Source organism: uncultured Sphingomonas sp., from assembly GCF_964237335.1.
Taxonomy (GTDB): domain Bacteria; phylum Pseudomonadota; class Alphaproteobacteria; order Sphingomonadales; family Sphingomonadaceae; genus Sphingomonas.
This window is the reverse complement of the sequence record NZ_CAXSHM010000019.1, coordinates 1-54945: the sequence shown is the minus strand read 5'-3', so window position 1 is coordinate 54945 and position 54945 is coordinate 1. Positions and strand designations below refer to the sequence as shown.

Annotated in this window: 54 protein-coding genes, 3 tRNA genes and 2 pseudogenes (1 of these 59 only partly in view); 36 read left to right on the top strand and 23 right to left on the bottom strand. The window is 70.9% G+C overall.

Going from position 1 to position 54945, the window contains the following annotated elements; translation table 11 throughout:
- Window positions 1-195, bottom strand: the start of a protein-coding gene (locus ACFE65_RS11050; RefSeq protein ID WP_375382415.1) for a LysR family transcriptional regulator. 717 nt of this gene lie to the left of the window's left edge; the window shows 195 of its 912 coding nt (coding positions 1-195); it begins with the start codon at window positions 193-195; its stop codon lies off the left edge, out of view.
- A 266-nt stretch (window positions 196-461) separates the two neighbouring features.
- Between ACFE65_RS11050 and ACFE65_RS11045 the strand changes: the two genes are divergently transcribed.
- Window positions 462-1034, top strand: coding sequence for an NADPH-dependent FMN reductase (locus ACFE65_RS11045; protein ID WP_375382414.1), 573 nt, complete (start codon window positions 462-464; stop codon window positions 1032-1034).
- Between the two features lie 273 nt (window positions 1035-1307).
- Here the strand turns inward: ACFE65_RS11045 and ACFE65_RS11040 are convergent.
- Window positions 1308-2457 (bottom strand): IS3 family transposase gene (locus ACFE65_RS11040; RefSeq protein ID WP_375382413.1). Its coding sequence is split into 2 segments (ribosomal slippage): window positions 1308-2193 and window positions 2192-2457, totalling 1152 coding nucleotides; the frame shifts between segments, so codons are not numbered across the junction.
- Window positions 2458-2517: 60 nt separating this feature from the next.
- Here ACFE65_RS11040 and ACFE65_RS11035 point away from each other — a divergent pair.
- The gene (locus ACFE65_RS11035) at window positions 2518-2769 is read left to right on the top strand and encodes a hypothetical protein (protein WP_375382412.1); all 252 of its coding nucleotides are present in this window, start codon (window positions 2518-2520) and stop codon (window positions 2767-2769) included.
- A gap of 531 nt (window positions 2770-3300) precedes the next feature.
- Here the strand turns inward: ACFE65_RS11035 and ACFE65_RS11030 are convergent.
- Window positions 3301-3375: transfer RNA gene (locus ACFE65_RS11030), tRNA-Thr, on the bottom strand.
- Between the two features lie 85 nt (window positions 3376-3460).
- Here ACFE65_RS11030 and ACFE65_RS11025 point away from each other — a divergent pair.
- Window positions 3461-3619, top strand: a complete 159-nt coding sequence (locus ACFE65_RS11025; protein WP_375382411.1) for a hypothetical protein — start codon at window positions 3461-3463, stop codon at window positions 3617-3619.
- Here the strand turns inward: ACFE65_RS11025 and ACFE65_RS11020 are convergent.
- Complete coding sequence (locus ACFE65_RS11020) at window positions 3616-5445, bottom strand: aminopeptidase P family protein (protein ID WP_375382410.1); 1830 nt, start codon at window positions 5443-5445, stop codon at window positions 3616-3618. The two genes, ACFE65_RS11025 and ACFE65_RS11020, sit on opposite strands and share 4 nt — an antisense overlap.
- Window positions 5446-5542: 97 nt before the next feature.
- On the opposite strand from ACFE65_RS11020, the gene ACFE65_RS11015 reads away from it, so the two are divergent.
- Both ACFE65_RS11015 and ACFE65_RS11010 read left to right on the top strand, forming a co-directional pair.
- Entirely contained in the window at window positions 5543-7414 is a 1872-nt protein-coding gene (locus ACFE65_RS11015) for an APC family permease (protein ID WP_375382409.1), read from the top strand.
- A gap of 60 nt (window positions 7415-7474) precedes the next feature.
- Window positions 7475-9646 carry a transglycosylase domain-containing protein gene (locus ACFE65_RS11010; RefSeq protein WP_375382408.1) on the top strand — a complete coding sequence of 724 codons (2172 nt, stop codon included), beginning with the start codon at window positions 7475-7477 and terminating at the stop codon, window positions 9644-9646.
- A 7-nt stretch (window positions 9647-9653) separates the two neighbouring features.
- Here the strand turns inward: ACFE65_RS11010 and ACFE65_RS11005 are convergent, their stop codons facing one another.
- Together ACFE65_RS11005 and purE are read right to left on the bottom strand one after the other, a co-directional pair.
- Window positions 9654-10739, bottom strand: coding sequence for a 5-(carboxyamino)imidazole ribonucleotide synthase (locus ACFE65_RS11005; protein ID WP_375382407.1), 1086 nt, complete (start codon window positions 10737-10739; stop codon window positions 9654-9656).
- Window positions 10736-11218: a 5-(carboxyamino)imidazole ribonucleotide mutase gene (gene purE, locus ACFE65_RS11000; protein WP_375382406.1), complete on the bottom strand. Its 483-nt coding sequence runs from the start codon at window positions 11216-11218 to the stop codon at window positions 10736-10738. The genes ACFE65_RS11005 and purE overlap by 4 nt, the downstream gene beginning before the upstream one ends.
- A gap of 188 nt (window positions 11219-11406) precedes the next feature.
- On the opposite strand from purE, the gene ACFE65_RS10995 reads away from it, so the two are divergent.
- A complete protein-coding gene (locus tag ACFE65_RS10995; protein WP_375382405.1) occupies window positions 11407-12135 on the top strand; it encodes a bacteriorhodopsin in 729 nt (242 codons plus the stop codon).
- On the top strand, window positions 12132-12989 hold the full coding sequence (locus tag ACFE65_RS10990; RefSeq protein WP_375382404.1) for a Brp/Blh family beta-carotene 15,15'-dioxygenase: 858 nt from the start codon (window positions 12132-12134) through the stop codon (window positions 12987-12989). Before ACFE65_RS10995 ends, ACFE65_RS10990 begins: the two co-directional genes overlap by 4 nt.
- A gap of 121 nt (window positions 12990-13110) precedes the next feature.
- Here ACFE65_RS10990 and ACFE65_RS10985 read toward each other — a convergent pair whose 3' ends face one another.
- The 6 genes from ACFE65_RS10985 to ACFE65_RS10960 form a co-directional block, all read right to left on the bottom strand.
- Window positions 13111-13914 carry a hypothetical protein gene (locus ACFE65_RS10985; protein ID WP_375382403.1) on the bottom strand — a complete coding sequence of 268 codons (804 nt, stop codon included), beginning with the start codon at window positions 13912-13914 and terminating at the stop codon, window positions 13111-13113.
- A gap of 8 nt (window positions 13915-13922) precedes the next feature.
- A complete protein-coding gene (locus ACFE65_RS10980) occupies window positions 13923-15014 on the bottom strand; it encodes a hypothetical protein (RefSeq protein ID WP_375382402.1) in 1092 nt (363 codons plus the stop codon).
- A 103-nt stretch (window positions 15015-15117) separates the two neighbouring features.
- Complete coding sequence (gene aguB, locus ACFE65_RS10975) at window positions 15118-15993, bottom strand: N-carbamoylputrescine amidase (protein WP_375382401.1); 876 nt, start codon at window positions 15991-15993, stop codon at window positions 15118-15120.
- A gap of 576 nt (window positions 15994-16569) precedes the next feature.
- On the bottom strand, window positions 16570-17532 hold the full coding sequence (locus tag ACFE65_RS10970) for an agmatine deiminase family protein (RefSeq protein WP_375382400.1): 963 nt from the start codon (window positions 17530-17532) through the stop codon (window positions 16570-16572).
- 136 nt (window positions 17533-17668) lie between these two features.
- Window positions 17669-19282 (bottom strand): M28 family metallopeptidase, encoded by a 1614-nt coding sequence (locus ACFE65_RS10965; RefSeq protein WP_375382399.1) that lies wholly within the window; start codon window positions 19280-19282, stop codon window positions 17669-17671.
- Window positions 19283-19500: 218 nt separating this feature from the next.
- Window positions 19501-20928, bottom strand: a complete 1428-nt coding sequence (locus ACFE65_RS10960; protein WP_375382398.1) for a sigma-54-dependent transcriptional regulator — start codon at window positions 20926-20928, stop codon at window positions 19501-19503.
- 150 nt (window positions 20929-21078) lie between these two features.
- On the opposite strand from ACFE65_RS10960, the gene ACFE65_RS10955 reads away from it, so the two are divergent.
- The 4 genes from ACFE65_RS10955 to ACFE65_RS10940 all read left to right on the top strand — a co-directional run bounded on the left by ACFE65_RS10955 (window position 21079) and on the right by ACFE65_RS10940 (window position 23530).
- Entirely contained in the window at window positions 21079-21204 is a 126-nt protein-coding gene (locus ACFE65_RS10955; protein ID WP_375382397.1) for an aa3-type cytochrome c oxidase subunit IV, read from the top strand.
- Between the two features lie 79 nt (window positions 21205-21283).
- Window positions 21284-22177, top strand: coding sequence for a hypothetical protein (locus tag ACFE65_RS10950; protein ID WP_375382396.1), 894 nt, complete (start codon window positions 21284-21286; stop codon window positions 22175-22177).
- Window positions 22178-22239: 62 nt separating this feature from the next.
- A tRNA-Val gene (locus tag ACFE65_RS10945) sits at window positions 22240-22314 on the top strand.
- Between the two features lie 73 nt (window positions 22315-22387).
- Window positions 22388-23530 (top strand): AI-2E family transporter, encoded by a 1143-nt coding sequence (locus ACFE65_RS10940; RefSeq protein WP_375382395.1) that lies wholly within the window; start codon window positions 22388-22390, stop codon window positions 23528-23530.
- 292 nt (window positions 23531-23822) lie between these two features.
- Here the strand turns inward: ACFE65_RS10940 and ACFE65_RS10935 are convergent, their stop codons facing one another.
- Window positions 23823-24386, bottom strand: coding sequence for a helix-turn-helix domain-containing protein (locus ACFE65_RS10935; protein WP_375382394.1), 564 nt, complete (start codon window positions 24384-24386; stop codon window positions 23823-23825).
- Window positions 24387-24477: 91 nt separating this feature from the next.
- Between ACFE65_RS10935 and ACFE65_RS10930 the strand changes: the two genes are divergently transcribed.
- Window positions 24478-24969, top strand: a complete 492-nt coding sequence (locus ACFE65_RS10930) for a DUF6456 domain-containing protein (RefSeq protein ID WP_375382424.1) — start codon at window positions 24478-24480, stop codon at window positions 24967-24969.
- Window positions 24970-25000: 31 nt separating this feature from the next.
- Here ACFE65_RS10930 and ACFE65_RS10925 read toward each other — a convergent pair whose 3' ends face one another.
- Window positions 25001-25855 carry an aspartyl protease family protein gene (locus ACFE65_RS10925; RefSeq protein ID WP_375382393.1) on the bottom strand — a complete coding sequence of 285 codons (855 nt, stop codon included), beginning with the start codon at window positions 25853-25855 and terminating at the stop codon, window positions 25001-25003.
- Window positions 25856-26051: 196 nt separating this feature from the next.
- On the opposite strand from ACFE65_RS10925, the gene dapF reads away from it, so the two are divergent.
- The 4 genes and pseudogenes from dapF to ACFE65_RS10905 all read left to right on the top strand — a co-directional run bounded on the left by dapF (window position 26052) and on the right by ACFE65_RS10905 (window position 30118).
- Entirely contained in the window at window positions 26052-27023 is a 972-nt protein-coding gene (gene dapF, locus ACFE65_RS10920; protein WP_375382392.1) for a diaminopimelate epimerase, read from the top strand.
- Window positions 27024-27169: 146 nt separating this feature from the next.
- Window positions 27170-27592, top strand: coding sequence for an endonuclease domain-containing protein (locus ACFE65_RS10915; protein ID WP_375382391.1), 423 nt, complete (start codon window positions 27170-27172; stop codon window positions 27590-27592).
- A gap of 264 nt (window positions 27593-27856) precedes the next feature.
- Window positions 27857-28747 (top strand): hypothetical protein, encoded by an 891-nt coding sequence (locus ACFE65_RS10910; protein WP_375382390.1) that lies wholly within the window; start codon window positions 27857-27859, stop codon window positions 28745-28747.
- Window positions 28744-30118 (top strand): annotated as a pseudogene (locus tag ACFE65_RS10905) (DNA-packaging protein). The gene ACFE65_RS10910 and the pseudogene ACFE65_RS10905 overlap by 4 nt, the downstream one beginning before the upstream one ends.
- Here the strand turns inward: ACFE65_RS10905 and ACFE65_RS10900 are convergent.
- Window positions 30081-30374, bottom strand: coding sequence for a hypothetical protein (locus tag ACFE65_RS10900; protein ID WP_375382389.1), 294 nt, complete (start codon window positions 30372-30374; stop codon window positions 30081-30083). The pseudogene ACFE65_RS10905 and the gene ACFE65_RS10900 overlap by 38 nt on opposite strands.
- Window positions 30375-30389: 15 nt before the next feature.
- Here ACFE65_RS10900 and ACFE65_RS10895 point away from each other — a divergent pair, with 15 nt between their 5' ends.
- The 16 genes from ACFE65_RS10895 (at window position 30390) to ACFE65_RS10820 (ending at window position 43842) form a co-directional block, all read left to right on the top strand.
- Window positions 30390-31526: a phage portal protein gene (locus tag ACFE65_RS10895; RefSeq protein WP_375382388.1), complete on the top strand. Its 1137-nt coding sequence runs from the start codon at window positions 30390-30392 to the stop codon at window positions 31524-31526.
- Window positions 31523-31879, top strand: a complete 357-nt coding sequence (locus tag ACFE65_RS10890; protein WP_375382387.1) for an HK97 family phage prohead protease — start codon at window positions 31523-31525, stop codon at window positions 31877-31879. Before ACFE65_RS10895 ends, ACFE65_RS10890 begins: the two co-directional genes overlap by 4 nt.
- Before the next feature lie 158 nt (window positions 31880-32037).
- On the top strand, window positions 32038-33057 hold the full coding sequence (locus tag ACFE65_RS10885) for a phage major capsid protein (RefSeq protein WP_375382386.1): 1020 nt from the start codon (window positions 32038-32040) through the stop codon (window positions 33055-33057).
- 146 nt (window positions 33058-33203) lie between these two features.
- Entirely contained in the window at window positions 33204-33782 is a 579-nt protein-coding gene (locus ACFE65_RS10880) for a hypothetical protein (protein ID WP_375382385.1), read from the top strand.
- Window positions 33779-33976 (top strand): hypothetical protein, encoded by a 198-nt coding sequence (locus ACFE65_RS10875; protein ID WP_375382384.1) that lies wholly within the window; start codon window positions 33779-33781, stop codon window positions 33974-33976. The genes ACFE65_RS10880 and ACFE65_RS10875 overlap by 4 nt, the downstream gene beginning before the upstream one ends.
- Complete coding sequence (locus ACFE65_RS10870; protein ID WP_375382383.1) at window positions 33973-34398, top strand: DUF3168 domain-containing protein; 426 nt, start codon at window positions 33973-33975, stop codon at window positions 34396-34398. The genes ACFE65_RS10875 and ACFE65_RS10870 overlap by 4 nt, the downstream gene beginning before the upstream one ends.
- A 142-nt stretch (window positions 34399-34540) precedes the next feature.
- On the top strand, window positions 34541-34948 hold the full coding sequence (locus ACFE65_RS10865; protein WP_375382382.1) for a phage major tail protein, TP901-1 family: 408 nt from the start codon (window positions 34541-34543) through the stop codon (window positions 34946-34948).
- Window positions 34945-35304: a gene transfer agent family protein gene (locus tag ACFE65_RS10860; RefSeq protein ID WP_375382381.1), complete on the top strand. Its 360-nt coding sequence runs from the start codon at window positions 34945-34947 to the stop codon at window positions 35302-35304. The genes ACFE65_RS10865 and ACFE65_RS10860 overlap by 4 nt, the downstream gene beginning before the upstream one ends.
- Window positions 35301-35591, top strand: coding sequence for a phage tail assembly chaperone (locus ACFE65_RS10855; RefSeq protein WP_375382380.1), 291 nt, complete (start codon window positions 35301-35303; stop codon window positions 35589-35591). The genes ACFE65_RS10860 and ACFE65_RS10855 overlap by 4 nt, the downstream gene beginning before the upstream one ends.
- Window positions 35584-36165, top strand: coding sequence for a tail tape measure protein (locus ACFE65_RS10850; RefSeq protein WP_375382379.1), 582 nt, complete (start codon window positions 35584-35586; stop codon window positions 36163-36165). The genes ACFE65_RS10855 and ACFE65_RS10850 overlap by 8 nt, the downstream gene beginning before the upstream one ends.
- 168 nt (window positions 36166-36333) lie before the next feature.
- A complete protein-coding gene (locus ACFE65_RS10845) occupies window positions 36334-38670 on the top strand; it encodes a DUF2460 domain-containing protein (protein WP_375382378.1) in 2337 nt (778 codons plus the stop codon).
- Window positions 38663-39463 (top strand): DUF2163 domain-containing protein, encoded by an 801-nt coding sequence (locus tag ACFE65_RS10840; RefSeq protein WP_375382377.1) that lies wholly within the window; start codon window positions 38663-38665, stop codon window positions 39461-39463. The genes ACFE65_RS10845 and ACFE65_RS10840 overlap by 8 nt, the downstream gene beginning before the upstream one ends.
- A gap of 26 nt (window positions 39464-39489) precedes the next feature.
- Window positions 39490-39870 carry a peptidoglycan endopeptidase gene (locus tag ACFE65_RS10835; RefSeq protein WP_375382376.1) on the top strand — a complete coding sequence of 127 codons (381 nt, stop codon included), beginning with the start codon at window positions 39490-39492 and terminating at the stop codon, window positions 39868-39870.
- Entirely contained in the window at window positions 39870-42029 is a 2160-nt protein-coding gene (locus tag ACFE65_RS10830; protein WP_375382375.1) for a phage tail protein, read from the top strand. Before ACFE65_RS10835 ends, ACFE65_RS10830 begins: the two co-directional genes overlap by 1 nt.
- A gap of 12 nt (window positions 42030-42041) precedes the next feature.
- Window positions 42042-42545 (top strand): DUF2793 domain-containing protein, encoded by a 504-nt coding sequence (locus ACFE65_RS10825; protein WP_375382374.1) that lies wholly within the window; start codon window positions 42042-42044, stop codon window positions 42543-42545.
- 172 nt (window positions 42546-42717) lie between these two features.
- Window positions 42718-43842 (top strand): OmpA family protein, encoded by a 1125-nt coding sequence (locus ACFE65_RS10820; RefSeq protein ID WP_375382373.1) that lies wholly within the window; start codon window positions 42718-42720, stop codon window positions 43840-43842.
- 180 nt (window positions 43843-44022) lie between these two features.
- On the opposite strand, the gene ACFE65_RS10815 is transcribed toward ACFE65_RS10820, so the two are convergent.
- Window positions 44023-44784 (bottom strand): YgfZ/GcvT domain-containing protein, encoded by a 762-nt coding sequence (locus tag ACFE65_RS10815; RefSeq protein ID WP_375382372.1) that lies wholly within the window; start codon window positions 44782-44784, stop codon window positions 44023-44025.
- Between the two features lie 23 nt (window positions 44785-44807).
- On the opposite strand from ACFE65_RS10815, the gene pyrC reads away from it, so the two are divergent.
- Entirely contained in the window at window positions 44808-45854 is a 1047-nt protein-coding gene (pyrC, locus tag ACFE65_RS10810; protein ID WP_375382371.1) for a dihydroorotase, read from the top strand.
- A 163-nt stretch (window positions 45855-46017) separates the two neighbouring features.
- Here the strand turns inward: pyrC and ACFE65_RS10805 are convergent, their stop codons facing one another.
- A complete protein-coding gene (locus tag ACFE65_RS10805; RefSeq protein ID WP_375382370.1) occupies window positions 46018-46863 on the bottom strand; it encodes a DUF1134 domain-containing protein in 846 nt (281 codons plus the stop codon).
- 144 nt (window positions 46864-47007) lie between these two features.
- Between ACFE65_RS10805 and ACFE65_RS10800 the strand changes: the two genes are divergently transcribed.
- Window positions 47008-47100: transfer RNA gene (locus ACFE65_RS10800), tRNA-Ser, on the top strand.
- Window positions 47101-47127: 27 nt separating this feature from the next.
- Here ACFE65_RS10800 and ACFE65_RS10795 read toward each other — a convergent pair.
- The gene (locus ACFE65_RS10795) at window positions 47128-48585 is read right to left on the bottom strand and encodes a glycosyltransferase family 2 protein (protein WP_375382369.1); all 1458 of its coding nucleotides are present in this window, start codon (window positions 48583-48585) and stop codon (window positions 47128-47130) included.
- Window positions 48586-48663: 78 nt separating this feature from the next.
- Here ACFE65_RS10795 and ACFE65_RS10790 point away from each other — a divergent pair, with 78 nt between their 5' ends.
- A complete protein-coding gene (locus tag ACFE65_RS10790) occupies window positions 48664-49242 on the top strand; it encodes a cytochrome b (RefSeq protein ID WP_375382368.1) in 579 nt (192 codons plus the stop codon).
- A gap of 166 nt (window positions 49243-49408) precedes the next feature.
- Here the strand turns inward: ACFE65_RS10790 and ACFE65_RS10785 are convergent.
- Window positions 49409-49636: pseudogene (locus ACFE65_RS10785) on the bottom strand (reverse transcriptase-like protein); the annotation flags it as partial.
- A 141-nt stretch (window positions 49637-49777) separates the two neighbouring features.
- Here ACFE65_RS10785 and ACFE65_RS10780 point away from each other — a divergent pair.
- A complete protein-coding gene (locus ACFE65_RS10780; protein WP_375382367.1) occupies window positions 49778-50233 on the top strand; it encodes a DUF3617 domain-containing protein in 456 nt (151 codons plus the stop codon).
- Window positions 50234-50243: 10 nt separating this feature from the next.
- On the opposite strand, the gene ACFE65_RS10775 is transcribed toward ACFE65_RS10780, so the two are convergent.
- From ACFE65_RS10775 to ACFE65_RS10760, 4 genes are all read right to left on the bottom strand, one after another.
- Window positions 50244-51743 carry an efflux transporter outer membrane subunit gene (locus ACFE65_RS10775; RefSeq protein ID WP_375382366.1) on the bottom strand — a complete coding sequence of 500 codons (1500 nt, stop codon included), beginning with the start codon at window positions 51741-51743 and terminating at the stop codon, window positions 50244-50246.
- Entirely contained in the window at window positions 51740-52894 is a 1155-nt protein-coding gene (locus ACFE65_RS10770; RefSeq protein ID WP_375382365.1) for an HlyD family secretion protein, read from the bottom strand. Before ACFE65_RS10770 ends, ACFE65_RS10775 begins: the two co-directional genes overlap by 4 nt.
- A 9-nt stretch (window positions 52895-52903) precedes the next feature.
- Window positions 52904-54433, bottom strand: coding sequence for an MFS transporter (locus tag ACFE65_RS10765; protein WP_375382364.1), 1530 nt, complete (start codon window positions 54431-54433; stop codon window positions 52904-52906).
- A gap of 105 nt (window positions 54434-54538) precedes the next feature.
- Window positions 54539-54945: methionine adenosyltransferase domain-containing protein (locus tag ACFE65_RS10760; protein WP_375382363.1), on the bottom strand; the 407-nt coding region annotated here is incomplete at its 5' end.

Below are 54945 nucleotides of genomic sequence, written 5' to 3'. Positions count from 1 at the left end.
CCTATACCCTTCCTCAGTCAGCAAAAACTTGCGCGAGCTGCGGTCCACGAGGCGCACCCCCAAGCGCGCTTCCAGCCCCGCCAGCCTGCGACTGATTGTCGGCAGGGATGTGTTGAGGCGACGCGCGGCCTCGGTCAGACTGCCGGCATCGACGAGGCGGGTGAACAATCGAAGGTCGCTGATCTCGTCTGCCATGCCATCCTTCCACCTGGTGGAACGATGCCTACCGCGTCAGCGCATTGCACCGCAAGCCTGATACGCCATTTCCTGCATGAAGGCGGGCGGTCGTCACTAAGCTTAAGGGAGCCGTTGCCTCCGCGGCTTTGAAAAGCCCGTTGTCAACGGGTCAGATATCGTCGTCCTCACCGGTCAGTTTGCGGCCGCTGACGCGGCGAAGGCGCAGTCCTGGGCGACGCTGCACGCAGCCGCACATACTTCAACCTTTGTCAGAGGAAAGAACAATGCCTAAACATCACTTGGTCGGAATATCTGGGAGCCTTCGTGAAGGATCCTACAATACCGTCATTCTCAATAGTTTAGCCGAACGTCTGACCGGGACGGCGACGATGGATGTCATCTCGATTGGAGATCTTCCGCATTACAGCGAAGACCTCGATATCGGTGGAGGACCCGAGGCTGTCGCCGCGTTTCGTTCCGTGATCGCGCGAGCCGACGGTGTCGTCATCGCGACGCCGGAGTATAATCACGGCATACCAGGCTCGCTTAAGAATGCGCTCGACTGGGCATCTCGCCCCTATGGACGAGCGGCGCTTTCTGGAAAGGACGTGTTCACGATCACCTCGTCGCCCGGCGCTGTCGGCGGCGCGCGTGCTCATGCGCAGCTGAATGAGACCCTCGCCTCGATCGCCGCGCATGTGGTGCTCAGGCCGCAGTCCGTCGTGTCGGGCGTCGCCAACAGGATTGAAGAGGGCAAGCTCACCGATGAGACGGTGTTGACGTTCCTGCTTGCCGGCGTCGACGATCTACTGCGTAACGCCGGAGCGCCTCGCCTCGCCGATCATGAAGAGGCCTGAGGCACAGGCGATGCAGTCCGGGCGCACTTTCGAACGTGCGGTCACCGTCGGCGGCTCACTCGTCTTTCAACGGCGGGCCAGTTCCAGGCCAGTGGGGCGGAGCAAAAGCAGGCCAGTGACGGTGATGGCCTGACGATATTATTGGTCAGTGGGTATTATCTCGCCGGTGTCCAGGTCGATTACGACACTAGGGCCTGTGGGGATTCACAACGGCGCGTGAATGTGATTCACGCTGTGGATGGACTTGCCCCGTTTAAATGGAGAGGCATTTGCTCAGCGTGATGCGGTTCGTTCGAACTGCGCGGGGCTGATGTAGTTGAGCGCTGAGTGGCGCCGGATCGGGTTGTAGAAGCCGTCGATATAGCGGGCAATGGCCTGCTCGGCTTGGGCGCGGGTGTAGAAGACGGTGCGCCAGACGAGTTCGGACTTGATCGTCTGGAAGAACGTCTCGACCATGGCGTTGTCGTAGCAATTTCTCTTGACCGACATGGAGATGCGGATGCTGTGGCGGCGCAGCTCGGCTTGGTAGTCCACAGAGCAGTATTGGCTGCCGCGGTCCGAATGATGGATAAGCCCCTTGGGCGGACGCCGCATGATGAGGGTTTTGCGCAGAGCGGCCAGCGCCAGATCGCGGTGCAGGCGGTCGCCGGCTGCCCAGCCGACGACGCGGCGGGAAAAGAGATCGATGACCACGGCCAGATAGAGCCATCCCTCCCGCGTCCAGACGTACGAGATGTCCACGCCCCACTTCTGATTGGGCGCCGTCGCGGTGAAGTCCTGGTCGATGATGTTCGGCGCGATCGGCCAGCTATGCTCGCTGTCGGTCGTGCGTTTGAACCGCCGTTTCTGCCGACCACGCAGGCCGTTCTCGCGCATCAGCCGCGCCGTGCGCCGGCGTCCGATGGCGAAGCCATCATCCTGCAACTCGCGCGTCATGCGCGGACTGCCGTAGGTGCCGTTCGACAGCGCGAACGCCGAGCGTACATGCGCCAGCATCACCATGTCACCCTGTTGCCGCCGGCTGGCCGGACGATCCTTCCAGGCGAAATAGCCGCTCTGGCTGACGCCGAGTACCTGGCAGAGGCGGTGTACGGGGAAATCCTTCTTCGCCTGATCGACGAGCGCGAACCTCATCGACTTCCCTCCCGGGCGAAAAAGCGGTCGCCCGCTTCAGTATGTCGCGTTCCTGCCGGAGGATCTCGTTCTCCCGCCGAAGGCGCTTCAGCTCGGCAGTGATATCTGCCTGCGGCGCTTCGCCAGGCATCTCCGACAGCCGATCACGCCGACGGCCGATCCACCGCACCAGCGTCGAAAGGCCGATGCCCAAGTCGTCCGCTACCGCGCGCTGCGTGCGCCCACTGGTCGCCACCAGCCGCACCGCTTCGTCCTCGAACTCCCTCGTAAACCGTCGTTGCTTCGTCATCGAGTTCGCCTTTCACATTACGGGAACTCTCCACTTTTCCGGGGCAAGTCCACCGGCGAGGTGGTTCTCGACATCGGAGCGCTCTGGACCGACCAGGGGTTCGTGGCGGCGGCAGGCGACTACGTGACGCGCGGAGGACGGGAGGCCGGCGCGATAGGCAGGATCGGGCCGCGCCAGGCCGAGATTGTCCTGCGGGCGCCGCTGCGCCTCGACGAGATTGCGACGCTGAGCCGTCCTGGCGACTTCGACAGCCTCGCCAAGACCGCCGGCGCCACCCAGACGAGGAGCGAGCGAACCTCGCAAACAGCCTGATGGTCGCGGGCATCAGGCTCGAGGTTCCCGTCGAACTTAGCGCGGCCGCGACCGCAAGGGTGCTCTCGGCCGTGATCACGCAGATCAGGCTCAGGATGGCGTCGTTCACGCCGATCACCCCGGCGCCACCGCCGAGCGGCGACGATGGCTCTTAAGCGCGACGACGCGCGCCGGGGCGGCGCAGATCGGTTAGCCAGCCGCGTCAACCTGCGTCATCGCTCCGGAGCGCGACCGAATGTGGGGGCTCGCCGGTCTGAATGGAGGGGCGGCCACGCTGATCGGCGCGGAGGGCCAACACCGGCGGGGACGGACCAGTGCTCCGCCAAGCCGCCGCGCCGGTCACCGGCCACGCCGGCCGGCACGCGCGTCGGCACGTCCTGGAGTCGCCTCAAGGCACCGTGGCCCACGGCTCGCCCCGCGCCGGGGGCGGTACGTCGCACGACCGGAGGCCCGGCGACGCCCCGCGGTGAGTGCCCCGTGAGTTCCCATCCGCAGCCGAAGCGGCGAACAGGCCGCTAAGTATTTGAAAAATGGTGCTGCCGGTGAGGATTGAACTCACGACCTCAGCCTTACCAAGGATGCGCTCTACCACTGAGCTACGGCAGCACGTCGACGTCAGCCGCCGCGTCGGCGGTCAAGAGACGAGGCAGGCGGGATTGTCAACCCGCGGGTGATGCGGGAGGAGGGGCGCATGGCCGAAGACCACAGACGCGATCGACTGGCGGCGGCCCTGCGCGCCAATCTGAAGCGCCGCAAGCGGCCCGGCCCGGGCGATGCCCCGGGCGGAGGCGAACCGGACATCGTCGGTACGGACGGTCCTGCTGACCGGACGGGCGGCACCCGACGCTAGCCGATCGGCGCGCACCGCGCCGCGAGCCATGTCCTGTCCTCCCCATCGAGCACCGGGCCGACCGTCGCGGCGACATCGGCGTGATAGGCGTTCAGCCAATCAAGCTCGGCCGGCGTCAACAGGTTCGGATCGATCAGGTCGCGGTCGATCGGCGCGAAGGTGAGCGTCTCGAACCCCAGCATCGCCCGGTCCGCGCCCGGCACTTCGCGGGTCGTGACGAGCAGCAGGTTCTCGATCCGGATGCCGTACTCGCCCGCCTTGTAATAGCCGGGCTCGTCCGACAGGATCATGCCGGGCAGCAGCGGCTCGAACACGCCGCCGCCGGGATAGGAGGGCGGCGCCAGCCGCGCGGGGCCTTCGTGCACCGCCAGATAGCTGCCGACGCCGTGGCCGGTGCCGTGCGCGAAGTCGAGCCCGGCATCCCATAGCGGGCGCCGCGCCAGCGCGTCGATCTGCGTGCCGACCGTGCCGGGCGGGAAGCTGGCGCCGGCGACCGCGATATGGCCCTTGAGCACGCGGGTGAACCGGTCGCGCGTCTCCGCCGTCGGCGGGCCGATCGGCACGACGCGGGTCACGTCGGTCGTCCCGTCCGCATATTGCCCGCCTGAATCGACGAGGTAGAGCTGGCCCGGCTCGATCGGGGCGTCGCTTTGCGGCGTCACGCGGTAATGCGGGATCGCGCCGTGCGCACCGGTCGCCGATATGGTCTCGAACGATGCGTCGAGCAGCGCGCCGGTCTCCTGCCGGAACGCCAGCAGCCTGGCCGCCGCGGACAGTTCGGTCTGGCCGCCCTTGGGCGCCTCCGCCGCCACCCAGCGCAGGAACCGGCTGAGCGCGGCGCCGTCACGGACGCTCGCGGCGCGGTGCCCGGCGATCTCGACCGGGTTCTTGACCGCTTTGGCGAGCACGACGGGATCGCGCGCGGCGATCGGCGTCGCGCCGGCGGTGCTCAGCCGGTCGACGATCGCCGTGACGCATCGGTCGGGATCGGCGGCGACCCGCTTGCCGGCGAGCGCGTCGAGCGCGGCCGGGAACGCCGCGCGCGCATGGAGCCGGACCGCGTTGCCGAGGTGACGGGCGACCGCGTCGCCGACCTTGCCGGGCTCGACGAACAGGTCCGCGGTGCCGTCCGCGTGGACCAGCGCATAGGCCAGCCCGACGGGCGTGTGCGCGACATCGTCGCCCCGGACGTTGAGCAGCCAGGCGATCGAATCGAGCGCGGCGATCACCACCGCGTCGGCGCCTTGCGTCGTCAGCCACTCGGCGACGTCGGCGCGCTTGGCGGCCGAGCCGACGCCCGCGTGCGCGTCGTCCTGCACGGTCAGCGGCGCATCGGACGGCGCGGGACGGTCGACCCAGATCGCATCGATCGGATTGGCGTCGACCGCCACCGGCACGCCCCCGCCCGGCGCCAGCGCCGCGGCCATCTGATCGACCTGGCCGCGCGTGTGCAGCCAGGGATCGTAGCCGATCCGCGCGCCCACCGGCGCATGGCGCCCGAGCCAGGCGGCGACGCTGTCCGCTGGCACGCCGACATAATCCCAATGCGCGCCATCCACCTGGTCGCGCACCTGCAGCGTGTAGCGCCCGTCGACGAAGATCGCCGCCCGATCCGGACCGGCGCCGGCCAGCACGACGGCCGTGCCCGCCGATCCTGCGAACCCCGTCAGCCAGCCGAGCCGCTGCGCGTAATCGCCGACATATTCGCTCAGATGCTCGTCCGTCAGCGGAACGACGAAGCCGTCGAGGCCCTCGCTCGCCAGGTGCGCGCGCAGCGCGGCGAGGCGATCCGCATAGATGGGGCCGTCATGAACGGGGTCGGGCATCGCAGGTCTCCGGTCGGGGTGGCTGGCTGGTGCCAGATTCGGGCCCTCGCGCCAATCGGGGCTGGACATACGGCGCGCGCCGGGCCGTTGTGCCACCGTGACCCTCGTCGACATCCTGCTGGGCCGGCGCCTGGCCAATCGCGAAGGCGGCGGGCAGAAGATCGGCTGGATCGCCGGCGTCCCCGCCATGGGCCTCGATGGGCTGGGCTCGGCCTCCTATGGCCCCGAGGCCGCGCTGACGATCCTGGTGCCGCTGGGCGCGCTCAGCCTCGCCTGGATCGGCTGGGTGATCGCGCCGATCGTCGCGCTGCTGGCGATCCTGTACCTGTCGTACCGGCAGACGATCGTCGCCTATCCGTCCAACGGCGGCGCCTATACGGTCGCCAAGGAGAATTTGGGGCCGGGCGCGTCGTTGCTGGCGGCGGCGGCGCTGATGGTGGATTATGTCCTCAACGTCGCGGTCGGCATCTCGGCCGGGGTGGGCGCGCTCATATCCTCGGTGCCCGCGCTTCATGCCTGGACGCTGCCGCTGTGCCTCTGCGTACTCGCGCTGGTCGCGGTCGCCAATCTGCGCGGGACGCGCGAGGCGGGGCTGCTGTTCGCAGCGCCGACCTATCTGTTCGTGTTCAGCTTCCTTGCGCTGATCGCGCTGGCGCTCGTGCGGCTGTGGACCGGCCACCCGCAACCGGTGGTCGCGCCGCCCAGGCTCGCGGCGGGCACGCAGGCGGCGTCCGTCTGGCTGCTGATGCGCGCCTTTGCCGCCGGCTGCACCGCAATGACGGGGGTGGAGGCGGTGTCCAACGGGGTCAGCGCGTTCCGCGAGCCGGTGATCCGGAACGCGCACCGGACGCTGACCGTGATCTGCCTGTCGCTCGGGCTGCTGCTCGTCGGCATCGCGATGGTGGCGCACGGCTATGCGATCGGCGCGATGGACCAGACGCGGCCCGATTACCAAAGCGTGCTGTCGCAGCTCGCCGCCGCGATCGCGGGCCACGGCGTGGTCTATTACGTCGCGATGGCGAGCCTGCTGGCGGTATTGTGCCTGTCCGCCAATACGAGTTTCGTCGGCTTCCCGCGCATCTGCCGGCTGGTCGCGCTCGACGACTATCTGCCGCGCTCTTTTGCGCTCGCCGATCGGCGGCTGGTGTTCTCGGTCGGCGTCGTGTTCCTGACGGTCGTGGCGGGGGTGCTGCTGGTCGCGTTCGGCGGCATCACCGACCGGCTGATCCCGCTGTTCGCGATCGGCGCGTTCCTGACGTTCACGATCAGCCAGATCGGCATGGTGGTGCACTGGCGCCGGCAGGCGGGGCGCAACGCCGGCCGGCTGGCGATCAATGCCACCGGCGCGACCGTGACGATCGTCGCGCTGGTCGTGATCCTGGCGGCGAAGTTCCTGGAGGGCGCGTGGATCGTCGTGATCGCCGTCCCCGCCATCATCCTGATGCTGGCGGGCATCCACCGCCATTACCGCCGGCTCGGCGAGCGGCTGGCCGTGTCCGGGCCGTTCGCGGTGGAGGAGACCGAGCCGCCGACCGTGCTGGTCGCCTATGAGGACCGCACCGCGATGACCGACCGCGCGCTGCGCTTCGCGATGACATTGTCGCCCGACGTGATCGCGGTGCACCTGATGAAGCTCGCCGGGCCCGAGGCCGAGGAGCAGGTCGCGCCGCTGCGCGAGGCGTTCGAGCGCGAGATCGCCGGTCCGGTGGCGGCGCAGGGCATCAGGCCGCCGCGGCTGATGATGATCCCGGCGCCCTATCGCGAGATCGCCGGGCCGGTGCTGGAGCTGGTGGACAAGATCGACGCGGACACGCCGGGCCGCTCCGTGGCGATCCTGATCCCGCAACTGGTGCTGCGCCACTGGTGGGAGCGGCTGCTCCACGGCCGCCGCGCGTCGCGGCTGCGGGCCGCGCTGCTGGCCAAGGCGGGGCCGCGCCTGATGGTTGTCACCTCGCCGTGGCAGGGCTGACCGTGCGCGCGATGCCGACCGGCTTGCGGGCGCTGTCCTAGCGGAGTAATACAGTGCAGCATGGCGATCCCCGAGCATCTGCGCGCCGAACAAGTTGAGGAACGCTATCCCGTCTATCGGCGGCTGAGCGGGGACGCGGCGCTGCCGGACTTCGACGAATGGTCCGATGATCCTGCCGCGCATGACCCTTTCGGCCCGCCGGAGCTGCCGCCTCGCCGACGCCGGATCAACTATTGGCGCTGGGCGATGCGGGGGCTGGGCGCCCTCGTCGTCCTGTTCGTGCTCGCGGTCGGCTGGCTGGCGATCACCGCGCCGCTGTCCAAGTCGCTCAAGCCGCCGACGCCGCCGTCCGTCACGCTGACGGCGGAGGACGGCACGCCGATCGCGCGGCGCGGCGCGGTCATCGGCGCGGCCGTGGACGTCAAATCGCTGCCCAGATACGTGCCCGGCGCCTTTATCGCGATCGAGGACCGCCGCTTCTACCACCATTGGGGCGTCGATCCCCGCGGCATCGCGCGCGCCTTCTTCCACAACGTCCGGTCGGGCGGGGTGCGCGAGGGCGGCAGCACGATCACGCAGCAGCTCGCGAAGAACGCGTTCCTCGATTCCGACCGGACGGCCGGGCGCAAGCTGCGCGAGATGCTGATCGCCTTCTGGCTGGAGGCGTGGCTGACCAAGGATCAGATCCTGTCGCGCTATCTGTCCAACGTGTATTTCGGCGACAATGTGTACGGGCTGACCGCGGCGTCGCGCCATTACTTCGGCCGCGCGCCCGCGGACCTGTCGGTGGGGCAGGCGGCGATGCTGGCGGGGCTGGTCAAGGCGCCGTCCAGGCTGGCGCCGACGACCAACCTGCAGGGCGCGCAGGACCGCGAGATGGTGGTGGTGGGCGCGATGCGCGCCACGGGCATGCTGACGGCGGCAGAGGCCGCGGACGTGGAACCGCAGCGCGTCCGGCACGAGGGGGCGGCAACGCTGCCCAACGGCACGTACTTCGCCGACTGGGTGCTGCCCGGCGCGCGCGACGAGGCGGGCGGGATCCGCACGGAGACGACGGTGCGCACGACGCTCGACCGCCGGCTCCAGGTCGCGGCCGAGCGCGCGGTGCGCCACGCCGGACTCAAGCGCGCGCAGGTCGCGCTGGTGGCGATGCGGCCCGACGGGCGGGTGGTCGCGATGGTCGGCGGCAAGGATTATGCCGACAGCCCGTTCAACCGCGCGACGCAGGCGCGGCGCCAGCCCGGATCGACGTTCAAGCTGTTCGTCTACCTCGCCGCGATGCGCGCCGGGATGACGCCCGACAGCATTGTCGAGGACGAGCCGGTGACGATCGGCGACTGGAAGCCGCACAACTCCGACCGGCATTATCGCGGCCCGATCAGCCTGCGCGAGGCGTTCGCGGTCTCGTCCAACGTCGCCGCCGCGCGGCTGACGCAGCAGGTGGGCGTGAAGGCGGTGATTCGCGCCGCGCGCGATCTGGGCATCTCGACGCCGATCCCAGACGAGGCGACGATCGCCTTGGGCAGCTCCACCGTGTCGCTGCTGGAACTGACCGGCGCCTATGCCGCGATCTCCGCCGGCAGCTATCCGGTGCAGGCGCGCGGGCTCGCCGACATCCAGCAGAAGAGCTGGTATCAGTCGTGGACCAGCCCGAGCCATGCGATCGACGGGCACATCCGCGACGAGATGATGCAGTTGCTCGCCGGCTCGGTCGACAGCGGCACGGGGCGGGAGGCGGCGCTGTCGGTGCCGACCTTCGGCAAGACGGGCACGACGCAGGACAATCGCGACGCGCTGTTCATGGGCTTCGCCGGCGGCCTCGTCTGCGGCGTGTGGGTGGGCGACGACGACAACAAGCCCAACCCCGGCCTGTCGGGCGGCGGCGTGCCCGCGCGGGTGTGGCGCGCGTTCATGGAACAGGCGCTGAACCTCGCGCCCCGCGTCCGGCCCGCGGCGGTGGCACCTGACGAGGCGATCGATCCTGACGCGCTGCCGGGTGACGATGACAAGGGCGATATCGGGGGCGATACCGGGGGCGAGAGCAGGGGCCCGAACGCGGCAGGGCCTGCGCTGGGCGTCGAGGGCAACGTCAAGGCGTTCGGCCTCGACCTCCATGTCGGGCGCGACGGCAGCGTCGGCATCACCCGCTCGCGGGACGAGGAGCGCAGGGCGCCGGCGCGGGAAGAACGGCGGCCTCGGGAGAGCCCAGAGGCGCCTGAGCGGGAAGACTGAGCCGGCGCTATCGCACCAGCCGCGTCACATGCCCCATCTTGCGCCCGGGCCGCGCGCGCGTTTTGCCGTAGAGGTGCAGGTGCGCCCCCGGCTCGGCGAGGATCGCGGGCACGCGGTCGACGTCGGCGCCGATCAGATTCTCCATCGCGACGCCGTTCGCCGTCAGCGCCGTATCGCCCAGCGGCAGCCCGGCGATCGCGCGGATGTGGTTCTCGAACTGCGAGGCGACCGCGCCCTCGATCGTCCAATGGCCGGAATTGTGGACGCGCGGCGCCATCTCGTTGAACACCGGTCCGTCCGCGGTCGCGAAGAACTCGCACGCCAGCAGCCCGACATAGCCCAGCCGGTCGGCGATCCGCCCGGCGAGCGCCGCCGCTTCCGTCCAGTGGCGCGCGATCTCGGCGGGGGCGGGCAGCGTCGAGCGGATTAGGATCGAATTGCGATGCTCATTCCACGGCGGCGGATAGCTGACCATCGAGCCATCGTGTCCGCGTGCGAGCAGGATCGAGAACTCGTGGCTGAACGCGACCAGCCCTTCGAGGATCGCCGGCCTCCCGCCGATCGCCTCCCACGCCGCGTCCGCTTCGGCTGCGTCTTCGATCCGGACCTGCCCCTTGCCGTCATAGCCCATGCGCAGCGTCTTGAGGATCGCGGCGCCTCCGCCAGCTGCGCCGCCGATCATGGCCAGGGCATCGCCCAGCTCCTCGCGCGTCTCCACACGACGCCAAGGCGCGGTGCGGCCGCCGATCTCCTCGACGAACGCCTTTTCCTCCGCCCGGTCCTGCGCGATGCCCAGCGCGGCGGGGGCGGGGTGCACCGGCACCTTACCCGCGAGGTAAACCACCGGGCCGAGCGCGATGTTCTCGAACTCATAGGTCACGACGTCGCAGCCGTTGGCGAAGTCGTCGAGCACGATGCGGCTGTGGTAGTCGGCGCGGGTGAAGGTGGACGCGGTCTGCGCCGCGACGCTTTCCTCGTCGGGTGCCAGCACATGGGTGCGATAGCCGAGCTGCGCCGCGGCGACCGCCAGCATCCGCCCGAGCTGGCCGCCGCCCAGGATGCCGATCGTCGAGCCCGGTGGAAGCGGCGTCACTCGGGCATCTCCGCCACGCCGTCGGTCTGGGCCGCGCGCCACGCCGCCAGCCGCTCGGCGAGCGCGGCGTCCGACAGCGCGAGGATCGCGGCGGCGAGCAGCCCGGCGTTGATCGCCCCCGCCCTGCCGATCGCCAGCGTCCCCACCGGCACGCCGCCCGGCATCTGCACGATCGAGAGGAGGCTATCCATGCCCGACAGCGCGGCCGATTCCACCGGCACGCCAAGCACCGGCAGCGCCGTCATCGCCGCCGCCATGCCCGGCAGATGCGCCGCGCCGCCCGCGCCCGCGACGATCACCTTCAGGCCACGCGCCGAGGCGCCCCTCGCATAGTCGTAAAGCCGGTCGGGCGTGCGGTGCGCGGAGACGACCCGCGCCTCGTGCATCACGCCCAGCACGTCGAGCGTCGCGGCGGCATGCCGCATCGTCTCCCAGTCGGAGGTCGATCCCATGATGATGCCGACGAGGGGCTGCGCCATGCCCGGCCGCGTAACGATCACGCCGCCGCGGGGCAACCGTCCGCGGCGGTTGTCTGCCGCGATGAACGATAGGCGAATATCAGCACCGAACGGGTCGAAATGGGTAAAATACCCGCCCGGCGGAACAGTGCCCGATCCGGACTGTTCAGGAAGTCGGTGCACTCCGCGCGAACAACAGGGGAAGACCCATGGATTTCACGCCCTTCCTGGTCGGCTTCGTCATCATGTCGCTGTCTAGCCTCGCCATCTACGCCAAGGGCTCGAAGGCGCCCGCGGCGGTCGATCAGACCTATATGCATGCGACGGTGCCGTTCATCGCCGCCACCTCCTATCTGGCGATGACGTTCGCGATCGGTGACATCGTCAAGCTCGACGGCACGGTGACGTTCGTCGCGCGCTATCTCGACTGGACGTTCACAACGCCGATCTTGCTCGCCGGACTGGTGCTGACCGCGTTGCATGGGCGGCGCGAGATGTCGGGCTATCTGATCGCCATCATCACGCTCGACGTGCTGATGATCGTGACCGGGCTGATCTCGTCGCTGGCGGTGGCACCGGTGATCAAATGGATCTGGTTCGGCTGGTCGTGCGCGGCGTTCCTCGGCGTGCTGTACATCCTGTGGGTGCCGCTGCGGACCATCAACACGAAGTTGGGCGGCGCGATGACCGGCGCGTACCTCAAGAACGTCACCGCGTTGACGGTGCTGTGGGTGTTGTACCCGGTCGTGTTCGCGGTGGGGCCGGAGGGCCTGAAGTCGGCCTCGACCGATGCCACGTCTTGGGCGATCCTGGTGCTCGATGTCGCCGCCAAGGTGGTCTACGCCTTCTATGCGGCGAGCAACGTCGAGCGGGCACTGGCGGATACCACGACGTCGCGCGACGGGCAGGCCGCCGATCCGTACGTCGGCCGGGTGTGATCGCCGGGCGCGCCCCGTCCTGGCGATGGGGCGCGCTGATCGCGGCGGGTATGGTCGCATCGGTGCTGCCGGTCCCGGGCCAACTTGTTTTTGCGGCCGGTGCAGTCGCGGTCCTTGGTCTTCCGCATGGCGCGAGCGATCTTGCGGTGGTGCCTGGGCCTAGGCGGGTATCGTTCCTGCTGGCCTATGGGCTGGTGATCCTGGCAGTACTGGGCTTGTGGCTGATGGCGCCGCCGATCGCGCTGGTCGGGTTCCTCGTTTTGTCGGCAGTGCATTTCGCGATCGACGGACGTGATGTCGACCTGGCGAGCGACCGGAACGCCGGCTGGGGCCTCGGCGCGCTGCTGGTGGCGGGTCCGGCGTTGTTGCACCGGCAGGCGCTGTCCGGGCTGTTCGCATCGGTGGTCCAACCGGAGGCGGCGACGATGCTCGCGGGTGCGATGCAGGTGGTGGCGATTGTCGCGCTGGTGCCGGTTATCCGTGCGCTGATGGCCGACAGGCCGATTACGGGATCCTCGCGCGTCGAGGTGATCGTCGGCCTCGCCGCAACGCTGATCCTGCCGCCGCTGGTGGGGTTCGCCTGCGGTTTCGTGCTGCTCCATGCTCGCGGGCAGACGCTGGAGCGGCAGCGCGACCTGGGTTGCGCGAGCCTGCGCGACTATGGCCATCGGATTGCGCCCGTGCTGCTGGGCGCCGTCATGGTGCTCGCCGGCGTCGTATTGTTGTTCACTCGCATCGCGCTCGACGGCACCGCGATGCTGTTCGCCTGCATCGCCGCACTCGCGGTGCCGCACATGCTGGTGACGCCCTTGTGGCGGCGCGAGCGGTACGGGAACGCCGTACTGGCGGGGTAAGATAATCGACGACGCTCCCTCGTTGCGAGGAGCGAAGCGACGCGGCAACCCAGCGGTGCGCCCGGATCGATGGGTTGCTTCGCTCCGCTCGCAAAGACGTTCGAGCCGACGCCGCTGGCACCTAGCCGCCAAGTTCCGCCAGCAGGTCCGCCGCGGTCGTCACGCGCGGCACAAAGGGCTCGACCGTGCCCGCCGCCTTCGCCTCCGCCAGTCGTGCGCAGAAGCCGGCGGGGTCGCGGATGTCGAAACGCCACAGGATGGGCGGCGCGCAGTCCCACCAGTCGCTCGCCAGCAGCGCCTCCGCCACGGCGGCGGGGAAGCGGTCGCGGATCGGGCGCGCGGGAACGCCGCCGACGGTCGTGTAGGGGGCGACGTCGCGCGTCACTACCGCGCCTGCCGCGACCACCGCCCCGTGGCCGATCGTCACGCCGCGCGCGATCCGGACGTGGCGGCCGATCCACACGTCATGGCCGATCGTGACCGCGCCGCCGAACCGGTCGGGGAAGGAAGCGGGCGCGGGCATGGCCCCACCGGGGCTACCGCCGAAATCCTCGTGCCCATAGCGGATGCCCGGATAGCCGAAGTCGTACGTTACCATCGACTGGGTGACCCACTCGCTCGGATGCCGCTCGCCCAGCATCTCCACGTCGCTCGCGATCGACGTATAGCGGCCGACGCGCACCCGGCCGAGATACGCGCTCGTCTCGGCATAGGAAAAGGCGCCGAGGTCGTAGAACTCGGTCTGCTGCGGAAAGCTCGCATACGCCTCCACGCGTACCGCCTTGGGAAACACGATGTGGTCGCGCGGTGTGGGGCCGATCCCGATCCGCCGCGCGCGTAACGCCTCCTGTACGCGGGGGCTGAGCGCCAGGCCGATCGCTTGATCGTCCTCGAACAGCAGCTCGGGGACTGCCCCGCCTGTCACGTCCGGGCTCAGAGCGCGTCTGGCTTGGCCGGCCCCGCATGGATGAACTTGTGCAGCTTGATCGCCGGAAAAGCGCGGCGGACGCGGGCGGTGCCGGTGTCGAACTGGTCGACGAGCTCGCGCCACTCGGCCTGGGCGTAGCGGCCGTTGCGTTCCGCGTCGCCGATCACGAGCGCGGTGCGCGCGCGGAACAGGATCTCCGCCGCCGCCTCCGCGATGATCCCGTCGCGCTTGCTGATCCGGTCGGTCGTCTTCAGCCAGGGATTGAGGCGCGTCAGGAAATCGTGGCTGTAGAGGCCGAGCAGGCAGCGCGCGAGCGGCGAGGCGGGCAGATGGTCCCACGCCAGGTGCCGGTTGAACTCCTCGACGCTGCGGCGGAAGCCCGGGAAGATCACGTTGGTGTCGTGCATCAGGAACGCATAGCCGAAGCGCCACCGCCGCGGCGCCTCGTACAGCGCGCTCCATTCCCAGCCGTCGTGCGTGCTGAACGCGTGGTCGACGCCGTCGATCGTCCGGTCCTCGTCGCGCGCGCAGCCGTTGACGACCACCTTGATGCGGCTCGCCGGGATGCCCTCGGCGCGCAGCTGCGCGAGCAGCGCGGGGATCGTGCTCTCGTGGAAGCGCAGGCACGAGGCGACGAGGAAGACGACGCCGTTCTCCGGATCGTCGGCGGGAACGACGGGGCCCTGCGGAATCAGGCACAGCCGCTGCGCCGCCATCGAGTCTTCGGGCTCGTCGCAGAAGAGGCCGATGGGCATGTCGCCGAAGGACTGCGTCCATGTCGAGCTCGGAATATAGCCATTGCCGCCCGACACGAACGCGAACGCCTGCGACGACGGCACCTCGCCCCATTCGTACGGCGCCCAAGTCCCTTCGTTGGGGTGGCCGTGGCCGGTGATGCGACCGCCCGGCCGGAGCACCAGATTGCCGATCGGCTCGACCATGAAACCCCGGCGTAGCGGCTTCACGCGGCCGAACAGGTGCGGGCGGCCGATCAGCTTCGCCATGTCGACGCCGTCGCGCAGGCTCGGCTGGGCGGTCGCAGACCCCGGTCCGCCGCCGCTGCCGGTCTGGTCTAGCGAGGAGAACGGCAGATGCATGAAGGCCTCGCAGCGACGGGACGACCATGAGGGCGTACCGACGGCTCCGTCGGCTGTCATCCGGCAGCGATACAACCTATGATAAGTCGGCGCGACGTGGCGGTCAGACGTCCTCGACCAGCCGGCCGTACAGATCGGGCCGACGATCGCGGAAGAAACCGAAGGCGGCGCGATGGCGGCGGATGCGGTCGAGGTCGAGCGTCGCGGTGATGACGCCCTCCTCCTCGCGGCCGAGTTCCGCCACGATGTCGCCGCGCTCGTCGGCGATGAAGCTGGTGCCGTAGAAGGTCTGGCCCCCCTCTATTCCACTAGGCTCCACGCCCACGCGGTTGGCGGCGACGATTGGCACGACGTTGCTGACCGCATGGCCCACCATCGCGCGCCGCCAGAGCCGGGCGGTGTCCAGCGAGGTGTCGTGCGGCTCCGATCCGATCGCGGTCGGGTAGAACAGCACTTCGGCCCCCATCAGCATCATCGCGCGCGCGACTTCCGGGTACCACTGATCCCAGCACACCCCGACGCCCAATTTCGCGTGCGGCGCCTCGCGCGGTCCGGGCCATATCTTGAAGCCGGTGTTGCCGGGGCGGAAATAGAACTTTTCCTCATATCCGGGGCCGTCGGGGATGTGGCTCTTGCGATAGACGCCCTGCACCTCGCCGTCCGGGCCGATCATCGCGAGGCTGTTGTAATGGTGCGGGCCGTCCGCCTCGAAGAAGCTGGTCGGGATGGTGACGTGGAGCGCCTCGGCCAGCGCCTGCATCGCCAGCACCGCCTTGTGCTCGGTCACGGGCGCGGCGGCGGCGAACAGGCCCTCGTCCTCGACGCGGCAGAAATACTCGCCTTCGAACAGTTCGGGCGGCAGGATCACCTGCGCGCCGCGCGCGGCGGCTTCATGGACCAGGCGCGAGACGGCGGCGATATTGCGGTCGATATCGGGCGTGAAGCCGAGCTGCAGCGCGGCGACGGTGATCTGGGTCATGGGCGAGGATGTAGGATAGGGCGAGGCGGGGCGCCACCGCATCCTCCCGTCACCCCGGCCTCGTGCCGGGGTCCAGCGCCGCGCCGGGCAATGCCGAGTACGAAAGGGACGGCGGGTCATGCCGGTCCCCGACCGATTGCCTTTCGTGCCGATCGATCGCATCTCAATCCGGATACGAAGCATAGGAGACTCGCATGCTTGTCGATGCCGCCCAGGCGATGCTTCCGACGCCGCGCGCTCGACAGTCTATGCCAGTCCAGCCGGTCCGAGCGCGCCTGTCACGGCGGGCATACTCTCGCCAGCAGATACCGCATCGCCGGCCGGTACCGGCGAGGACGTGGTCGTGACGGCCCGCGGCAACGAGCAGTTTCGTCTTCGCCCGAGCACGCCGCCCGAAACCAAGCCATCGTTCTTCAAAAGGCCATTACACATTCAAATCGCCCCGGGCGTGAGCATCGGTGGCGCGAGCGCTGGCGTAGGCGCGGGATTGCAGGTCGAGTTCGGTCCCGGGCGCAAGAGCGGCGACAAGGCGCAACAGCCTCCGCCGTCAACTCGGCCAACGCCTGCGCCTGCCGATTAGGCCGGCACCTGCTGCGAGATGCAGTGGAAGCTGCCGCCGCCGGTCAGGATTGCGTCCGCCCTCAGCCCCACCACCTTCCGCCCCGGGAACAGCGCCGCGATCGCCGCGACCGCCGCCGCGTCGTTGGCCGCGCCGTACAGCGGCACCACCACCGCCGCGTTGCCGATGTAGAAGTTCATGTAACTCGCGGGCACGATATTCTCGTCGCGCAGGACGCGGCCGGGCGAGGGCACGCCCACCACCGCGACGCCCGCCGCCTCGGCGCGCGCGCGCGCATCCTGGTACACGCGCCAGTTGGGATCATTCTCCTCCGGCACCGGCAGCGCGAGGCGGTTCGAGCCGACGAAACGCGCGAGGTTGTCGACGTGGCCGTCGGTATGGTCGTTGACCAGCCCGTCGCCCAGCCACAGCACGCGGGTGTAGCCCAGGTCCGCCGCCAGCCACCGCTCGATCTCCGCCTTCGACAGTGCGGGGTTGCGGTTGGGGTTGAGCAGGCATTGCTCGGTCGTCACGACCAGACCGCTGCCGTCGCCGTCGATCGCGCCGCCTTCCAGCACCCAGTCGCGCCGGTCCACCGCTATGCCCTCGGCGCGAGCCAGCCGCTCGCCGACGTCCTCGTCGCCGGGCAGGTCGTACTTGCCGCCCCAGCCGTTGAAGCCGAACGCGCGGGCTTTGTGGGGCGAGAGCAGGATCGGGCCGGTATCGCGAAGCCAGATGTCGCCGAAGGCGTGCACCACGACGCGCGCGAACGGCGCGGTCGCATTTGCCGCATCCGCGGCCTCACCGTCGGCGGCGACCAGCATCACCTGCTCGCCACGCCCGCCCGCATGGACCGCGCGGGCGAAGGCGCTCACCTCGGCGCGCGCGGGCTCCAGATCGTCTAGCCACAGTTCGGGATGGCTCGGGAAGCCGATCCACACCGCGCGGTGCGGCGCCCATTCGGGGGGAGGGGATGTCATGTCGGGGGGTTTTAGGGGTAGTGCCGGTCGAGGTGAAGCTTTCCCTGTCGTCACCCCGGACTTGATCCGGGGTCCCGCTGTCTTGGGTCAGCACAGAAGAAGCGGGACCCCGGGTCAAGCCCGGGGTGACGAAGGATCAGTTGCCCGCCCGGCTCGCGTCGCGGATGCGGCGGAACTCGCTGGTGGGGTACCAGTTCGGGAAGTTCGTTCCCTCCGCCAGTTGCCGGCCGAGCGTATAATAGATGTCGAGGTCCGCCACCGCACCGGACCAGTCCCACGCTGCGTCATATTCGTCCTGAGGCTTGTGGTAGCGGTGCGCGACATAGTCCTCCGTCGCCGCGCGGCCGGCCGCCATGCCGCCGACCACCAGGTCGTCGCCCGATCCGCCGTCGAACATCGGCACGCCGAGCTTGGCGAACGAGAAATGGTCGGAGCGGAAGTAACCGCCGCGCTCGGGATGCTCCTCGGGGCTGATCGTGCGGGACTCGGCCGCGACGATCGGCTTGATGAGGTCCTCGAGTTGCGACTTGCCCGCGCCGGTGATGACGAAGTCGCGCGCGCGGCCGTGGACGTTGAGGACGTCCATGTTGACGCCGCCGACCGTCTTGGCGAGCGGGTACACCGGATGCTCGGCGTAGTAGCGCGAGCCGAGCAGCCCCGCCTCCTCGGCGGTGACGGACATGAACAGCAGCGAGCGGCGCGCGGGACCCGCCTTCGCCTGCGCCTCCGCCAGTGCGATCAGCCCGGCGACGCCTGAGGCATTGTCGAGTGCGCCATTGCAGATGCCGTCGCCGTTCACTGGGTCGCAATGGCCGAGGTGATCCCAATGCGCGGTGTACAGCACGACCTCGCCGGGCGCGGCGGTGCCGGGCAGGATGCCGAGCACGTTTTGCGACGCCTGCCGCCGGATCGTGTTGGTCAGCCCAGCGGACATGGTGACGCCCAGCGGCACGGCCTTGAAGCCCGGCTTGCCGGCGGCGGCCTCCAGCGTGGCGAAATCCTGTCCGGCGCTCGCGAACAGGCGCTTGGCCGCGTCGAGCTGCATCCAGCCGATCATCCGGCTCTGGTCCCTATGGTCGCCTGGCTCGTCGAGTTCGAGCTGCGGGCCGGTCCATGACGACTGCACGACCGCCCAGGGATAGGCCGCCGGCTCGGTCTGGTGGACGATGATCGCGGCGGCGGCGCCATGGCGCGCGGCCTCCTCGTATTTGTACGTCCATCGGCCGTAATAGGTCATCGCGCGGCCCTCGAACGGACCGGTGCGGTCAGGCGAGCGCCAGTCCGGATCGTTGACCAGGATCACCACCGTCTTGCCGTGGACGTCCAGCCCCGCGTAATCGTCCCAATGATCCTCGGGCGCGGTGATGCCGTAGCCGACGAAGACGACCGGGCTGTCCTTGATCGCTACCGACGGCGCCACCTGATAGGTCGCGCTGACCATGTCGGTGCGGAAGGCGAGGCTGACCGGCGTCTTGCCGCCGCTGAAGACCATCGGCGCGTGGGCAGTGCCGGCGATCTCCACCATCGGTACCGCCTGCGTCCACTGGCCGTGATTGCCGGGCTTCAACCCCGCCGCCTTCATTCGCTCGACGATATAGGCGACCGTCTTGGCCTCGGCCGGCGTGGTCGGCTTGCGGCCTTCGTACGCGTCGGAGGAAAGCTCCTTGGTGACGGAGCGCAGCGTGTCGATCGAGATGGCGGGCGGGGCGGGGGCCGCGGCGGCGGCGAGGAAGGCGAGGGCGAGGGGCATGCGGTGCTCCGGCGAGGAGGCGCAGGTCTGGCAGCGCGGCGAGAGTGGCGCAAGTTTCCCGCACCCGTTCATGCTGAGCTTGTCGAAGCACAGTCTTTCTTGGCTCTTCGCGTCGCCCCTTCCCTCCGTTCGCCCTGAGCTTGTCGAAGGGTGTGGTCCGGAACAGGTGCTTCGACAGGCTCAGCACGAACGGAGGTTTGTCGCAGGACAACTCCCCCTCACGCCGCCGCGTTGTCGATCCCGAGTTCGCCCAGCTTGCGGTACAACGTCGATCGGCCGATCCCGAGCCGCCGCGCGACCTCCGTCATTCGGCCGCGGTAGTGACCGATGGCGAGACGGATCACGTCGGCCTCGATCTCGTCGAGCGCGCGCAGATTGCCGTCGGCGCGGAACAGCGTGACGCCGCCCGATGTCGCCATCGTCAGCGGCACGCGCGGCGGCGCCAGCCGCTGCTGCCCGAGCGCCGCGATCTGCGGGAAGTCTCCGCGGGTCAGCGCCGCCTCCTCGCACAGTACGGCGGCGCGGAAGAGCGCATTTTGGAGCTGGCGCACGTTGCCCGGCCAATCGTAGGCGGCGAGCAGCGCCAGCGCATCGTCGGTGATGCCGAGCGACCGGAGCCCGGGCTGCTCGGCGATCCGCGCCAGCAGATGCCGGGCGAGCGCGGGTATGTCGGCGGTACGTTCGCGCAGCGGCGGGATCGTCACCTGCACGCCGCCAAGCCGGTAGTACAGGTCCTCGCGGAACCGCCCCGCCTCCACCTCGTCTAGAAGGCGCCGGTTGGTGGCGGCGATCACGCGCACGTCCACCTCGCGCGGGTGGCGCGCGCCCAGCGGATGGATGACGCCGGTCTGCAGGACGTGCAGCAGGCGGAGCTGCGCGTCGAGCGGCATCGCGCTGATCTCGTCGAGGAACAGCGTGCCGCCGTCCGCGTCGGCGAAGCGGCCCACCTTGCGCTCGAACGCGCCGGTGAACGCGCCCTTCTCGTGGCCGAAGAGTTCGGATTCCATCGCATTGACGGGCAGCGCGCCGAGATTGACGCTCGTCATTGGCCGGCGCGATCGGGGCGAGGCGGCGTGGATCGCCTCGGCCACCACTTCCTTGCCGACGCCGCTCTCCCCCTCGATCAGCACCGGCACGCGCGCGCGCGCCGCCTTGGCCGCGATCGCCAGCGCGGCGCGGAAGTCTGGCGACGAGCCGACGATCTCGTCGAACGCGAGGAGCGCGGGGATCTTCTCCGTCAAGGGGCGCAGTTCGCCCGCCGCCGTGCCCGCCACCGCCGCCTCCAGTGCGACGAGCAGCCGCTCGGGCGCCAGCGGCTTGACGAGGAAATCGGTCGCGCCGCTGCGCATCGCCGCCACGGCATGCGCGACCGAACCGTTGGCGGTGAGCAACAGGATCGGCAGCGACGGGCGCCGGCTGCGCAGCTCCGCGATCAGCGGCGCGGCATCGGCGTCGGGCGCCCAATGATCGAGCAGCACCGCGTCGAGCTGCATCCCGTCCTGCGTGCCGAGCGTCGCGATCCCCATCTCGCCGTCGGTCGCGAAGATCGAGCGCCAGCCCCCGCGCGCGGCGAGCGCCGACACCAGCCGGCGCTGCGCGGGCTCGTCGTCGATCAGCAGGAGCAGGCGCTGGCCGTTGCGCGTCATCGATGGTTGGTCTCCGTGTCGGGACGAGGCTGTAGCGGTGCCGGGTAAAGGCCGGCTTAAGCCTCGTTCCGGCGGCCGGCGGGGGACTTGAGGGCTTCGGCAAGCCCGGTTAGTGATGGACGGGATATGGAACAGCGGGACGCAACCACGATGGCCGACGACACGAACCTGAAAGGCCATGTGGCGACCTATGACGGCCTGATCGGACTGATGAAGTGGGGCGCGGTCGCTGTGGCGGTGATCGTCACCGCGGTGATCCTGCTGATCGCCCGATAACGGACGCGTCGCCGTTCAGCCTCCCGGGGGCGCGCGTCGGTTCAGCGCCTCCTGACGGTGTCGGCTCGATCCCCGCACGATGATTTTGGCAGATGACGGACAGGCGCGCGACGCCGCTGCGTCGGCGGCACGGCTCGCCGGACTGTCGGCGATGCCCGAGATCGGATGGGCAGATGCGGCGCGCGAGCTGGTGGGCGCCGTGCCGGCGGTGCTGATCGTCGAGGCGGTCGGCATCGCCGACGCGCCGCTCACCCGTGTGCTGCCCATGCTTGCAACGCTCGCCGCAGAGGCGGCGTGCGCGATCGTGCTGACGCTGGAGGCGGGGCAGATCGACCTCGTGTCCGCCTTTCTGCTCGATGACCGCGTCCAGCTGCTGTGCGATCCGACGCTCGCCGATCGCGCCGCCGCGCTGGTTGTGGCGCGGGCCGCAAGCGAGGGCGGCCGGCTCCGCGATCCGGCCGGTGGTGGCGGCGGTGGCGAGGCGGAGCGGCTCGCAGCGCTGGCACGCGAGATCGCCCGGATCGGCGCCACGCTGGCCGAGATCGCCGTGCGGCGCGAGAGCGCGCCGGCCGTCGCCGATCGCACCCCCGACTACATGCCGCCGCCGCCCGAGCCCGGGCTGGTGCCGGTGACGGCGGCCGATATCCGCGCCGCGATCCGCGCGCGTCGCTCACGCGACGTGGAGTTCGGGCCGGGCTGGTTCGAGGATCCGGCGTGGGACATATTGCTCGACCTGTTCGCCGCCGAGCTGGAGGAGGCGCAGGTGTCGGTCTCCAGCCTGTGCATCGCCGCGGCGGTCGCGCCCATCACGGCGCTGCGCTGGATTACCAGGATGACCGCCGCCGGGCTGCTGATCCGCCGCAACGACGCGCGCGACCGGCGCCGGGCGTTCATGCACCTGAGCGCCCGTGCCCGTGCCGGGATGGTCCGGCATTGCGCCGCCGCCAGGCAGGCCGGCGCGGCGATCGCCTGACCGGCGGGTGATGCGATTGGGACTGGCAATGGTCGATCGGTGGGTAGTAAGGCGTGGAGCGGGGGCGCTTAGCTCAGCGGTAGAGCAGCTCGTTTACACCGAGCTGGCCGGCGGTTCGATCCCGTCAGCGCCCACCATCCTTCTGCCGCGGCGGCGCTGGTCGGACGGCGACGGTTTGGCGGCTTTGCGAGTCAATCGAGGGCGATCACGATGCAAGATCCCGATCCGAGCACCGTCGCCAGTCCCGGCACGTACACGCGGCGCGGACCGGTACACCTGTCGGGCATGCAGTTGCGGGCCGGCACGGTGGCCGCTATCGTCCTCGCGCTCGCGGGCGTCTTCACGCTCAAGGGCTTCCTGCCGGCGCTCGCCTGGGCGGTGATCTTCGCGATCGGCCTGTGGCCCTGGCACCAGCGGCTGCAACAGCGCTGGCCGGGGCATCCCGAGCGCCTCGCCGGCCTGTTCGTGCTCGGCGTGTTGCTGGTCTTCGTCGTTCCGCTGACGCTGGTGACGGTGCCGCTCGTCTCGGACGCGCACGACGCGATGGCCTGGGTCGCCAAGGCACGCCAGAACGGCGTCCCGCCGCCGCCGGTGCTCGCTACCTTGCCGTTCGGGGACAGGCTGGTGCCGCTGTGGCAGCGCGATCTCGGGCAGCCAGGCGGCATCTCGGCGCTGGCCGGCCATGCCATGCAGGGCGGCCTGCTGGCCACCGGCCGCGCGGTGGGCGCGGAGGCGGTGCATCGCCTCGTGCTGCTAGGGTTCATGCTGCTCGCGTTGTTCTTCCTGCTGCGCGACGCCGACGATGTGGTGGAGCAGCTCAGGATCGGCAGCAGCCGCGCGTTCGGCGCCGCGGGCGAGGACGTCGGCCGCCAGATCATCCGCTCGATCCATGGCACGGTGAACGGGCTCGTCCTGGTCGGGCTCGGCGAAGGCGTGATCCTGGGCATCGCCTATGCCGTCGCAGGGACGCCGCATCCAACGCTGTTCGGCCTCCTGACCGCGCTGTTCGCGATGGTGCCGTTCGGGGCGGCGGTGGCGTTCCTGGTCGCGGCGGCGGTGACGCTGGCGGCCGGCAACACGGTCGCGGCGATCGTGATCGTCGTGCTGGGGTTCGTGGTCACGTTCGTCGCCGATCATTTCATTCGCCCGGTGCTGATCGGCGGCGCGACCAAGCTGCCGTTCTTGTGGGTGCTGCTTGGCATCCTCGGCGGCGTGGAAGGGTGGGGGCTGGTCGGCCTGTTCATGGGGCCGGCGATCATGGCGGCGCTGGTGCTGCTGTGGCGCGAGTGGGTCGGCTCGCAGCAGGGCCCGCTCAACCCGCCAATCGCCGGCTCGACCGCGAGCGACGCGTGAGCGACGGCTCGGCACCCGGATGAGCTGACTGACCCTAGCGCGCGTGGCCCAGCGCCTCCTTGTCATGTGGCGGTCGGCGTGGAGGCGCAGACCCGAGCCGTAGCGCCACCGCAGCGGGCGATGGCGTCGGCACCGGCGCTCCGGACCCTCGTATCGGGCCGATCGCGCTGTTGCCGCCTCGATACCCGCGGCGGCTGTCCGCAACTTGCCGCCAGCCGCGCCACCGAGCGCGGGCAGGTGGGGTAATATCATCGCCCTCGTTCCTGGCGGGAGGTCGCCCCACGTAAGCCGATCACAGCGACCGCAGGAGCCGCATCGCCTGCGCGATCCACGGCGGGTCGATCACCGCCAGCTCCCGCGCGCCCGGCCCGGGCGGCAGCAGCCGCAAGCCACCAGGACCGCAGGCGAGCAGCCGTCCGAACGCGAACCGGCCGGCGGCGAGCGGCACCAGCACGTCGCGGTTCAGCGCCTGTGCAAAGCCTTCCGGCGGCAGCGGCACGCACCACAGCTCGTCGCCTGCGCGGTAGTCGCCGACCCCGGCTGAGACGACCACCGCCACCGCGCCGGGCGGAGCGGCGGGGGCGACCAGCGCGACGGGCGCGCGGGGCGCCCGTGCGCCCGCCATGTCGATCACCGCCGCGACCGGCAGCTCGGCGCGGCTGGGGAGCGTGACCAGATCGCCCGCCGACACCTCCAGCGCTGCCGCCAGCCGGTTGATCCAGCCGACGGAAACGGTGCGCGTGCCCGTTTCGAGGCGGCTGACGGTTTGCGCAGTGGATGGTGGGACGCAGCGGCGGGCGACTTCTTCCAGCGTCAGCCCGCGTGCGCGGCGGACCTCGCGGATGGCGGTGATCATGGGCGGTTCCTGTACCGATGTGGTAAAATCCCTGTCCTACAACCGCCGGTTCATGGCAAGCCCTCGCGAGATGACGGCAATTGGACGGGCGATGCGCGACTGGGTGGAGGGCGTGGTGGACGGCAATGGCGTGTTGCGGGTGCCGGGAGCCGGCCAGTCACCGGCCACGGCCCTGCCGGCGCGCGGCCGCCGCGTGACGGTGAACCGCGCCGAGTCGCCGCTCGCCTGGCTGTGGTCGCGCGGGATGGTCGACGCGCGGCAGCATGAGGCGGGGGAGCGGTTGCGCGCCGACCATGAGCGTGCGGCGGTCGCTCCCGCCGTCACGATGCGCTGGGCGGAGCGCGTCGACGGCGGCCGCGGTGCCGCGCCCGATCCGGGCGAGGCGCAGCTCGCGGCCAAGCGCCGGTTCGATGCCGCGATCGGCGCGGTCGGGCGCGGGCTGGACGACGTGCTGTGGCGCGTGATCTGCGCCGGCGAGGGGCTGCCGACCGTGGAGTCGGCGTTCGGCTGGCCGACCCGATCGGGCCGCGTGGTGCTCGGTTTGGCGCTCGACCGGCTGGCGGACCATTATGGGCTGCGATAGCGGGTCGGTCGCCGCCGGGACGAGGCCCGCGTCAGGATCGTGGGCGCGCGGTCGCGGGCCTGATCCCTCCCCGCCCGTGGGTGAGGTCCAGCGTCACGTCCCAGTCCTTGAGCGCCTGACGGCCCAGATCGCCGTCCATGATGAGGTCCCGCACGATCGCGGTTCCGCCCAGCCGCGCGCGCGCCGTCGCCGCGACGTCGAGCGGCTGCCGCCCGTCGGCCACGGCCAGCCCGATCAGCGGCGCCGCGCGCTTGTCGATCAGGGACGGCCCGTAATTGCCGGTGTCGATCTCCATCCAGAGCCGGCCCGACCTCGTTGCCAGGCCGATGTCGGCGGTCAGCGCCGCCCCTTCGGCCTCGCGCACCAGCCGGATCGGCACCTCCTGTCCCGTCGCGGCGATCCGTGCGGCGCTGCGGGCGTCCTCGACGGTGAGCGAATGGCCGGCCACCGACAAGGTGACCGTCTCGCCGTCGAAGGCATCCAGCCCGATCGCGCCGGCGAAGCGCCGACCGACCGGGCCCATCAGCTTCTCGAGGTCCAGTACCGACAATTGCGGCACGCGCCGCGTGACGGCGCCGAGCTGGATCGTCGCGGCATTGCACCGTTCCGTGTCGACGCGCTCGCCGATCGCGCGAAAGCCGGTGATCTTCCCCCAGGGAGTGCAGCCGATGGTGCGGGCGGCCGCCGGCGTGACCGCGGACGTGCCAATCCCGCTGTCGAACAGGTACAGTCCGGGATGGCCATCGACGCTGACGGGCAGCGCCTCCACATCGCCGTTCACGATCTCGAGGGGCAGCACCGTCTGGGCCGCTCCCGCCCCCGACGCCGAAACCGACACCGCCGCGACCAGGCTCATCGCCGACGCTGCTTTCGACCACCACTTCATCTGCCGATCAGCTCCGCTGGTTTGTCGGTTGGCCGACCGTGCCGGCATCCGTCACCGGTGCCGGCTACAGGATGCCGCCGCGAAGGGCCACATGGCAGTCATGCGCGACCGCTGCCATCCCTGCCCGTGACGACCAACGCATCATTGTCGCGTGCGACGGGAATGTGCTTTGGGGGCAGCCGGAAGGAGCGATTCCATGCGCTTTGCGATCACCCATTGCCACGGATCGGGCAATGACTTCCCGTTGATCGACGCGCGCGGGCTGGACGTGCCGCGCGAGGCTTGGCCGATCGTCGCGCGCGCGCTGGCGGATCGCGGCGGGCCGGTGGGGGGCGACGGGCTGTTGCTGCTGGTGGCGGGCGAAGACTCGCATGATTTCGGCATGGTGATGTTCAATGCCGATGGTTCGGAAAGTCCTCAATGTCTCAACGGGTTGCGGTGCGTCGGGCGGGCGGGGCTGGCGGCCGGGGGTATTGACCATGCGCGCGTGAAGCTCGTCACCAGTTCCGCCGAGGTGTGGGCGGAGCCGCCGCTCGCGCCCGGGGTGGTGACGATCGGGGAGCGCGCGGGGCCGGTGGGGCTGCGCATCGCGGACTGGCCGCTGGCGGGCGTCGAGGCGGATGCCGAGGGACGGCTGATCGACTCAGCCCTGCCGCCGCTCGGCTCGCCGCTGCGCTTCACCGCCGTCCTGATGCCCAACCCGCACCTCGTCGCCTTCGTGGAGCAGGTGGACGAGGCCGAGCTCGTCCGGCTGGGCGAGGTGTGCGAGGCGGCGCCGGCCTGGCTGCCCAATCGCGCCAACGTGTCGTTCGTCGAGGTGCGCGGGCCGGGCACGCTGCCCCCCACGATCTTCGTGCGGACGTTCGAGCGCGGCGTCGGGCTGACCGACAGTTGCGGCAGCGCGATGGCGGCGTCGATGGTCGCGGCGGCGATCACGCGCCGGATGAGCTGGGACACGCCCGTCACCGTCCTCAACCGCGGCGGCCGCGTCCGCGCCACCGCCGGCAGCGACGGCTTCGCGACGATCAGCGGCAACGCGACCTGGGAATGGGCGGGCGAGGTGGACGTCGATGTGGAGGGGGGCCTGGCGACCGGCGTGGCGAGCGGGCTGGTGGTGACGAAGCGGTTCGACGACGAGGTCGCGGCCTGGGCGGCGGCGGTGAGGTGAGGGGACGAGGCCGCTAGGTCAGCCGTTCCTCCCCCTCCGTCGCCTTCGGCGCCACCTCCCCCTTGCGGGGGAGGATCAAGTACGAACTGATCCTCCCCCGCAAGGGGGAGGTGGCCGGCGCAGCCGGACGGAGGGGGAGGTAAGCGATGCGCCTTGAAGGATCGAACTTCGGCCGAAGCAACGCCAATCGCCTCCGCAGGGCGATGACTCCACCCGAAATCGCGCTGTGGCTTGCCTTGCGGCAGAACGACGCCGGCCTTCGTTTCCGCAAGCAGCAGGCAGCGGGTGACTATGTGCTCGACTTCTTCTGCGCGCCCGCGCGGCTTGTGATCGAGGTCGATGGTGAGGCGCATGAGCGGGGCGATCGACCGGCGCGTGATGCGCTGCGGGATGCGTGGTTGCGGGGTCGGGGCGTCGACGTGCTGCGCTTTGCGGCGCGTGACGTGCTGACGGAGCTTGAAGCGGTCGTGCGGCAGATCATGGCGATCGCGGTTGAACGGCGGGATGCGATCGCGAGCGGAAGGCGTCCTCCCCCTCCGTCGCCTTCGGCGCCACCAGTGCCGGGTTGATCGTGCCCCCGGCACGATCTTGAACGCGCGGCGCGCGTTCATCCCGGCACTCCTGGCGGGGGAGGATTGTCTTGATCCTCCCCCGCGAGGGGAGGTGGCCGGCGCAGCCGGACGGAGGGGGAGGTACCCGCCTCTTTTAACCAAACCGGTACAAACCGTTTGACAGCGTCACGCTGTCTGTGTACAAAACAGGAACATCGAGAAATACCGACACGGGCCGGGGCGGCCTTCGCGGGGTGCATCCTTCCTTAGGATCGGCGCCTGGTGAAGGCTGCCGCCGGCCCGTTCGCGTTGGCGGGAGACGGCGACATGAACGAGGCCACGGACGACATCGGCGGCGAAGTCAGTGACGAGCGTGTTCAGGGTAGCGCCGGTCATCGGGTGCAACTGCGAGCGGTCAGACCGTACGAGTTCACGCGCGCGAAGCGTCAGGTGTTTCTGAATACACTGGCGGCCACGTGCAACATCAGGACGGCGGCGCGTGCCGCCGGCATCACGGCGAAGACGGCGCACGCCCTGCGCCGTCGCTCGCCCGAGTTCGCGACGCTTTGGGCGGAAGCGCTCGACATCGGCTACCACTATCTCGAGGAGCAGCTGCTCGCCCGCGCGATCGAGGGAGTCGGTGCCATGGGGATCGACCCGGACGCCGCCCCGATCGAGCCGTTGCCGCCGCTCGCCGGCTGGACCGATGCCGACCACAGCGGAACGATCCCGACCGTCAAGGGAGCGAGGCCCACCGTCGTAGGCGGGATCGGCCCGGCCGCCGCAGGCGAGATCAGCCCGGCCGCCGCAGGCGGGATCGGCCCGGCCGCCGCAGGCGGGATCGGCCCGGCCGCCGCAGGCGGGATCGGCCTGGCCGCCGGTGCCGGTTCGGGCCTGCTGACGGGCCGGGGACTGCCCGCCGCGTACCAACTGGCGCTGCTCATCCTCAATCAGCGTCGCGCCGCGCAGGAGAACGGGCCGCGAAACAAGCGTCGCAAGGCGATGACGAGCGAAGAGGTCGATGCGCTGCTGGTCAAGAAACTCGATCGGCTAGACCGGTTGGAGGCGGCGAAGGCGGCGCGCGCCACAGCCGGCGGCGACGCGCCTGGCCTCGCCGTCGGCGACACGCTCCTCCCCGTTGCTCGACGGGCCGAAACGGGGGAGAACGCATGAGCCGAGACGGACCATGGACGGCGGTCGAGACCGCATTGGCGGGGAACCCGTTCGATCGCCTGCGTCGACTGACGCCCGCTGCTCGCGCCAGATTGGTGCGAGAGTTGCCGGTGGATGCAGCCGAGGAGCTTGCCAGCCGCTGGGCGCCCGACGCCCACGCCGGCCAGCTCGCGCCGCCGGGCGACTGGCACGTCTGGCTGATCCGCGCGGGTCGCGGCTTCGGCAAGACGCGCGCCGGCGCCGAGTGGATCAGCCAGCTCGCGCGCGACAACCCGAAGGCGCGGATCGCGCTGGTCGGCGGCACGATCGAGGACGCGCGCCGGGTGATGGTGGAGGGGGTGAGCGGGCTGGTCGCGGTGTCGCGGATCGCCGAGGACATGATCTGGATGCCCGGCAAGGGCGAGCTGATCTTCCCGTCGGGCGCGCGCGCCTACGTCTATGCGGCGACCAAGCCCGAAAGCCTGCGCGGGCCCGAGCATGATGCGGCCTGGTGCGACGAGCTGGGCAAATGGGGGCCGGGCGGCGAGGCGGCGTGGGACAATCTGCTGCTGGGCTTGCGCGTCGGCGAGCGGCCGCGCGTGGTGGTGACGACGACGCCGCGCGCCACCGTGCTGATGCGGCGGATGATGGCGATGCCCGGGCTGGTCGAGACGAGCGGGTCGACGCGCGACAACCGGCACCTGCCCGACAGCTATGTCGCGGGGATGGAGGCGCTGTACGGGCGAAGCCGGCTCGGCCGCCAGGAGCTGGACGGCGAGATGATCGACGACGTGGCCGGCGCCTTGTGGACCCGCACGTTGCTGGAGGCGCGGCGCGCGGCCGAGCTGCCGCCGGTCGTGCGCGTGGTGGTGGGGGTCGACCCGCCCGCGGGATCGGTGACGGAAGGAAAGCGTGGGGCGGGCAGGAGGGGCGACGCGTGCGGCATCGTCGCGGTGGCGCGCGGGCGCGACGGCCACGCCTATGTGATCGAGGACGCGAGCGTCACCGCCGCCTCGCCCGCCATGTGGGCGCGCGCGGTGGCGGGGTGCGCGGCGCGGGTGGGCGCCGACCGGGTGGTGGCGGAGGCCAACCAGGGCGGGCGGATGGTCGAGGAGGTGCTGCGTGCCGCCTGCGCCACGCTGCCGTTGAAACTGGTCCACGCGAGCCACGGCAAGGTCGCGCGCGCCGAGCCGGTGGCGGCGCTCTACGAGGCGGGGCGCGCCTGGCATTTGGGCGCGTTCCCGGCGCTGGAGGATGAGCTGTGCGGGCTGGTGGCGGGCGGCGGCTACGAGGGGCCCGGGCCGCTCGCCCGACCGCGCCGACGCGCTGGTATGGGCGATGACCGCGCTGATGCTCACACCCGAGGTGCGGGCCGGGGTGCGGGAGTTGTGAAGTCGGATCGATCGGGCGCAGACCGGCGGCGGAGGAACAGGCGACAGCCAAATATCAATACGGCCACAGCTAGCAGCGCCGCAGTCCACCACTTCCTCTCGGTGGCATCGATGATCGCGAAATAGCCGAAGACCGTCAGCGGTGCGATGTCTCGATCGCGAAAAAGTGGCGTTCGCAGGATCAGCAAACCGACAGCAACAAGGCCGCCCACGATCATGAGCAGCGTGGGCCAGTCGCTTGCAACGATGCCATCCATACGAAAGGTATAACCATGAAACTGTTCGGCTGGAAGGCCGGTCGCGAGGTGTCGCGGCCGGCCCTTTCTCGTGGCGCGGTCGGCTTCGGCGGCGGGGTGACCGGCGACTGGCCGCGGTCGTACGAGGCGCAGGTGCGCGAGGCGTATCTGGGCAATGCGGTGGCGCAGCGCGCGGTGCGGCTGGTGGCCGAAAGCCTGGGCGGCGCGCCGCTGGTCGCGTCGGACGCGCGGCTGCTGGCGCTCGTCAGTGCGCGAACCGGCGGCCCGCCGCTGCTGGAGACGATCGCGGCGCAGCTGCTGCTGCACGGCAACGCGTTCGTCCAGGTGCTGGCCCGCGCCGACGGCGGCCCGGCGGCGCTCTATCCGCTCCGCCCCGAGCGGGTGAGCGTGGAGGCGGACGCGCAAGGGTGGCCCGCCGCCTATCGCTATCAGGTGGGGACGTCGGTCGCGCGGCTTTCGCCCGATGCGCCGCGGCCGGAGGTGGTCCATCTGCGCGGCTATCACCCGCTGGACGATCATTTCGGCGCCGGTTGCCTCAGCGCGGCGTCGGGCGCGGTGGCGGTGCACAATGCGACCGCGCGCTGGAACAAGGCGCTGCTCGACAATGCCGCGCGGCCGTCGGGCGCGCTGGTGTACGATCCGGGCGACGGGGCGGCGCTGAGCCCCGACCAGTTCGAGCGGCTGCGCGCCGAGATGGAGGCGGCCTTCGCGGGCGCCGCTAACGCCGGGCGGCCGATGCTGCTGGAGGGCGGGTTGAAGTGGCAGCCGCTCAGCCTGTCGCCCGCCGACCTCGACTTCGCGGGCACGCGCGCGGCGGCGGCACGCGAGATCGCGCTGGCGTTCGGCGTGCCGCCGATGCTGCTCGGCCTGCCCGGCGACTCGACCTACGCCAATTACAAGGAGGCGAACCGGGCGCTGTGGCGGCTGACGGTGCTGCCGATGGCGGGCGCGATCCTGGACGGGCTGGCGGCGGGGCTGGCGGGCTGGGCGGAGTGGGAGGGCGATGGGAGCGCTTCGCTGGCGATCGACCTCGACCGGGTGCCGGCGCTGGCCGACGACCGCGCGACGCTGTGGGCGACGGTGTCGGCGGCGGACTTCCTGACGGAAGCGGAGAAGCGGGCGATGGTGGGTCTGCCCGCGGTGCCCGCATGATCCGTTTCGAGGGATATGCGGCGCTGTTCGACCGGGTGGACCGCGCGGGCGACGTGTTCCGCCGCGGCGCGTTCGGCGAGCCTCGCGAGGTGCCGCTGCTCGCGCAGCATCGCGGGGTGGCGGTCGGGCGCGTGCAGGTGGCGGAGGACGAGCGCGGCCTGCGCGTCTCGGGCGAAGTGACGGGCGGGTCGGACGGCGTGGCCGAGGGCCAGGGCCTGTCGGTCGGCTACCGCCCCGTCACCGTCCGCCACGGCGCCCGGCGCGAGCTGCTGGCCGTCGACCTGATCGAGGTGAGCCTGGTCGCCCAACCGATGCAGCCGCTCGCGCGGGTGACGGGCGTAAGCGGCGACTGACTTCAACTCATCCTCCCCCGCCAGGGGGAGGTGGCAGCCGTAGGCTGACGGAGGGGGAGGCACCCCAAACGTCAGCCAGTCCTCCCCCTCCACCAGCTTCGCTGGTCCCCCTCCCCCTGGCGGGGGAGGATGCAAGAGTTTCAACAAGGAGAACACACATGGAAGACGTAATCGATCAGGCGCCGGTGACGCGCCCGGTACTGGCGGCGGCCGCGTCGGCGACGCGGGCCTCGGCGTTCAGCGCCTATGTCCGCTCCGGCGCGACGCTGGAGATGAAGGCGTTCACCGGCGTGACGGGGGATAGCGGCGGCTTTGCGATCCCGACGGAGATCGACGCGGTCATCGACCGGACGCTGACGTCGATCTCGCCTATCCGCGGCCTGGCGCAGGTGGTGAAGGTCGGCTCGGCCGGCTACCGCAAGCTGGTGACGACCGGCGGCACGCCGTCCGGCTGGGCGTCCGAGATCGCCGCCCGGCCCGCGACCGACACGCCCGCCTTCGCCGAGATCGCGCCGCCGATGGGCGAGCTCTACGCCAACCCGTCGGCCAGCCAGGCGATGCTGGACGACGCCGCCTTCGACGCCGACGCCTGGCTGGCCGGCGAGATCGCCACCGAGTTCGCGCGCGCCGAGGGATCGGCGTTCGTCAACGGATCGGGCGTCAACCGCCCGCGCGGCTTCCTGCAGGCGCCGGTCGCGCCGGCGGGGGACGCAGGCCGGCCGTTCGGGACGCTGCAATATCTGCCGTCGGGCGCGGCGGGCGATTTCGGCGACGACCCGCAGGAGCGGCTGATCGACCTGGTCCAGTCGCTGCGCACGCCGTACCGGCAGGGCGCGGTGTTCGTAATGAACGCGAGCGTGCTGTCCCGCATCCGCAAGTTCAAGACGAGCGACGGCGCGTTCGTGTGGCAGGCGAGCCTCTCGGCGCAGCAGCCCGCCACATTGCTCGGCTATCCGGTGATCGAGGCGGAGGACATGCCCGACATCGCCGCCGACGCGCCCAGCATCGCCTTCGGCAACTTCCGACTGGGCTATCTGATCGCCGAGCGCACGGAGACGTCGATCCTGCGCGATCCGTACACCAACAAGCCGTTCACCAGCTTCTACGCGACCAAGCGGATCGGCGGCTGCGTGAGCAACTCGGAAGCGATCAAGCTGATGCGCTTCAGCGCGGCGTAATCTTCTGATCCAGCGAAGCTGGATCAGGGGCGGTGCCGGCCCGCTCCCCCTCCCCACCTCCCAAGACATTATCCTGACTGGGAGGTGGGGAGGGGGAGCGGGCCGGCACCGCATCCGCGTGAGCGGATCAACAAAGGAGCCAAGACATGACGGACTCAGTGACTCCCGTCGGCGTGCTCGCCGACGCGGGCGCGATGGTCGCGGGGTTCCTGCGGCTGGCGGACGGCGCCGAGGCGGCGCTGGTGCAGCGGCTCGCGGCCGTGGCGATCGGCTGCGCGGAGGCGTTCCTGGGCGCGAGCCTGATCGTGCGCGGGTTCGAGGATGTGGTGGCCGCCGACGGCGCCTGGCACCGGCTGGCGACCGAGCCGGTGCGCTTGGTCGCCGGCGTCACCGCCCACACCACCGGGCTGCCGGCGGACGCGGCGCCGTTCGTGCTGCCGGTGGCGGACTATCGGATCGATATCGCCGCGGACGGGCGCGGCTGGGTGCGGGTTCGGGGTGGCGCGCCGCTGGCGGCGGTCGCCTACACCGCCGGGCTCGCGACCGACTGGGCGGACGTGCCCGCGCCGATCGCGCAGGGCGTGGTGGCGATGGCGGCGGGGCTTTTCACCGATCGCGACGCGGCGACCGTGCCGTCGGCGGACGTCGTTGCTTTGTGGCGGCCGTTCCGGCGGCTGCGGCTGGGCGACGGTCGGAGCGACATGACGCCGGGAGGCGGGCGATGACCCCGGGCGTTCCCGACAGCGTGGCGCGGGCCGGCGCGGCGGCGGCAGCGCGGACGGCGGACCAGCTCGCCGACGCCGTGCGCGCCGCCGTCCCCGGCGTGTCCGTCGCGCGGACCGGCGACGGCATCGTGGTGACGGGGCGCGGCGTGCTGAGCGAGCCGTTGCTGCGCTGGCCGGCGGGGTTGCTGCGATGAGCGGCGGTGGTGGGAGCGTGCTGCAGGCGGCGGTGGTCGCGGCGCTGGCGGCCGAGCCCGCGCTGGCGGGCGTGGCCGTGTTCGATGCACCTCCTTCACGTGCCGCGCCGCCCTATGCGGTGGTGGACGAGCCGGTGCTGACCGACTGGGGCGCCAAGGGCTGGACGGGGCGCGAGGGGACGCTGGCGGTGCTGGTCCAGGATGCAGGCGGGGGCGGCGGCGAGCGCCCGGTGCGGCTGCGCGCGCTCGCCGGCGCGGTCGAGGCGGCGCTGCCGGGGCTGGACGCGGCGCTGGGGCCCGGTCCGAATGGGGGCTGGCGGCTCGCCACCATCCGCCTGTCGCGCAGCCGGATCACGCGGGCGGCGGGCGACCGCTGGGTCGCGAGCGTCGAATGGCGGGTGCGGATTTATCGGGAGGACTAGCCGCAGGCGCGGCCACGTCCGCGCCGGTGAGCGTAGCGCAGCGGCTGGTCCGGCCGACGGGTCGGCATCGCCGAACCCGATCGACGTCACGGCGGCGGCTTTGCCGTCGCCATTGCCTCAAGAGTTCACAAGGAGAACAGACATGCCTGTGGAAAAAGGCTCCGCCTTCCTGCTGAAGGTGGGCGACGGCGCGTCGCCGCCCGCGTTCGCAACGGTGGCGGGGCTGCGCACGACGCAGCTATCCGTCAACGGCCAGGCGGTCGAGGTGACCAGCAAGGATTCGGGCGGCTGGCGGGAGTTGCTGTCGGGGGCGGGTGTGCGATCGGTCAGCGTGGCGGCGGCGGGGGTGTTCACGGGCTCGCCGGCGGAGGTGCGGGTGCGCGGGAGCGTACTGGCCGGCACGGTCGACGATTACCAGCTGACCTTCGAGAGCGGTGAGACGATGACTGGGCGGTTCCTGGTCACCCGGCTCGATTACGCGGGCGATTTCAACGGCGAGCGGTCCTATACCCTCGCGCTGGAGAGCGCCGGGCCGGTGGTGGCGGCATGAGCGGCGGGGCCAATCCGGCGCCCGCCAATCCGGCGCCCGCCAATCCGGCGCCCGCTAATCCGACAAGGGGCGAGGCGTCGCTGCGCATCGCGGGCGAGACGCTGGTGATGCGGCCGAGCTTCGCCGCGCTGGTCGTGGCGGAGGGCGAGCTCGGCCCGCTGTTCGCGCTGGTGGAGCGTGCCGCCGAGGGCCGGCTGTCGCTGGCGGAGACGGCGGCGCTGTTCTGGCATTGCCTGCGCGATCCGCCGGCGGGGCTGAGCCGAGAGGCGCTGGGCGAGGGGATTGCGAGCCTGGGGCTGGCGGCGGTGACGCCGGTGCTGCGCGTGCTGCTGGGCCAGATACTGGCGGGGCGATGAAACCGCCCCGCCCGGCCGGCGCGCTACCCGGCGCGTTCGACGTCACGGTCGAGGGCCCGACCGTCACCTTCGCCGCGGCGGCCGCGCGGCTGGCGGGCGCGGCGGGGGCGCTGCTCGGCTGGCGGCCGGGCGAGTTCTGGGCCGCGACGCCCGCCGAACTGGCCTGCGTGATCCGCGCGCTGGCCGGCGATGGGGCGGGGGATGAGGCTGGCGGCAAGGCGCCGCCCGCCACTCCACCCGACGCTGGCACGATCCGACGATTGATGGAGGCTTTTCCCGATGGATGAGGAAATCGAACGGCTGGTGATCGGCGTGCGCGCCGACACCGCGGGCTTCGCGCGCGACGTGGCGAGCATGAAGAGCTCGCTCGGCGACGGGCTCGGGTCGGGCGCGGACGTGGCAGGTCGCGCGATCGAGACGTCGCTGCTGCGCGCGGTCAAATCAGGCAAATTGGGCTTCGACGACCTGCGCAAGGTGGCGCTGTCGGCGATGGACCAGATCGCCGCGGCGGCGCTGAAGGGCGGCATCCAGTCGATCCTGGGCGGCGGGACGGCCAGCGGTGGCGCGGGCAGCCTGCTGACGGCGGCGGCGGGGTTGCTGACCGGCCTGCCCGGCCGTGCGACCGGCGGGCCGGTGTCGCCGGGGCGGGCGTACATGGTCGGCGAGCGCGGGCCGGAGCTGTTCGTGCCGACGAGCAGCGGATCGGTCGCGGCGGCGCCGTCGGGGTCGGGGTCCGGGTCGGCGCGCGACGTGCGGGTGGCGATCAGCGTGCAGGCGGGCGCGGGCGAGGCCCCGGCCGCGCTGCAACGATCGAGCCGCCAGGTCGCGCGCGCGGTGAAGGCGGCGCTGGCGGGGGTTTGAGGGGACCCCTCCCGTCACCCCGGACTTGTTCCGGGGTCCAGGTTTCCACGAGGGCTGGCCCTCGACGTCGATGCGTGTCGCTCGGACCGCGCTGGACCCCGGAACAAGTCCGGGGTGACGAACGGGTGGGATCGTCTGCGCTCACCCAAACGAGAAAGGAGCCACTACATGCCCTATTGGCTCGCCCCATCGCGTCGCGGCCAGGAGACCGGCGTCATCCAGCGTTTCGACCCGCGTTTCTGGACCGTCAACTTCCCGCGCCCGATGATGGCGGCCGTCACCACCACCGCGCCCGACGCCCCTTCGACAGGCTCAGGACAGGGGTTGCGCGTCGATGCGGTGTTCTATCGCGGGTCGGACCTCGCCGGGCTGATCTGGGAGTCGGCGGATCGCTTCGATCATCCGCTGCTGGCCTATGAGACGGCGCGCGACTTTCGCGGGTGTCGGCTGTCGTTCCGCTGGCGCTCGGGCGGCGTCCGGCCGCTCGATGCGGTGAACGGCCCGGTGCTGACGATCGAGGGCCGCGACGCGTCGGGCACGGCGAAGGCCTGGTACGTGCGGTTGTGGAACTATGCCACCGGATCGCCGGAGGATGCGGCCGTGACGATCGACTTCGCAGGGCTCGACGGCGGCTTTCTGCTGCCGGGCGAGGCGGAGCCGGTGTGGGCGGGCGACGTCGACCGGATGTTCGTGTCATTGGTGGCGCCCGGCTACGACGGCACCGATGCCCCTCTGTCGGCGCCCGCCGAGGGCTGGGTGGAGCTGACGGACATGCGCTGCGACGGGCCGGGCGCGGTGCTGGCGATCGGCGACGTGGTGGTGCCCGAGCACGAGCTGTCCATCGCGAGCGGCTACGACGATAGCTACAATGTGACGCCGGCGCGATTGCTGCGCAACGCGCTACAGCTCGGCTATCGCGGCGCGATCTGCCACTATGTCGGCATGAGCCACTACCTGCGGCTCGAGGCCAACTCCGGTGGCTGGTACGCGAGCCTGGCCGGTGGCCCTTCGACAGGCTCAGGACAGGCCGTCCTCAACGTCGCGGCATCGGCGTGGCACCGCGACTTCGCAGCGCGGGCGCGCGAGCTGGGCTACGACATCATCTGGTCGGTGTCGTACGAGCTGCTCGACCAGCATTGCTGGGGGGACTGGAAGCAGCGCGCCGCCGACGGGTCGCCGGCGCTGACCGGCTGGGTGCCGCCCTCCACCTTGCTGTCGCCCGCCAACGATGCGGCGATGGGCTATCTTCGGCAGGTGGCGGCGGCGTTCCTTGGCATCGCCATCGCCGCTGGGCTCGCGCCCAAATATCAGATCGGCGAGCCATGGTGGTGGGTGGGGGCCGATGGCGCTCCGTGCATGTGCGATACGGCCGCGGTAGCGGCGTTCGCGCCGGTGCCGATCGCGAGCGTGCGGGGGCCGCTGGACGAGGCGCAAACAGCGAGCCTCGATCGGGCCGGCGCGTGCCTCGCCGCCTCCACCGCCGCGCTGGTCGCCGCGGCGCGGGCGGCGGCGCCGGGATGCGTCGCGCACCTGCTGACGTATCTGCCCGGCGTGCTCGATCCCGCCGCGCCCGAGATCAGGCGCGCGAACCTGCCGACCGGCTGGGCGGCGCCCGCGTTCGATGTGCTCCAATTGGAGGATTACGACTGGGTGACGGCCGGGAACACGCCCGCGACGCGCGAGGGTGTCGCCGAGGCGGGCGCGCGGCTCGGCTATCCGGCGGCGGCGCAGCATTACCTGTCGGGCTTCGTGCTCGCACCGGCGGATCGCGCGCAATGGTACCGGATCGAGGCCGCCGCGCAGGTGGCGCTCGCGCGCGGCGTCGGCGCGGGGTTCGTCTGGGCGCTGCCGCAGGTGATCCGCGACGGCTTCGTGCACTGGAGTTCTTTGGGGACAGGGGAGGATGACGTGCAGGCGTTCGACGACGTGGACTTCCCGCTGGCGCTGGGCCGCGAGGCGGAGGTGGCGCCCGCCTTTTCCACCGCGATCGTGACGGGCGCGGGCGGTGCCGAGCGGCGCACCGCGAGCTGGGCGCAGGCGCGCGCGAGCTACGACGTCGGGCCGGGCATCAGGAGCGAGGCGGACATCGCCGCGCTGCTCGCCTTCTTCCGTGCCCGCATGGGGCCGGCGCGCGGGTTCCGGCTGCGCGATCCGTTCGACGCCGCGGCGGCGGGCGAGCTGCTGGGCACCGGCGACGGCGCGACGCGGCGGTTCGCGCTGGTCAAGACGTACGGGGACCCGGTGCGCCGGATCACCCGGCCGGTGGCGGGCAGCGTGTCGGTGAGCATCGGCGGCGTGGCGACGCAGGGCTGGTCGCTCGATCCGGGCGGCTGGGTGGTGCTGGATGCTCCGCCCGCGGCCGGCGTTCCCGTGACCGCGAGCTTCGCGTTCGACGTGCCTGTGCGCTTCGCCGAGGACAGGCTCTCCGTCAGCCGCGCGACCTTCCTGGCGGGGCAGGCGCCGTCGGTGCCGCTGATCGAGCTTCGGGAGGATGGCGATGAGTGACGTGCTCGACACTATCGCCCTGTGCTGGCGGCTGGAGCGGCGCGACGGGATCGCGATCGGGCTGACCAGCCACGATCGCGACCTGACGATCGATGGCCTCCTCTATCGCGCCGCGCCGGGCATGACGCCGTCGGCGGTGAAGCGGTCGGACGGGCTCGACGCCGATACGATGGACGTCGCGGGCGCGCTGACCGGCGCCGCGATCGGTGAGGCCGACCTGCTCGCCGGCCGCTGGGACGGCGCGCGCGTCGTGCTGTTCGCGGCGGACTGGACCAGCGAGACGCCGCCGGTGCCGCTGGGCGCGGGCACGATCGGCTCGGTGGAGACGAAGGACGACGGCTTCACCGCCGAGCTCCAGGGCATCGCCGCCGCGCTCGCCCAGCCGGTGGTCGAGGAGACGTCGGCCGAGTGCCGCGCCGAGCTGGGCGACGCGCGGTGCCGGGTGGCGATGGCGGGTCGGCGGCGGTTCGCGCGGGTGATCTCGGTCGAGGGCGCTGCCGTGACGCTGGACGCGGGCGAGCCGGGCGCGAACGCGTGGGGCTGGGGACTGCTGCGCTGGCTGGGCGGCGGCAATTCGGGGCTGGAGAGCGCGGTCGCGGCGTCGGACGGCGCGACCGTCACGCTGCGCCGGCCGCCGGTGTACGCGCCCGACGCGGGCGCGCTCGTCGAGATCGTCGAGGGCTGCGACAAGAGCTTCGCCACCTGCCGCGACCGGTTCGCCAACGCGGCCAATTTCCGCGGCGAGCCGTTCCTGCCGGGCATCGACCTGCTCACGCGATATCCGGGAGCATGAGCCCGCCCCCGCCCGCAAGGGCCATTATGGTCTTGGACCGAGCGCGGTCGGTACTCGGCGTGCGGTTCCGGCCGCAGGGGCGCGACCCTGCGTTCGGGCTCGATTGCGTCGGGCTGGTCGCCTGGGCGACGGGGTTGGACGCGGTGCCGGCCGACTATGCGCTGCGCGGCGGCGACGCGCACGCGATCGCGGCGCTGGTCGACCGGTTCGCGCGGCGGGTGGACGCGGCGGAGCCGGGCGACGTGCTGCTGCTCGCCGCCGGCGCCGCGCAGTTCCACCTCGCCGTGACGACCGGCGACGGCGTCATCCACGCCGACGCCGCGCTGCGCCGCGTCGTCGAGCGGCCCGGGCCGCCGCCCTGGCCGGTGCTCGGCATCTGGAGGCTCAATCCTGAGAGGATCGACTGATGGCGACGATTGTCCTGACCACCGTCGGCGGGATCGTCGGCGGCCCGATCGGCGCGGCGATCGGCGGCCTGCTCGGCCAGGCGGTCGACCGCGACCTGCTGTTCCGGCCCGCCGGCCGACAGGGCCCGCGACTGACCGAGCTGTCGGTACAGACCTCGTCCTACGGCACCCAGCTGCCGCGCGTGTTCGGCACGATGCGCGTCGCCGGCTGCGTCATCTGGTCCACCGACCTGATCGAGAGCCACGCGACCAGCAGCTCGGGCAAGGGGCAGCCGAGCGTCACCAGCTACAGCTATTCCGCCTCGTTCGCCGTCGCGCTGTCGGCGCGGGGCGTCGTCGAGGTGCGGCGTATCTGGGCGGACGGCAACCTGTTGCGCGGCGCGGGCGGCGACTGGAAGAGCGACGTCGGCGCCTTCCGCCTGCACATCGGTGACGAAGACCAGCCGCCCGACCCGCTGATCGCCGCCGCCGAGGGCCAGGCGCCCGCGCATCGCGGGCTCGCCTATGCGGTGTTCGAGCAGTTGCAGCTCGCGGACTTCGGTAACCGCATCCCATCGCTGACCTTCGAGCTGGTCGCGGAGGCCGATCCCGTCACGGTGGGCATGATCGCCGCGGAGCTCGGGGGCGGCATGGTTGATGGCTCCGGCGCCGACATGCCGCTGATCGGCTTCTCCGCCTATGGCGACAGCATCCGCGCGACGCTGGAGACGCTGGCTGACGCGTGCGGCGGCTGGTGGGCGCCCGGGGACGCAGGCGTGGCGCTGCGCTGCGCGGGCGAGCCGGTGGCGACGCTGGCCGACGCGGGCATCGCGGCGGGTTCCGCAGGAGAGGCGCGCGGCGCGCGGCGCACCCGCAGCCTCGCCGCGATCGAGAGCGTGCCGCGCACGGTGACGGTGACGCATTACGACCCCGACCGCGACTATCAGGCCGGGCTGCAGCGCGCGCGCCGGCCCGGCGCCGGCGCGACCGACAAGCGGCTGGAGCTGCCGGCGGTGCTGTCGGCCGATGACGCGCGCGGCGTGGCGGAGGCGGCGCTCGCCCGCGCGGAGGCGGCGCGCACCACCCGCACGATCGCGGTCGGCGCGGAGGCGATGGCGATCGTGCCCGGCGACGTGGTGGCCATCGACGAGGCGGGGAGCTGGCGCGTGACGGACGCCGCGCTGGAGGCGATGGTGGTGACGCTCACCCTCGTGCCGTTTTCCCCCGCATCCCAGTCCGTCGCCACAGCGAGCAGCGGGCGCGTGCTGGCGCAGGCCGACGCGCCGATCGGGCGGACGCTGCTGGTCGCCGCCGAGCTGCCGCCGCTGGACGGGACGACGCCGGACGTGGCCTGCGTGACGGTGCTGGCGAGCGGGACCGGCGCGGGCTGGCGGCGCGCGGCGCTGATGGTCTCCACCGATGACGGCGGACATTGGACGGACGCGGGCGTCACCGCCGCGCCGGCGACGCTGGGCACCGTCGCGGTCGCGCCCGGCGCCGGCCCCGCGACGGTGTTCGACCTCGTCGCGACCGCCGAGGTGACGCTCGCCCGGCCCGACATGGCGCTGGTGAGCGCCGACGACGCATCGCTCGACGCGGGCGCCAATCTCGCGCTGCTCGGCGACGAGCTGGTCCAGTTCGGCCGCGCCGAGCAGATCGGCCCCGATCGCTGGCGGCTATCCCGGCTGCTCCGCGGGCGACGCGGCACGGAAGGCTCGATCGGGACCGCGCAGGCGGAAGACCGGTTCGCGCTGATCGAGGCGTCGGCGGTGACGGGCATCGACCTGCCCGCCGGCCGCATCGGCGGCGCCGTCCGGGTGATGGCGATCGGCGTCGGCGAGTCGCAGTCGCCGGTCACGGCCGGTCTCGTGCTGACGGGCGCCTCCACTTGCCCGCCATCGCCGGCGTGGCTGCGCGCCGAGCGCGTCGCGGGCGGGGTGCGGCTCGGCTGGGTGCGCCGCAGCCGGGCCGGCTGGCGCTGGATCGACGGCGTCGATGCGCCGCTGGTCGAGGAGACGGAAAGCTATCGCGTCACCGTCGGCGGTGTCGACCAGATCGTGGCGGCGCCCGATCTGCTGCTGACCGACGCGGCGGCGCTGCCCGGCACGATCGTCTCCGTCCGCCAACAGGGCACCAACGGCGAGTCGCCGCCCGCCACCATCGCCTTGCCACCATTCTGAGAGGGACCATCCATGACCGACACCACCGCGCGCCTCGCGCTGCCGCTGCTCCAGCCGGGGCAGGCGCAGAAGGAACTGTTCCACGATGAGGCGCTGACGCTCCTCGATCTCGCCGTCCAGCCGGTGGTGGAGGCGGTGGGCCTCGATACGCCGCCCGCCGATCCCGTGCCCGGGCAGGCGTGGATCGTCGGCACCGCGCCGGCCGGCGACTGGGCAGGACAGCCGGGTGCGCTGGCCGGCTGGACCGAGGGCGGCTGGCGATTCATCGCCGCGATCGACGGCGCGAGCGTCTGGAGCCGGGCCGATCGCTGCCGTGCGCGGCACGACGGCGGAGCATGGGTGGTCGGCGAGGCGCGCGTGCGGCACGTATCGGTCGGGGGCGTTCCCGTGCTCGGCGCGCGGGCGGCGGCCGTGTCCGATCCGGCTGGCGGCGCGACGGTCGACGCGGAGGCACGGGGCGCGGTGGCCGGCATCCTGGCCGCGATGCGGGCGCACGGACTGATCGAAGGCGGTTGATCGATGCGGGTTGATCGATCGGGGCCGATGGCTAAGTGCCAAGAGGCTTTCGTCGCCGGACGTGTCCTTTGTGTCACAGGACGGGGCATTTGTCGTATTGCGACGAAACCAACCATTGGGTAGGGGGTTTGCGCAGTCCTGACTGAAACAATCCAATAGAAAGGGGACCATGATGCGGAAGCTTGCCGTTATTCTGGCGCTTGCCTCAACCGCTCTCGCCTCGCCCGTACTTGCTCGTGACAAGGCCTGGTATGTGGGCGCCGAGGGCGGCGCGATGCTTGTGGAGGATATCCACTACGACATCGGTGGCGTGAAGAGCGCGTCTGCCGTCGATCACAAGTACGGCTACGATGTAGACGGCACGGTCGGTTACGACTTTGGTCCGTTCCGGGTCGAGACCGAAGTTGGCTACAAGTCGGCAAAAGTGAACGGCTATCGCAGCACCACCACCACGACGCCGATCTATGGGGCGAACGGTGTGCTGGGGACTGCGGCCGCCGGATCCTATCCCGGTGCTCGCGGACGCGACACTGCGCTCAGCTTCATGGTCAACGGTCTTCTCGACTTCGGCGATGACGATTCGCTCCAGGGCTTCGTCGGCGGCGGTGTCGGCGTCGCGCGTATTCAGGAGCGTCTGGACCTCAGCCAGTATGGCTACTTCCTGCGCGACTCGGATACGGTGTTCGCCTATCAGGGCATCGCCGGCATCCGTGCCCCGCTGACGTCGCATATCGACGCGACTCTGAAGTACCGCTTCTTCACGGCGCAGAACGATCATCTGATCGACGTGACGAACCGCACCTTCTCGGGTCGGTATCGGACGCACAGCATCCTGGGTGGCCTGACGTACAACTTCGGCGAGCCGCCGGCTCCGCCGCCCCCGCCGCCCCCGCCGCCGCCTCCCCCCCCGCCTCCGCCGCCGCCCCCGCCGCCTGTCGCGCCGGTCTGCTCGCCGGGACCGTTCATCGTGTTCTTCGAGTGGGACAAGTCGGACATCACGCCTGAGGCGTCCTCGATCCTCGACAACGCGGTGTCGCAGTATCAGAGCTGCAACAACGCGCAGGTGATGGTCGCCGGCTACGCCGATCGCTCGGGTGCCGCATCGTACAACGTGGGGCTGTCACAGCGTCGCGCCAATTCGGTGAAGGGCTATCTCTCGTCGCATGGCGTGACGGACGGCGCGATCCAGACGCAGGCCTTCGGCGAGACGCATCCGCGCGTCGAGACCGCCGATGGTGTGCGCGAGGTTCAGAACCGCCGCGTGGAGATCACCTACGGTCCGGGTTCGGGCCAGTAATCTCCGGCTTCACGGCCGAATGCAAAACAGGGGAGGTCAGCGTAAGCTGGCCTCCCTTTCTTGTTGGCGCAGCGTATCGTCCCGGCGAAAGCTGCGATCGAATCAGGCTTACCCATCACCTCCGTTGGTGCTGAGCCTGTCGAAGCACCTGCCTCCGAGGTAACGTGGCGAAACGTGGTGTCAGCCCTCGTTGCCGGCCATCGCGACAAGCGCAGGTTGCAACCACTCGGGCACGATCGCGTCACCCAGCGCATCGATCCGGCGATGCTCGACGATCAACCCCAGCTCGGGATAGGCCACGCGGGTCCGCTCGCCCTCCGGCCCGATCGGCGCCACCACCAGCCGGCGCGACACCTTGGCGCGGTGGTGCATCCGCGCTGTGTTCTCCTGCCCGACGTAGCAGCCCTTGGTGTAGCTGACGCCGCCGAGCTCACCTGCGTTGCATTCCAGCCACAGGGTGCGGTCCTGGCCGAGCTCCGCCACGCCCTCGGTGACGCCCAATGCGAGACGATGCGCGTGCCAGCCGGTCGCCGCCGCGCCGCTCGCCCCCAGCCAGCGCCAACCTAATGCCGCGAGCCGCGGGTCGGGGACCTGGTCCAGCCCGGCATCGGGCGACCAATGAACCGCCAGCGCGACCGGCTCGATCGTCACCGCCCGGCGAAGGCGATACATCGCCAACCGCCGCGCGATCGCGTCGGCCTGCGCGGCCTCGACATCGAGCAGCAACGCCTCGCCCGCGTCCCACAGGATGAAGTCGAACAGCGCCTTGCCCTGCGGCGTCAGCAGTCCCGCCCATCGCGGCGCACCCGGCCTGACGGCGGCGACGTCCTGCGTGACGAGCCCCTGCAGAAACGGCCGCGCCTCCGCGCCGTCCAGCCGCAGCACCGCCCGATCCGCTAGCATCGTCGGCTTCGCCAGCATCGTCGGGGTGGTCTCGTCCATCCTCCCCAAGTAAGCATCGCGCCATGCAAACTGAACCCCGGACGCTCACGATCCGCCGGCCCGACGACTGGCACCTCCACCTGCGCGACGGCGCGATGCTGCGCGCGGTCGCCGGCTACAGCGCGCGCCAGTTCGGGCGGGCGATCGTGATGCCCAATTTGTCGCCGCCGGTGACGACCATCGCCGCCGCGCAGGCGTACCGCGACCGCATCGTCGCCGCGCTTCCCGCCGGAACGCGCTTCACGCCGCTGATGACCTGCTACCTCACCGACGACACCGATCCCGCCGAGATCGCGCGCGGCGCCGCCGAAGGCGTGTTCACCGCCGCGAAACTCTACCCCGCCAACGCCACGACCAATTCCAGCCACGGCGTCACCGACGTCGCGCGGCTCGCGCCCGTGTTCACCGCGATGGAGCGCGCCGGCCTCGTCCTGTGCGTCCATGGCGAGGTGACCGATCCGGCGGTAGACGTCTTCGACCGCGAGGCGGTGTTCCTGGACCGCGTGCTGGCGCCGTTGATCGCCGACTTCCCCGGCCTGCGGATCGTCCTGGAGCATGTCACCACCGCCGAGGCGGTCGCGTTCGTGCGTGCCGCGGGCCCGCACATTGCCGCGACGATCACGCCCCAGCATCTCCACCTCAATCGCAATGCGCTGTTCGCCGGCGGGCTTCGTCCGCACGCCTATTGCCTGCCGGTGCTCAAGCGCGAGCGCCACCGGCTGGCGGTGCGCGCGGCGGCGGTGTCGGGCGATCCGTCTTTCTTCCTGGGCACGGACAGCGCGCCGCATCTGGCGTCGGCGAAGGAATCCGCCTGCGGCTGCGCAGGCATCTTCAGCGCCGCCTTCGCGCTCGAAACCTATCTGGCGGTGTTCGACGAGGAGGGTGCGCTCGACCGGTTCGAGGGTTTCGCCAGCGAACATGGCGCGCGCTTCTATGGCCTGCCGTTGAACGACGGAACGGTGATGCTGGTGCGCGACGGCGGGGAGGTGCTGGCGGCGGTGGAGATGGATGAGGGGCCGCTGGTGCCGTTCCAGGCGGGCGAGCGGCTGGCGTGGCGGATGGTGGGGTGATGGCATCATCCCGGACCTGATCCGGGGTCCCGCTGGCGACGGTCGGAGCAAGCAGCGGCCCGTCATGGGAGTAAAATCCCATGACGTCGGACGGGTTCGCTCGCGCGACCCGCCGGCCGGGCTTGCGCGAGTTACACGGGCGTAGCCGCGTGCCGCGCTGCACCTAAAACGGCAGCCACTTCGATTTGCGGGTGAACCTCATGTAGCCGACGTTGAGCCCCGCGCGCCAGCCGACGCCCAGCCGTACCGGGATGATGACGACATGCCCCCAGCGCAGGTAGCTCGCCGAGAAGCCGCCGACCGCGTACAGATGCCCCTCGCCCTGCGGGAAGCGGTGATAGAGCTCCGCGCTGTCGTAGAGGTTGTAGACCAGCACGAACACCTTGTTCGCGTCGCCGCCCAGGTCCAACCCCACCGACGGTCCGGTCCAGTACACCGGCATCTGCCCCTCGATCTTGTGGGTCATCATCCCCGAGCCATAACGCAGGCCCACGACGACCGCGCCCGACGCCTCGCGCCCGGCGATATAGGCATTGGGCTCGCCCTGGCCCTTCAGGATCTTCTCGATGATGCCGGCGAAGCCCTGCGCGCCCTTGCCGAACACGCCCTCGCCCGCGCCGATCAGGTCGTCGCGGTGGAAGGTGGCGTCCGCGCCGCGCGTCGCGTCCGCGCGCTGCTCCTGCACGGGCTCGGACGGGCGATAGCCCGACTGTCCGGCGTCCGACGATCGATACGCCGGGGCAGGGGTGGCCTGCGCCTGCGGATCGGGGCCGGGTGCGCCGTCCGCGACCGGCGCATCGGTATCCACCGCGGTATCCGCCGCCTGCGCCGCGCGCGCACGAGACACGGTGGCGCGCACGGGCGCGGAGGACCGCGATCCCGACAGGTCCTGGTCGATCGCCTGATTGGGATCGACGGTACGCACCTGCGCTCCCACCGGCCCCACAAGGCAGGTTCCCACCAAGCAGGTGACGGCCATGACGCCCGCGATCCATTCCGTCCTGCGCATGCCCGTCACCCCCACCATCGTTGGCCATGGTTAACCCGCTTGCCCCTTGCGGGGCAATGAACGGATCGCGGGCGAGCCCGATTAAGCAGCCGGAGCCTCATTGATCCCGCCGCACGTCGCGGTTATAGCCGTCGCAGCCAAGCCGGAGATGTGGGTGAGTGGCTGAAACCAGCGGTTTGCTAAACCGCCGTACGGGGTTTACTCGTACCGAGGGTTCGAATCCCTCCGTCTCCGCCAAGCCGGCACCAGAAAACCGCCGCCGATTTAACGCGAGGTGGCCATCTCGGCATCATCGCCGAATGCGGTGCGGGAGGATCGGCTCCAGTTCTGCCGTCCGCGCAGGAACGCGACCCAGCCATAGATGGCGCCGGCGTGGCGCAGCAGCTGGAAGGTGAAGGGCTCCAGGACCGCCGCGGCGATCGCAGGCCCGAGTGCCAACCCCTCGCGTCGGCCCGTCCAGCGCTTGTAGATGCCCAGCGACCAGAGGTGGAAGGTAAGGTCGACCGCGATCTTCGCGATCATCACCAACAGGATCGGGAACGCCAGCACGAACCGTCCGGTCGCGATCAGGCCCACGAGGATCGCGAACGCGCCCAGCCCATAGATCGGCTGCATCGTGTCGAGCGCCTTCACCGGCAGCATGCGGGTGCCGAGCCGGCCGTAGCGGGGGGCGCCGACCATGTCGCGGTTCCAGTGCTGGGTCTGCAGGAACCCGCCGAACCAGCGCTGGCGCTGTTTGAGGAAGGCGCGGACGCCGGCGGGCGCATCGGTGCGCGCGACGGCGCCGCCGACGACGCGCACCCGCCAGTCGAGCCCGGTGTCGGCGGCGTGGCGGTGGAGGCGGTGGATGAGCTCGTAATCCTCGACCAGGCAATCGGGGTCGAAGCCGCCGACGGTCAGGACCGCGTCGCGCCTGAACGCGGCGAACGCCCCCGAGACGAGCAACAGGCTGTCGAGCCGCATCCAGGCGTCGCGCGACAGGAAGTTGCGGACGTATTCGTACGACTGGAACCACTCGAACAGCCGCTCCTTCAGGCTCGGCCCGCAGATCGGGATGAGGACGCCGGTGGTCGCGACCAGCTCGGGCTCCGCGGCGAACGCGGCGCGCATCGCGGCGATGGCGCCCCGTTCCAGCAACGTATCGGCATCCACCGTCAGCACGACATCCGTCGCGATCCGCTCGAGCGCGGCGTTGAGCGCCCGCGCCTTGCCGCCGTGGGGCAGCCGGAGCCATTGCAGCCTGGTCGACCGGACCGCGGTCGACGCGATCATGCCGAGGTCGGCTTGTTCGATCCCGTACGCGTCCAGCAGCGCCGCCGCCGTTCCGTCGCTGGAACCGTCGTCGGCGATCAGGATGACCTCGGGCGGTTCCTCCTGCGCGAGCAGCCGATCGATCGTCTGGCGGATGATGCGCCCCTCGTCATGCGCGGCGACGATGACGCCGAAGCTTGGGCCGGCAGCGCCAAAGAGAGTAGTCCCGGCGGCCGGACCGCCGCGCAGGTCACGGATCTGCCAGGCGGTGAAGACCAGCAGCACGGTGTCGTACAGGATGTAGGCGATCCCGACGGACCATATCGCCAGCCCCTGCCGCAGGAACGCCTGGAGGAGGAGCACGACGAAGACCACCGGCACGCAAAGCCCGATCAGCCGGCTGCTCCACGGAATCCGCCGCGGCGTGTAGCGCGGCGATTGCAGGTGCAGGGTGGCGGTAAGGGATGGCATGGCGACGCCGTACCGGCAGGAGCGTGAACCTGCTATGGCCGAACGATCGTCCGCGGGACGGACAGTGGGAGGGAAGGTTTGCCGGTTATCAAGCGTTATTCGGGAGTGGCCATCGCCTTCCACTGGCTGGTCGCCGCGGGGATCGTCGCCAACGTCACGCTGGCCTGGGTATGGCCGCATCTGGCCGACGCCAGCGTGCGACCGGCGATCGACACGCACAAGTCGATCGGCATCACCGTGCTGGGCCTGGCGGTCATGCGCCTCCTGTGGCGGCTGACGCATCGTCCGCCGGCGCTGCCGACCAGCTATCAGCGCTGGGAGATCACCGCTTCGCACGCCACTCACATCCTGCTGTACGCGCTGATCTTCGCGATGCCGTTGAGCGGGTGGATCATGGATTCGGCGTGGAAGGACGCTGCGACCCATCCGATGCAGCTGTTCGGTCTGATCGGCTGGCCGCGGATCGGCATCGTCATGCGTCTGGACCCCGCGACCCGCGACCATGTCCACGATCTGTTCGGCGCGGCGCATGTCTGGCTGTCATACCTGCTCTATGGCCTGTTCGGGCTGCACGTCGCCGGCGCGCTGAAGCACCAGTGGCTGGACCGGGAACCGGAGCTTCAGCGGATGCTGCCCGGGAGGCCATATCGGAAGTGACCGCGGCGCCGGCGGCCTGATCCGACGCGCGGAGGGTCGAGGCTGTCGTCGCCATGCCGACGAAGTCCGGCCGATCGGGCAGGCGATCGAGCGCCACGCCGGCCGGATTCTTGGAGCGCTTCACCCATTTGAGGTGAAGGCGCGGGATCGCGGCGGCGGCCTGCGCGAACGCCAGCCGATACGCGCGCAGGCGATCGTCGCGGGGCGATCGGCGCCCGAGCGCCTGCTCGATCACCGTGGCGGCGTCGCCGATCAGCAGGACGTCGCTCGCGCCGAGCACGATTGCCAGATCGACGGCATGGCGCAGCGCCAGCCACTCGGCGATGCCGCTGTCGCCGTCGCCCAGATCTCGCCGGACATGCGCCACGCCGCGGGCCACGACTGCCGTCTCCATCGCGCCGGGGTTGGGCCGGCAACCGCCGTCGAAGAAGATCGTCAGGCGGTCGCGTCGGGCACCCATGCGCCGCCGCTGCGCTGAACGAGCGGCGGCGGCAAGGGCGTTGCATGCCGCACGTCGGCAGTCCACGGTCGCGCGATGCGCAACCTGCTCTTCCTCACCCTCCTTGCGACGCCCGGCGTCTCGGCCGCCCAGGCGATCCAGCCCGGCCGATGGGACGTGGTGTCGACGATGGCCGACCTTGCCGTGCCCGGCGCGCCGGGGTTCATCGTCCGGATGATGAAGGGCAAGTCGAAGGCCGAGCACAAATGCGTCACGCCGGACCAGGCGAAGACCGGTGTCGCCGCGCTGCTGGCGCCCGATCCCAAGGCGCAATGCCATGTCGACAGCCTCCAGATCGCCGGCGGCCGCTATGCGCAGACGCTCACCTGCCCGCAGAAGAAGGGGCCACCGATGCAGCTCAGCCGGTCGGGGACCTATGACGCGGCGGGCTTCGCCGGCCGGGTGAAGCTGGCGGGACCGACGCCCAAGGGACCGATGACGGCGACGATCGACCAGCGGACGACGCATCTGACGGGTACCTGCCGGGGCTGACACGCCGTCGCTATCGCGGCGGCCCTGCCGCGGTACGAGCCGCGCCGGCACCCTTGGCGTCGACCGCGACCGGCGGCAGCGTTTCCCACCCGCCGCCGAGCGCGCGGTACAGGTCGATGAGACGCAACGCGAGATCGGCCTGCGCCTGGGCGACCGTGTTCTCGCCCTGCAATATGCCTTCCTGCGCCGCGATCACGTCGAGCAGCGAGGTCGTACCCTGCCGATATTGCTGGTCGGCGGCCCTGAGCGCGCGCGCGTCCGCCTCGCTGGTCGACGCCGCGGCGACGCGGCGGTGCTGCGCCTCGGCATAGGCGACCATCGCATTGTCGACGTCGTGCCACGCCTGGAGCACCGTCTGGCGGAACTGCAGCGCCGCCTCGCGCTGTTGCGAGCGGCGCAGGCGCAGCGTGCCCGTCAGCCGCCCCCCCTGGAAGATCGGCAGGTCGATGCTGGGGCCGATCATGAACTGGCGGGACGCGGCGTCGAAGAGGTTGCCGAGATGCAGGCTCTCGAACCCGAAATTGCCGCCCAGCGAGATGTCCGGGTAGAAATTGGCGACCGCGACGCCGGTCTCGGCGGTGGCGGCGTGGAGCCGAGCCTCCGCCTCGCGCACGTCCGGGCGGCGGCGGGCGAGATCGGCGGGCAGGCCGACCGGCACCGTCGGCGGCACGAAGGGCAGGGGGCCGACGCGCGTCAGCTCCGCCGTCAGCGTGCGCGGGGGCTCGGCGAGCAGCAGCCCGAGCGCGTTGACCAGCCGTGCCTCCTGGCTGCGCAGCGTCGGCAGGTCCTGCGCGATGCCGAGCCCCTGCGCGTCCGCCTGCGCGACGTCGAGCGTGGTGGCGACACCGTCGGCGAAGCGGATGCGGACCAGCGCGCGGCGGCGGTCGGCGATGGCGAGGTTGCGTTCCAGCACGCCCTGCTGCGCCTGGAGCAGCCGGAACTGGACATAGGTCTGCGCGAGGTCGGCGATCGCGGAGAGCGCGAGCCCATGCCGCGCCTCCACCGCCGCCTCCGTGTCGGCGTTCGCCGCCTCCACCGCGCGGCGCACCCGGCCGAACAGGTCGAGCTGCCAGCTCGCCGACACCATCGGGCGGAACAGGTTGAACTCCAGTGGCGCGCCGGGCGCCGGCACCTCCAGCGAGGCCATGCCGTTCCTGCTGATGCGATCGTGCTGCGCGACGCCACCGACGTCGATGTGCGGCAACCCCTGCGAGGCGACGACCCGGCGCTCCGCCGCGGCCTGCTCGATCCGCTCGGCCGCCTGTTGCAGGTCTAGGTTCTGCGTGGCGAGCCGGCCGACGAGCGCGGTCAGCTCGGGGTCGGCGAACGACGTCCACCAGTGCGTGTCGACCTCGGCGGCGATCGTGTGGCTGGCGACGTCCGCCGGCGTCGATCCGAACGCAGGCGGCGCGTCGACATGGGGTCGCTCGAAGGTCGGCCCAACGGTGCAGCCGGCGAGGAGCAGGGCGAGGCCGGGGTGACGCGGAAAGGACCGGAACCGCCCCCTCACGGCGCCGTCACCCGTCCGGTCCGGTGCGCCTGCATGCCGACCACATCGTCGAGATGGGTGTCCACCGTCACCTCCACAGACATGCCGGCGCGCAGCAGCCGGGCGAGCGGCTGGTTGTCGTTCACCGCGATCTTGATCGGCAGGCGCTGGACGATCTTGGTGAAATTGCCCGTCGCGTTGTTGGGCGGGATCGGCGAGAAGGTGGCGCCAGAGGCGGGCGGCAGGCTGTCGACATGGCCTGCGAGATCGATGTCGTAGGCGTCGACATGGATGCGCGCCGCCTGGCCCGGCCGCATGTGCCTGAGCTCCAGCTCGCGATAGTCGGCCATCACGAACACGGCGTGGAGCGGCACCACCATCATCATCGGCACGCCCGGCGCGACCTGGTTGCCGACCTGGACCGTCTTCTGCGCGACCGTGCCGTCGATCGGCGCGACGAGCCGCGTGTAGCCGATGTTCAGCTCCGCCTGACGGACGCTGGCGTCGTCGCGGCCGACCTGCGCCACCGCCGCCTCGCGATCGGCGACCAGCGCGTCGAGCTGGTGGCGCTGGCCCGACAAATCCGCCTCGGCCTGCGCGAGCGCGGCCTGCGCCTGGCGCAGCGACGCGTCCGCCTGCTGATGCTGCTGGAACGTGCCCGCGCCCGTGTCGGCGAGGTCCGCATAGCGCGCCTGGTCCGCGCTCGCGAGCGACAGCCGCGCCTGCGCGCTCGCGACCTGCGCGGAGGCCTGGCGGATGGTGGAGGGCTGGCGGGCGATCTGCGCGTCGGCCTGGTGGACACGCGCGCGATCGGCCTCGCGCGTCGCCCTCGCCTGGTCGAGCGACGACTGATAGTCGCGCGGGTCGATCGTCGCGAGCAGCTGGCCCGCGCGCACCGGCTGGTTGTCGTCGACAGGGACGCTGGCGATCTGCCCCGCGACGCGCGGCGCCACCATCGCGTAATGCGCGGTGACATAGGCGTCCTCGGTCTTCACCTTCTCGTGCGGCGCGAGGACGAGGACCAGGATCGCCGCGACGAAGACGACCACCACCAGCCCGGCGACGATCCACGGCCATTTCGCCTTGGGCTGCTGGTTCTCGTCGTCCTTCTTGGCGTCGCCTTCGCCCTGTCGCTCGCCATCCTGCTTCTGCTGTTCGGGATCGTCGGCCACACGGCGCTCCTAGTTACCGGCGAGTTCGATGCGCGGCGGATAGGTGCGCGTCGGGATCAACGCCAGCGCGATCAGCAGCACGACCGCGAGCGACCCCAGCAGCACATAGCTGTCGATCGCCGTCAGCGTCGCCGTCTGCCGCGCCACCTCGGCGTTGATCGCGACCAGCGTCGGATCGGGGCCGCCCGGCTGGCCGGCAGGCAACAGCCCCAGTTGCTCCAGCGTCAGGCGGTTCTGCCCGATCAGGTCGACGATCCGGTCGCGGTGCAGCCCGCCGCGCCAGCGGACGATCAGCTCCATCGCCCACACGCCGATCCCCTCCGCCACCGCGCGCGGCGTGTTGACCAGCGCCGAGCCATACGGGCCTTCGTCCGGCTTGAGCGCGTTGGTGGCCATCATCAGGATCGGCATGACGACGAACGCGAAGCCGACCGACTGGACGAGCTCCCAGACATAGAATTGGTCGCGGTTCCAGCTCGAGGTGAGGTGCGCCGCGCCGAAACAGGCGACGAGGATGAGGAGATAGCCCGCGGCGTTGATCCAGCGCGCGTCGACACGGGCATGGTCAAGGATCCAGGCGGTGAGGGGCAGCAGCACGAACTGCGGCAGCGCGACCGTCAGCGTCACCTCATGCGCCTGCAGCGGCTTATACCCTTGCGTCTGCGTCAGGAACTGGAGCGGCACCGAACTGGCGGTGAGCGCCAGGATCAGGAAGACGAGCAGCCCGACGACCGGGTAGAGCAGGTTGCGCCGCGCGAGAAGGCCGAAGCGGAACAGCGGCACCGGCGCCACCCGCTCCCACAACACCAGCATGGGCAACGTCACCAGCGCCAGTGCCGTCAGCATCACGATCAGCGCGGAGTTCCACCAGTCGAGCCGGTCGCCCTGTTCGAACACGATCGTGAGGCTGCCCCAGCTCGCCGCGACCAGGCAGAGCCCGATCCAGTCGAATTGCCGGAGCCGGTCATATTGCGGCGGCTCCTGCGGCAGGCCCCACCAGACGCACGCGGCGGCGACCGCGCACCAGGGCAGCGGTTGCAGGAACACGAAACGCCAGTCCTGCACGCCGTCGATCCACAGCGCGGCGAAGCTCGTCGCGAGGTTGGGGGTGATGGTCGCGGTCAGGGCATAGACGGCCAGCGCATAGAGCCGGATCGCCGGCGGCACCGACCGGAGCGCGACCGTCAGGATCAGCGGGATGGTGAAGCCCGATCCGACGCCCTCCACGAAGCGCAGGATCAGCACCGACGCGCCCGTCGAGCCGCCCAGCGCCATCAGCAAGGCCGGAAAGCAGTTCATGAACACCGCGAACAGCGCGAAGCGGCGGAACGAGAATCCGATGCCGAGCGACGGCGACGAGCACATGCCCAGCACCTGCCCGGTGATGAACAGCGTCTGCAGCCACGTCGCGGTATCGTTGGACAGGCCGATGTTGCCGGCCACGTCGCTCAGCGCGATGTTGAGGACCGCGTCGTTGAGCTGCGCGGCGATCGCGGCCAGCACGATGCCGAACAGGCCGATCGCGGGGCGAAGTTCCATCGCGTTACCTTAGGCACCGATGATGCCCCAATCGCAACCAATGATGATCCGGCGGCGATCGTCCGCTCCCTCGGGAGAAGCGATCGCCGCCGGAGGACCGAAGCCTCAGCCCGCGAGCGCGGCCTTTAGTGGCTCCACCAGGTCGGTCTTCTCCCAGGTGAAATGGTCGCCCTCGGGCTCGCGGCCGAAATGGCCGTAGGCAGCGCTCTTCTTGTAGATCGGCGCGTTGAGCTTCAGATGCTCGCGGATGCCCTTGGGCGTCAGGCGGACGAGCTTGGGCAGCACCGCCTCCAGCGTGCCCTCCTCGACGCTGCCGGTGCCGTGCAGGTCGACATAGACGCTCAATGGCTCGGCGATGCCGATCGCGTAGGAGAGCTGGATCGTGCAGCGCCGTGCAAGGCCGGCGGCGACGACGTTCTTGGCCAGATAGCGTGCGACATAGGCGGCCGAGCGGTCGACCTTGGTCGGGTCCTTGCCGCTGAACGCGCCGCCGCCGTGCGGGGCCGCGCCGC

What these genes read in the sequence shown, in the direction of transcription:
- ACFE65_RS10940 (WP_375382395.1), top strand. Translation starts at nt 22,388, where the DNA reads ATGCAAGATCCCGATCCGAGCACCGTCGCCAGTCCCGGCACGTACACG.
- ACFE65_RS11045 (WP_375382414.1), top strand. Translation starts at nt 462, where the DNA reads ATGCCTAAACATCACTTGGTCGGAATATCTGGGAGCCTTCGTGAAGGA.
- ACFE65_RS10835 (WP_375382376.1), top strand. Translation starts at nt 39,490, where the DNA reads ATGGTCTTGGACCGAGCGCGGTCGGTACTCGGCGTGCGGTTCCGGCCG.
- ACFE65_RS10850 (WP_375382379.1), top strand. Translation starts at nt 35,584, where the DNA reads ATGGATGAGGAAATCGAACGGCTGGTGATCGGCGTGCGCGCCGACACC.
- ACFE65_RS10995 (WP_375382405.1), top strand. Translation starts at nt 11,407, where the DNA reads ATGGATTTCACGCCCTTCCTGGTCGGCTTCGTCATCATGTCGCTGTCT.
- ACFE65_RS10935 (WP_375382394.1), bottom strand. Translation starts at nt 24,386, where the DNA reads ATGATCACCGCCATCCGCGAGGTCCGCCGCGCACGCGGGCTGACGCTG.
- ACFE65_RS11020 (WP_375382410.1), bottom strand. Translation starts at nt 5,445, where the DNA reads ATGCCCGACCCCGTTCATGACGGCCCCATCTATGCGGATCGCCTCGCC.
- pyrC (WP_375382371.1), top strand. Translation starts at nt 44,808, where the DNA reads ATGCAAACTGAACCCCGGACGCTCACGATCCGCCGGCCCGACGACTGG.
- purE (WP_375382406.1), bottom strand. Translation starts at nt 11,218, where the DNA reads ATGGCGCAGCCCCTCGTCGGCATCATCATGGGATCGACCTCCGACTGG.
- ACFE65_RS10840 (WP_375382377.1), top strand. Translation starts at nt 38,663, where the DNA reads ATGAGTGACGTGCTCGACACTATCGCCCTGTGCTGGCGGCTGGAGCGG.
- aguB (WP_375382401.1), bottom strand. Translation starts at nt 15,993, where the DNA reads ATGACCCAGATCACCGTCGCCGCGCTGCAGCTCGGCTTCACGCCCGAT.
- ACFE65_RS10805 (WP_375382370.1), bottom strand. Translation starts at nt 46,863, where the DNA reads ATGCGCAGGACGGAATGGATCGCGGGCGTCATGGCCGTCACCTGCTTG.
- ACFE65_RS10950 (WP_375382396.1), top strand. Translation starts at nt 21,284, where the DNA reads ATGATTTTGGCAGATGACGGACAGGCGCGCGACGCCGCTGCGTCGGCG.
- ACFE65_RS10915 (WP_375382391.1), top strand. Translation starts at nt 27,170, where the DNA reads ATGCGCCTTGAAGGATCGAACTTCGGCCGAAGCAACGCCAATCGCCTC.
- ACFE65_RS10965 (WP_375382399.1), bottom strand. Translation starts at nt 19,282, where the DNA reads ATGCCCCTCGCCCTCGCCTTCCTCGCCGCCGCCGCGGCCCCCGCCCCG.
- ACFE65_RS10765 (WP_375382364.1), bottom strand. Translation starts at nt 54,433, where the DNA reads ATGGAACTTCGCCCCGCGATCGGCCTGTTCGGCATCGTGCTGGCCGCG.
- ACFE65_RS10845 (WP_375382378.1), top strand. Translation starts at nt 36,334, where the DNA reads ATGCCCTATTGGCTCGCCCCATCGCGTCGCGGCCAGGAGACCGGCGTC.
- ACFE65_RS10815 (WP_375382372.1), bottom strand. Translation starts at nt 44,784, where the DNA reads ATGGACGAGACCACCCCGACGATGCTGGCGAAGCCGACGATGCTAGCG.
- ACFE65_RS10980 (WP_375382402.1), bottom strand. Translation starts at nt 15,014, where the DNA reads ATGCATCTGCCGTTCTCCTCGCTAGACCAGACCGGCAGCGGCGGCGGA.
- ACFE65_RS10830 (WP_375382375.1), top strand. Translation starts at nt 39,870, where the DNA reads ATGGCGACGATTGTCCTGACCACCGTCGGCGGGATCGTCGGCGGCCCG.
- dapF (WP_375382392.1), top strand. Translation starts at nt 26,052, where the DNA reads ATGCGCTTTGCGATCACCCATTGCCACGGATCGGGCAATGACTTCCCG.
- ACFE65_RS10780 (WP_375382367.1), top strand. Translation starts at nt 49,778, where the DNA reads ATGCGCAACCTGCTCTTCCTCACCCTCCTTGCGACGCCCGGCGTCTCG.
- ACFE65_RS10960 (WP_375382398.1), bottom strand. Translation starts at nt 20,928, where the DNA reads ATGACGCGCAACGGCCAGCGCCTGCTCCTGCTGATCGACGACGAGCCC.
- ACFE65_RS10955 (WP_375382397.1), top strand. Translation starts at nt 21,079, where the DNA reads ATGGCCGACGACACGAACCTGAAAGGCCATGTGGCGACCTATGACGGC.
- ACFE65_RS10895 (WP_375382388.1), top strand. Translation starts at nt 30,390, where the DNA reads ATGAAACTGTTCGGCTGGAAGGCCGGTCGCGAGGTGTCGCGGCCGGCC.
- ACFE65_RS10865 (WP_375382382.1), top strand. Translation starts at nt 34,541, where the DNA reads ATGCCTGTGGAAAAAGGCTCCGCCTTCCTGCTGAAGGTGGGCGACGGC.
- ACFE65_RS10795 (WP_375382369.1), bottom strand. Translation starts at nt 48,585, where the DNA reads ATGCCATCCCTTACCGCCACCCTGCACCTGCAATCGCCGCGCTACACG.
- ACFE65_RS10900 (WP_375382389.1), bottom strand. Translation starts at nt 30,374, where the DNA reads ATGGATGGCATCGTTGCAAGCGACTGGCCCACGCTGCTCATGATCGTG.
- ACFE65_RS10875 (WP_375382384.1), top strand. Translation starts at nt 33,779, where the DNA reads ATGACCCCGGGCGTTCCCGACAGCGTGGCGCGGGCCGGCGCGGCGGCG.
- ACFE65_RS10970 (WP_375382400.1), bottom strand. Translation starts at nt 17,532, where the DNA reads ATGACATCCCCTCCCCCCGAATGGGCGCCGCACCGCGCGGTGTGGATC.
- ACFE65_RS10890 (WP_375382387.1), top strand. Translation starts at nt 31,523, where the DNA reads ATGATCCGTTTCGAGGGATATGCGGCGCTGTTCGACCGGGTGGACCGC.
- ACFE65_RS10880 (WP_375382385.1), top strand. Translation starts at nt 33,204, where the DNA reads ATGACGGACTCAGTGACTCCCGTCGGCGTGCTCGCCGACGCGGGCGCG.
- ACFE65_RS10925 (WP_375382393.1), bottom strand. Translation starts at nt 25,855, where the DNA reads ATGAAGTGGTGGTCGAAAGCAGCGTCGGCGATGAGCCTGGTCGCGGCG.
- ACFE65_RS10825 (WP_375382374.1), top strand. Translation starts at nt 42,042, where the DNA reads ATGACCGACACCACCGCGCGCCTCGCGCTGCCGCTGCTCCAGCCGGGG.
- ACFE65_RS10860 (WP_375382381.1), top strand. Translation starts at nt 34,945, where the DNA reads ATGAGCGGCGGGGCCAATCCGGCGCCCGCCAATCCGGCGCCCGCCAAT.
- ACFE65_RS10870 (WP_375382383.1), top strand. Translation starts at nt 33,973, where the DNA reads ATGAGCGGCGGTGGTGGGAGCGTGCTGCAGGCGGCGGTGGTCGCGGCG.
- ACFE65_RS11010 (WP_375382408.1), top strand. Translation starts at nt 7,475, where the DNA reads ATGGCGATCCCCGAGCATCTGCGCGCCGAACAAGTTGAGGAACGCTAT.
- ACFE65_RS10820 (WP_375382373.1), top strand. Translation starts at nt 42,718, where the DNA reads ATGCGGAAGCTTGCCGTTATTCTGGCGCTTGCCTCAACCGCTCTCGCC.
- ACFE65_RS10885 (WP_375382386.1), top strand. Translation starts at nt 32,038, where the DNA reads ATGGAAGACGTAATCGATCAGGCGCCGGTGACGCGCCCGGTACTGGCG.
- ACFE65_RS10855 (WP_375382380.1), top strand. Translation starts at nt 35,301, where the DNA reads ATGAAACCGCCCCGCCCGGCCGGCGCGCTACCCGGCGCGTTCGACGTC.
- ACFE65_RS10930 (WP_375382424.1), top strand. Translation starts at nt 24,478, where the DNA reads ATGCGCGACTGGGTGGAGGGCGTGGTGGACGGCAATGGCGTGTTGCGG.
- ACFE65_RS11025 (WP_375382411.1), top strand. Translation starts at nt 3,461, where the DNA reads ATGGCCGAAGACCACAGACGCGATCGACTGGCGGCGGCCCTGCGCGCC.